This is a genomic window from Nonomuraea sp. NPDC005983 (assembly GCF_040614375.1).
Taxonomy (GTDB): Bacteria; Actinomycetota; Actinomycetes; order Streptosporangiales; family Streptosporangiaceae; genus Nonomuraea.
Genome location: NZ_JBEXUP010000011.1, coordinates 57,034 through 105,822, shown reverse-complemented (window position 1 = coordinate 105,822; position 48,789 = coordinate 57,034). Strand labels below are relative to the sequence as shown.

Below are 48,789 nucleotides of genomic sequence, written 5' to 3'. Positions count from 1 at the left end.
GCTCGACCTCGCCGCAGCGCTGGGGCTCGCGCACCAGCCGCGCGGCCACATAGAGCTCCTGCCCGCCCGGCAGGTGCAGCGGGCGTTCCGGCACCCGGCTGCGGGTGCGCAGGCCGCCCTCGGGGTCGAGGGCCTTCCACCACTCGCGGCCGTCGTGGTCGCGGAACGGGAACACCTCGTTCATGTCACGGCCGATGGCGCGCTCCTCGGCGACGCCGGTGAGCCGGGCCGCCGCCCGGTTGACGGCGAGGACGCGGCCGAACCTGTCGGTCACGATCAGGCCGTCAGGGAGATCGTCGATGGCTATGGTGCACGCGGAGGCCGCAACCCGACCGTCGGTTTCTGCGCCGTGCACGACCCCGCCTCCTCCGCCTACATCGCCGACAATAGCGGGTTTCCCGCCGCCTAGGGGACTCGCTGCGCCCTTGCGGAGGAGTAAAGGCACACCGCTGCGGCGGTCGCGAGGTTGAGGCTCTCCGCCTGTCCGTAGATGGGCACGCGGACCACGTCGTCGGCCAGAGCGAGCACGTCGTCAGGCAGGCCCCACGCCTCGTTGCCGAAGATCCACGCGGTCGGCCCCGACAGGTCCACGTCATCGAGCGTGTGCTTGCCCGCGCCATCGGCCGCCAGCACCCGCAGCCCTCGTTCGCGCAGCTCCTGGACGGCCCGCGCCACCGGGCTGCCGATGACCACCGGCAGGTGGAACAGGCTGCCCGCGCTGGCCCGTACGCACTTGCCGTTGTAGGGGTCGACGGAGGCGTCGGTGAAGACCACGGAGTCGGCGCCCGCCGCGTCGGCGGCCCGCATCACGGTTCCGGCGTTGCCGGGGTCGCGGACGTGCGCGAGCACCGCGACCAGGCGCGGCGTCCCGGACAGGGCCTGGTCGAGCGGGACGTGCACGAACCGGCAGATAGCCAGCAGCCCCTGCGGGGTGACGGTCTGCGACAGCTCCGCCATGACCTCGCCACTGGCCCGGTGCACGGGGACGCCCTTGAGCGTGGCCTCGGTGATCAGCTCGGGGTGGCGCAGTTCGGCCTCGGCGGTGCTGAACAGCTCGAGCGTCACGCCGTCGAGCTTGAGCGCCTCGCGGACGGCCTGCGGCCCCTCGGCGAGGAACTTGCGGTCCTGCTCCCTGAAGGCGCGCTTGGTCAGTCTGCGTGCGGCCTTGACCCGCGGCGACTTCACGTTGGTCAGCTCGGATCCGGCCATGCCACTCCCCCTGCGTTCACAGCAAAAGGGCCCACCACCGGGTGGGCCCCTTGATCAAAGCGCCTCAGCTCGCGGCCGGCGCGTTCACGTTCGCCGGCAGGGCCTTCTTGGCGGCCTCGACGAGCGTGGCGAAGGTCTTGCTGTCGTTCACCGCCATGTCGGCGAGGATCTTGCGGTCGACCTCGATGTTGGCCAGCCGCAGACCCTGGATCAGGCGGTTGTAGGTCATGCCGTTCTGGCGGGCGGCGGCGTTGATCCGCTGAATCCAGAGACGACGGAAAGCGCCCTTGCGGTCCTTACGGTCGCGATAGGCGTACGTCATCGAGTGGAGCATCTGCTCCTTGGCCTTGCGGTACAGCCGAGACCGCTGGCCACGGTAACCCGCCGCCCGCTCGAGGACGACCTTGCGCTTCTTCTTGGCGTTGAGCGCCCGCTTCACGCGTGCCATGTTTCTTCTCCCCGGGGGTTCGCGCTACTTGGCGAGCAGCTTCTTGATCTTCTTGGTGTCGGCGTCGGAAAGGACGACCTCGTTCTTGAGACGGCGCGTCAGCGTGGACGACTTCCACTCGTTGTAGTGCGCGCGGTTCGCACGGCGACGCTTGATCTTGCCGGATCCGGTGACCCGGAACCGCTTCTTCGCACCGCTGTGCGTCTTCATCTTCGGCATCTCGCCGTCTCTCCTCAATCTGTCCGTGCCGGTGGCCGGGCCGGTGCAGGCCGACCCGGTCGCGGCGTCTTCGTCGGCCGGTGGCTGTTCAGGGTGCTGTTGTAAGGCTAACCCCAACCGCAGGTCACGCTTCCTGTACGGAAGGCTCCTCGCTGCCACGCTGCGCCTTGGCGGCGGCCTTTTCGGCCTTGGCCTCAGCCTTCTTCTTGTGCGGACCGATCACCATGATCATGTTACGGCCGTCCTGCTTCGGCTGGGACTCGACGAAGCCGAGTTCCTGGACGTCCTCCGCGAGCCGCTGCAGAAGCCGGAAACCCAGTTCCGGACGGGACTGCTCGCGACCACGGAACATGATCGTGACTTTGACCTTGTCTCCCGCCTTGAGGAACCGCACCACGTGACCCTTCTTGGTCTCGTAGTCGTGCGGGTCGATCTTCGGCCGGAGCTTGATCTCCTTGATGATCGTGTGCGCCTGATTCTTGCGCGCCTCGCGCGCCTTCATCGCGGACTCGTACTTGAACTTGCCGTAGTCCATGAGCTTGCACACGGGCGGTCGAGCCGTGGCCGCGACCTCGACGAGGTCGAGGTCGGCCTCCTGGGCGAGTTTCAGGGCATCGTGAATCGAGACGATGCCCACCTGCTCGCCGTTCGGGCCCACGAGGCGAACCTCGGGAACTCGGATACGCTCGTTGATGCGGGGCTCAGTGCTGATGGGGCCTCCTAGGTTTGCGATCCCTACGTGCTCGTCGTGCCGGGAGCTCCGCGAAACGCGAAAGCCCCGCACGTCGCGCATGCGGGGCCACTGAGCTCTTCGGCGTTGTGGCCGTAAGCTCCCCGGAACAGTCCGGTGTGATCCTGTACCCGGCCACCTCTCGGCGACTCAGGTGGGAGGACAGACCTCCGCTTGCGCGTCCGGCAAGGCATACCGGACCGATCAGAGAGCTACGTTACCACAACCACGCCACCTCACCGAAATCATCCCTCCCGGCAGACCCGCTTCCGGTAATCTTTTGGAAGGGGGAATCTAGACAGACTAGACAGACTCGGGCGAAGGGCGGTTCATATGGCCGTATGGCAGCTTCAAGAGGCCAAGCAGCGCTTCAGCGAGGTGGTGCGCCGGGCCCACGACGAGGGCCCGCAGATCGTCACCCGTCACGGAGAGGACGTGGCGGTGGTTCTCGACATGGCCGAGTACCGGCATCTCAAGGGCGAGGAGCCCGACTTCAAGGAGTTCCTCCTCTCCGGCCCGGACCTGAGCGAACTCGACCTCACCCGCAGCAAGGACCTTCCGCGCGAAGTCGACCTCGGGGACATCTGGTGAGCTACGTTCTCGACACCAACGTCGTCTCGGAGATGACCAAACGCACCAGGAACGCCCACGTGCAGGCCTGGTTGGACACCATCCACGGCCCCGCGCTGTACCTGAGCGTCATGGTGTTCGGCGAGGTCCGTAAGGGCGTCGAGTTGCTGCGCCGACGCGATCCGGCCCAGGCCGACGCCTACGAGGCGTGGCTCGACCGGCTCCAGCGGGAGTTCAGGACGCGGATCATGCCCGTCACCGCCGACGTTGCCGAGGAGTGGGGCCGGATGAACGCCCGGCGGACGGTGCCGGTCGTCGACGGCCTCATCGCCGCCACCGCCCGCACACACGGCTGGATTCTCGTAACGCGCAACGTGAAGGACTTCGACGGGCTCGACGTGAAAATGATCAACCCGTTCGAGTGGCCCGTCTGAGGAGCTCGGCTTCGCCGGCCGCGCGCATGGCCGCCACGGGGACGTCCGCGCGGCCGGTCATCAGCTCCACCTGCCGCACCGCCTGGTGCAGCAGCATCGCGAACCCGCCCACCACGGTGCCGCCCGCCGCCTCCACCGCCGCGGCGGCCCTGGTGGGCCACGGCGAGTAGACCACGTCGAAGAGCGCGGGCACCCGTGCCAGCCGGTGGGCGAACGCGTCGGCCGCGCCGGCGGGCAGCGTGGAGACCACCAGGTCCACCTCCACCAGAGCGTCGAGCTTGTCGAACGTGCGCACGCTGAGCGCCACACCCAGCCGCTCGGCCACCTCGGCGGTCTCCCCCGCCCTGGCCGGATCGCGGACGAGCAGGGTGGCCGAGAACAGCCCGAGGTTGCGCAGCGCCGCCAGCGCCGAGGCGGCCGTGGCTCCGCCGCCCAGCACGGTGGCCGACGCCGGCACCGGGACCCCGGCCTCGGCGAGCGCCCACTCGATGCCGTAGACGTCGGTGTTGTCGCCGTGGGCCGCGCCCTCAAGGAACACGACGGTGTTCGCGCCCCCGACCTCGACGGCCGGCTCCGACACGGTGTCGAGCAGCGGCAGCACGGCCCGCTTGAGCGGCATGGTCAGCGACAGGCCCGCCCAGGCGTCCTCGTTCGCGCCCGCTTCGCCGCGCACGGGCCGGAGCCCGCCGAGCATCTCCGGCAGTCGCGCCTCATCGCACTCGAACGCCTCGTAGCTCCACCCGTCGAGGCCCATCGCCTGGTAGGCCGCACGGTGCAGAAAAGGCGAAAGCGAGTGCCCGATAGGCGATCCCATCACCGCGGCCCGCATCGCTCTCCTTCCGACGGGGCAACCCTACCGCCCACCGCGCCGGAGACGGTCCCGCTGCGCGACGGCTGCGAGGACGCTCGATCGCGTCACCAGGGAGGCGTGCGGGGCGGGATACACCGCGAGCGCGCCCGCGACACCTCAAGCAGCCCGGCACGAGCACGACCAGCCGGAAGCGGAACCCCTCAGGCAGCCCTCCCCCAGCAGGCCCGCACGGAGCCCCTACGTGGGGCGGCTCGCATCGCGTCCAGGCCCTGCCTGTCACCGGACGCGCCGCGGGCCGGGCATGCCGTCGGATACCTGGCCTCGCGACGGGTTCGGCGGTCAGCCGCCGTTCTTGCGGAGTTCGTTCAGCAGGACCTGGAACTCGGCCTCCGTGGTGGCGAACTTGGTGACGTTGCTCTTCGGGTCGGTGGCGACGAAGAAGAGCCAGTCGCCCTTTTCGGGGTTCAGCGCCGCCTCGATCGCGTGGTCGCCGGGGTTGGAGATCGGGCCGGGCGGCAGGCCGAAGTACTTGTAGGAGTTGTACTTCGTGTTGCTCAGCAGCTGGGCGTTCGTCGCCGACGTGCGGTAGTCGTTCAGCCCGTACATGAGGGTGCTGTCCATCTTCAACTTCATCGGCGGCTTGTGCTCCAGCCGGTTGTAGATGACGCGAGCGATCTTGGGCATGTCCTCGTACCGGCCGGCCTCCGCCTGGACGATGCTGGCGATCGTCACGAGCTCCTGCGGGCTGCGCCCGAGGCTCTTGGCGCCGTCCTCGAGACCGACCTTCTCGGCCGTCTCGTTGAACCGCTCGACCATCGCCGTCAGCATCTCGGTCGCGGTCATCTTCGGCTGGAAGTCGTAGGTGGCGGGGAAGGCGTACCCCTCCAGCTTGCCCTTGGCGTACGACGGCAGGCCGAGCTCGCCGATGTCCTTGCTGGCGGCGATGAAGTCCTTCTCCGGCTTGCCGGTCTTCTTGGCGAGCAGGGTGAGGGTGTCGGAGAGCCGCCGGCCCTCCTCGATCGTCGCCTTGACGATCATCCGGTTGCCGGAGTCGAGCAGGGCCACCGCGAAGGCCGCCGACATGCCCTTGCGCAGCTTGTACTGGCCCGGGTGGAGCGAGGCGCTCTTTCCGGCGTTGCCGATCGCGTTGGTGAAGGCCCTGGCGCTGGCTACGACCCCCTGCCGCTCCAGCTCCACGGCCACGTCCGAGGCGGTCTGGCCGTCCTTGATCTCGACGAGCACCTCGCCGCTGCCCTGACCGGCGTAGTCGTCGGGGACGAGCGCGTCGCTCAGCCACAGGTAGCCGTAGTAGCCGCCGCCGCCGATGATGCCCGCCAGGACGATGAAGGCGAGCAGCGGGGCGAGGAAGCCGCCCCGGTTGCGGCGTCGGCGTCGGCGGCGTCCGCCGCGTTTCGATGAACCGCGGGACCGGCCCCGAGTCCGACCTTCGTCGTCCTCGGCGCCGAGCAGGAAGTCCATGTCGAGATCGCTCATAGCTGCGCTGGCCAATCTCCCGGCACAACCGGACCGGCGTCAAGTAGGAGTGCCGAACCGTTCGTGGTCACCGGGTGGAACTGGGGGACCCGCCGGCCACGCGGTGACCGGTGGAGCTCACTGTGGGTAGCCAAGCTCGGAGACAGGGAGAGCGCCCCGGCTCGGGGGCGCCGCATGAGGAGCCTCGTGCTCCCCTGCGGGACGGGGGGTGTCCCGGCGGGCATTACTTCGGCCCGAGGTTTCGGTTCAACTCTTCCCGGTATCTCACGAACTCGCTCTCTTTGTTAGTGAATTTGGTGATTCTATGCGCCGGATCCGTCGTGACAAACCAGCGCCAATCACCCTCTGCTGGATGCAGGGCCGCCGTCAGCGCCTTCTCTCCAGGGTTGGAGATCGGTCCCGGAGGCAGCCCCTTGCGAGTGTAGGTGTTGTACGGCGAAGCGACCCGGGTGTCACGCTCCGAAACCTTCAGGTGCCGCTTGCCCTGGGCGTACAGGACGGTGCTGTCGATCTGGAGCGGCATGTCGTGCTGGAGCCTGTTGTAGATCACTCTAGCGATCTTGGGATAGTCGTCGTCCCGACCGGCCTCCGCCTGCACCATGCTGGCCACGGTGACGACCTCAAGCGGCGTCAGGTGGAGCTCTTTGGAACGTTCCTCCAGGTGCAGCTTCCGCGCCGCCGCGCCGAACCGCTCCACCATGGACGCGAGCAGGTCCACGGCCTTGCCATCCGGCTCCATCTCATACGTCGCCGGGTAGAGGAAGCCCTCCAGGCCATGGGCGTACCGGGGCAGCCCGACGAGGGCGGGATCGACCGCCTGCAGCGTCTCCAGCGGCAATCCCGACTGCTTGGAGATGCGCGCGAGCGCCTCGCTGAGCCACATCCCGTCGGGCAGCGTCACCCGCTTCACCAGCCGGGAGCTGGGAGCGAGCAGCAGGTCGAGCGCGGCGCCCGCGGCCATGCCCTTGCGCAGCCGGTAGTGCCCAGGACGGAGCTTGTTGGCCACGGCCCGCTCTTCGGTGGCGTGCACGAACGACCGCGCACTGGCCACCACCCCGGCGTTGGCCAGCGTCGACCCGACGTCACCTGCGTTGGAGCCGGGCGCGATCCGGACGATGACCGTGCCGCTGCCGCTTCCCTCGAAGTCGTCGGGGCTCAGGAGGGGCTTGAGCACGGCGTATCCTCCGGCGCCGAGCACGACGACGACGGCGGTCATCCCCGCCACGAACAGGCCGGCCCTCCGGACCGGCCCTGCGCGCCCTTCCCCGTCCTCGGAGCTCTCCTGCCGATCCTGGTGAGGCTCGGACGCGGCGGCGTCGCCCGCCTCGGGTGCGCTGTCAGGCGTCGGCGAGCCGCCGGTGGCCTCGGAATCGGAGCCCGGCTGCGCCGTCGCGCGAGAGCCGCTCTCGACGGAGCGGCCCGGCTCGGAGTCGGAGCCGGGCTCCGACGTCGCGGGCGGGCCGTCCGGGCCGGAACGGCCCGGCTCGGAGCCGGAGCCCGGCTCGGCGGTCGCGGGCGGGCCGCCCGCGCCGGAACTGCCCTCCTGGACGGAGGCGGACTCGCCGCCGTCCGCGACGCGATCGCTCTGCTCGGCGGGCTGCTGCGGGTCCGGAGCGAACGGGATCAGGTCGTCGTCGGGAGTGCCGCTCATGACGCAGGCCCGCCGGCCGCCGGTGAGGGCGGATCGACGGGCCTGCCTGGTGGTCTGTCGGTGGCTCTTTCCGAGTCGAGGGCGTCCTGCAGGAGGACGACCGCCGCGGCCTGGTCGACGACGTTGCGCTGCTTCTTGGCCTTGACGCCGCTGGCCCGCAGGCCCTGCTGCGCCGCGACCGTGGTCAGCCGCTCGTCGAACAGGCGGACCGGCGTCGGCGCGAGCCGAGCCGCCAGATCCGTGGCGAAGGCGCGTGCCAGCGCGGCCGCCTGGCCCTCGCGCCCTGACAGTGAGGTGGGCAGGCCGACCACGACCTCGATCGCCTCGTGCTCCGCGACGATCGCGGCGATGCGGTCGAGGTCGCCCCGGCCTCGCCGGACCGTCTCGACCGGCGTGGCCAGCAGCCCCGATGGGTCGCTGCGGGCCACGCCGACGCGTACGGAGCCGACGTCCACGCCGATCCGTGAACCGAACCGCATGTCAGCCGAGCTGCCCCGCGATGGTCTCCTGGACCAACTGGAGCGCGTCGTCGATCGACTCCGGCCGTGTGCCGCCACCCTGCGCGACGTCGTCCTTGCCGCCACCGCCACCCCCAAGTGCCTTGGCGGCCACACCGACCAGTCGCCCGGCCTTGAGCCCCCGGTCGCGCCCCGCCTCGTTCACCGCGGCTACGACCACGGGCCGGTCGGAGGGGACACCGGCGATCACGATCATCGCCGGCCGGTCGGCTGGGAACCTGCCACGCACGTCAAGCGCGAGCTTACGCAGGTCATCGGCGCCGGTGCCATCAGGCGCGCGGTGCGCCACCACGGAGACTCCGTGCACGTCACGGGCCTTGGCGGCCAGATCGCCCGCCACCTGGAGCACCTGCGCGGAGCGGAGCTTCTCCAGGTCCTTCTCGGCGGCGCGCAGGCGGGTGACGATGCCCTCGACACGCTCAGGCAGCTCCTCGCGACGCGCCTTGAGCTGCTCGGTGAGCTGCGCCACCAGCAGGCTCTCGCGGGCCAGGAAGCGGAACGCGTCGATGCCGACGAGCGCCTCGACCCGGCGCACACCCGCGCCGACCGACTGCTCGCCGAGCACCTTGACCAGGCCGAGCTGGCCCGAGCTGTGGACGTGGGTGCCGCCGCACAGCTCGCGGGAGTACTCGCCGATCTCGACGACGCGGACCTCGTCGCCGTACTTCTCGCCGAACATGGCCAGCGCACCCATCGCCCTGGCCTCGGCCTGGGAGGTGTAGAAGGCGTTGACCTTGAGGTCGTTGATCAGCACGGCGTTGACTTCGTCCTCGACCTCGCGCAGCACGCTCGCCGGGACCGCGCCCGACGCCGTGAAGTCGAAGCGGAAGCGGCCGGGCGAGTTCTCCGAGCCCGCCTGCGCCGCCGTCTCGCCCAGCGCGTTCTTGAAGCCGCGGTGCACGAGGTGGGTGGCGCTGTGGCTGCGCGAGATCGCGCGGCGGCGCTCCACGTCGATCTCCGCGTGCGCCTCTTCGCCGAGCTTGACCTCGCCGGTGCGGACCTTCCCGCGGTGCACGAAGAGCCCGGCGAGCGGCTGCTGCACGTCGAGGATCTCGACCTCGCCGCCGCCGGTGCGGATGACGCCCTGGTCGGCGAGCTGGCCGCCGCCCTCGGCGTAGAACGGGGTGCGGCCGAGCACGATCTCGACCGTGGTGCCCGCGCCGGCGGCGGGCACCGAGACGCCGTCGACCAGGATGCCGGCGATGGCGGTGTCGGCCTCGGTCAGGTCGTAGCCGAGGAACTCGACCTTGCCCGCCTTCTCCAGCAGCTGCCCGAAGACGGAGATGTCGGCGTTGCCGGTCTTCTTGGCCGCGGCGTCGGCCTTGGCCCGCTCCCGCTGCTCCTTCATCAGGCGGCGGAAGCCCTCCTCGTCGACCTTGAGCCCCTGCTCGGCCGCCATCTCGAGGGTGAGGTCGATCGGGAAGCCGTAGGTGTCGTGGAGCTGGAACGCCTGGTCGCCGGAGAGCGTGCCGCCCGCCTTGCGCTTGGTCTCTTCCACGGCGACGTCGAAGATGGCGGTGCCGGTGCGCAGCGTACCGAGGAAGGACGCCTCCTCGGCGTCGATGACCGCGTGGATCTGCGGGGCGTCGGCCCTCAACTCGGGGTACTGCGCGCCCATCACCTCGATGGCGACGTCGGTCAGGTCGTGCATGTAACGGTCGTCGCCGGAGCCGAGCAGGCGCAGGTTGCGCACCGAGCGGCGCAGGATGCGGCGCAGCACGTAGCCGCGGCCCTCGTTGCTGGGCAGGACGCCGTCGGCGACGAGCATGGTGCCGGTGCGGACGTGGTCGGCGATGACCCGCAGGCTGACGTCGGCGCGCGGGTCGCGGCCGTAGCGGGTCTTGGTGAGCTCGGCCGCCTTGTCGAGGATCTTGTAGGTGGTGTCGATCTCGTAGATGTTGTCGACGCCCTGCAGGATCGCCGCCATGCGCTCCAGGCCCATGCCGGTGTCGATGTTCTTGCTGGGCAGCTCGCCGACGATGTCGAAGTCGACCTTGTTGCGGACCTCGCCCAGCTGGTCCTGCATGAAGACGAGGTTCCAGACCTCCAGGTAGCGGTTCTCGTCGGCGATGGGGCCGCCGTCGCGCCCGTACTCGGGGCCGCGGTCGTAGTAGATCTCCGAGCAGGGGCCGCCGGGGCCCGGCACGCCCATGTGCCAGTAGTTGTCGGCCAGGTCGCGGCGCTGGATGCGATCGAGCGGCAAGCCGATCTTGTTGTGCCAGATGTCGAGCGCCTCGTCGTCGTCGAGGTAGACGGTCGCCCAGAGGCGCTCGGGCGGGAAGCCGAAGCCGCCCTCGGATTCGGACCTGGTCAGCAGCTCCCAGGCGAAGGGGATCACTTCGGACTTGAAGTAGTCGCCGATGGAGAAGTTGCCCAGCATCTGGAAGAAGGTCGCGTGCCGGGTGGTCTTGCCGACCTCGTCGATGTCGGGGGTGCGTACGCACTTCTGGGCGGTGGTCAGCCGGTTCGCCGGAGGCTTGCGCTGCCCCAGGAAGTACGGCTTGAACGGCACCATACCCGCGTTGACCAGGAGAAGCGTTGGGTCCTCGGCGATCAGGCTGGCCGAGGGCACGACCTTGTGCCCACGCTCCTCGAAGAAGCGCAGGAAGCGGCGGGCGATCTCTGCCGACTCCATGGTGGCCATCCTTTTCGTTGCTAGTTGTTGTTGTCAGAGTTGTCGAGACCGAAGCGCGCTCGCAACTCGGTTTCGCGCTCCGCGGCCTCGCCGAGCGCGTCAGAGGTAAAGTCTCTCACTTGCGCGAGCATGCCCACGGCGCCGGCGGCTGTGCGGCGGGCGACGTGGTTGGGGTGCAGGGCCTGCAGCCTGCGCATCACCCACAGCGTGATGAGCGCGCCGAGCGACAGGTAGAACAGCCGTCTGATCATCGCCGTGGCCTCGCCCTGCGCGGCCTGCGCGCCTCGATGGCCCGGCGGATGCCGTAGCTCAGCGACGACACCTTGATCAGCGGCCCGGTGAAGATGGTCTCGGTCACCGCGCTCAGCTTGGCGGCGTGCCCGCTGACCTGCTTGACGTCTTTGGCGATGGCCTCGACGGCGACCAGCTGCCTGTTGGTCTCGTTGACGGTGACGCTCACGTCGTCGAGCAGCGGCGCCATGCGGTCGCTCAGGTCGGAGACCGCCTTGGTGGTCTCGGTGAGCAGCCTGGCGAGCTTGACGAGCACCATGGCGAGCACGCAGACCAGGACCACCCAGCCCGTGGCGGCGATCAGCCCGGCGACCTCTCCAGCGGTAAGCATCCGCTCATCTCCCTCGTACGCTGGGCCGGAACGGCAAGAACCCTATCGCGTCCGGGCGACAACATTGCTGAGGACGTCGTCCTTGATCAGATCACCGCTCCGGCCCTCCGGCTCCGCCCGCTCGAGGGCAGCGGCCCGCGAACGGCCCTGATCTCGGACGCGACCAGCCGCGCCGCCCGCGGGAAGGCGGGCCGGAGCGGAGCGCCCTGCGGTCAGGAGCCTCGCAGGAAGTCGCGGATCCTGGCCCAGCGGTCGGCGATGGGCGCCTCGGCGCCGTGCTTGGTGGGCTCGTAGTAGCGGCGCTCGCGCACCTGCTCGGGCGCGTAGTCCTGACGGACCAGGCCGTGGTCGAAGTCGTGCGGGTACTTGTAGCCGTCGCCGTGGCCGAGCTTGGCGGCGCCCGGGTAGTGCGCGTCGCGCAGGTGGCCGGGGACCTGGCCGATGAGGCCGCGCCTGACGTCGCCGATCGCGGCCCCGATCGCCTTGACGACGGCGTTGGACTTGGGCGCGAGGGCGCAGTGGATGACCGCGTGCGCGAGGTTGATCTGCCCTTCGGGCAGGCCGATGAGCTGGACTGCCTGGGCGGCGGCGACCGCGGTCTGCAGGCAGGTGGGGTCGGCCATGCCGACGTCTTCTGAGGCGAAGATGACGATGCGCCGGGCGATGAAGCGTGGGTCCTCGCCTGCTTCGATCATGCGGGCGAGGTAGTGGAGGGCGGCGTCGGCGTCGGAGCCGCGCATCGACTTGATGAACGCGCTGATGACGTCGTAGTGCTGGTCGCCCTGCCGGTCGTAGCGGACGGCCGCCTTGTCGACGGCCTTCTCCACCACCTCGACGGTGATGTCGTCGGCCAGTAGGGCCGCGGCTTCCAGGTAGGTCAGGGAGCGCCGGGCGTCGCCGCCGGCGAGCCGGACGAGATGGTCGAGGGCCTGGGGGGCGACCGCGGCGCGTCCGCCCAGGCCGCGCTCGTCGGCCACCGCGCGTTCCAGGACGGCGCGGACGTCGTCGTCGGTCAGCGACTCCAGCGTGAGCAGCAGCGAGCGCGACAGCAGCGGGGAGATGACGGAGAAGAACGGGTTCTCTGTGGTGGCGCCGATGAAGGTGACCCAGCGATTCTCCACGGCGGGCAGCAGCGCGTCCTGCTGGGCCTTGTTGAAGCGGTGGACCTCGTCGACGAACAGCACGGTCTGGCGGCCTGTCATGCCGAGCTCGCGCCGGGCGTTGTCGATGGCGGCCCGGACGTCCTTCACGCCGGCCGAGACGGCCGAGATCTCGACGAAGCGGCGCTTGGTGACGTTCGAGACGACGTAGGCCAGCGTGGTCTTGCCGGTGCCGGGAGGGCCCCACAGGAAGAGCGACATCGGCGCCTCGCTCTCGACGAGCCGGCGCAGCGGCGTGCCGGGGCCGAGCAGGTGACGCTGGCCGATGACCTCGTCGAGGGTGCGCGGGCGCATCCGCACCGCGAGGGGTTGCGGGGTGGCCTCCTCAGCCGCCGAATCGAACAGGCTATCCACAACGCGAGATTACACGCCCCACACAGCTCTGGCTCCCGAGTCACCGGCGCGGAAGACGTAGTAGCCGGCCGCCAGGGCGAGCAGCACCGTGACAGCCGACAGGGCCAGCGTCACCGGGCGGCCGAACCTGTCGGACCCGATGGAGTTGCGGCTCGGGCTGGTGGCGTAGACCAGCAGCAGTGCGGCGACGGCCAGGCCGAGCGTCGACAGCAGCAGCGGGTTGGCGAAGCTCTGGTGGGTGGAGATGCGCGCCCCGATGGCCGCGTCCACGGAGCCGAAACGGGTCGCCTTGAGGCTTTCGCCGCTCTCCTTGGCCGCGAAGACCGCCACGGGCGCCGCCAGGGAGAGCAGGACGACCGCCCACGCGAGGAGCTGTCGCCGGCGGGCCATCAGCGTGTAGGCCAGGGCGACGGCGACCAGCAGCGGGGTCAGCACCACGGCGAAGTGGATGATCAGCGGATGTGCCGGCAGGCCGAGGACTTCGTCGAACATGTCAGGGCTCCCTAGTTGTTCTCATTTCAACTACGAATCCCAGCACGATACGGTTCGCGCTCCGCCTGATCCCACTGAGCGGTTTTCGTCACTTACGTCCGGCACATTCAAGGGCCGGTAGCATTCGCGGAGTTGTTTGGTCATGCGTAGGCAAAGTTGGAGGACATACCGGTGAGCGGCGACGACCGCCAGAGCGACCTGGCGCGAGAGCACAAGGAGCGGCAGGCGCAGCGCGCGGCCGAGCAGGCCGCCAAGGCCAGGCGGAACACCTTCATCGGCGCGGGCGTGGCCGTAGTGGTGGTGGCGGGCGGCATCTTCGCCGTGACCACCCTGGTGAACAAGGACACCGGCAAGAAGGTGGCGGCCGAGAGCACGCCCTCGGCCAGTGCCAGCACTCCCGCCGTGCCGGCTCCGACGACCGAGGCCCCGAAGAAGAAGACGGGCCCGGTGACCTGCACGTACAAGAGGGACAATTCCGGCGTCCCGTTCAAGTACGTCGGCATGCCCGGCAAGAAGCCCAACATGAAGCTGAAGACGATGACCGTGTCCACCAACCACGGCGACATCGTCATCGACGTCGACCCGGCGGCCACCCCCTGCTCGGTCAACTCGATGGCTTTCCTGGCCAAGAAGGGCTTCTACGACAACACCAAGTGCCACCGGCTGGCGACGCCCGAGACGTCGGGCCTGTTCCTGCTGCAGTGCGGCGACCCGAAGGCCAAGGCCGACGGCAAGAACCCGACCGACGGCCAGGGCAACGCGGGCTACGTCTTCGCCGACGAGAACGTCGGCATCCCCTACAGCAAGGGCATCGTGTTCCTGACCCAGCCGGCAGAGGCGTCAGGCCAGAACAGCAGCCAGTTCGGCATCTCGTTGTCGGACGAGAACGCGCAGCTCGACCCGCAGCTCTCGGTGCTCGGCATGGTCCGCTCCGGCCTGGAGATCATCGAGAAGGTCGCCAAGGACGGCGTCATCATCAGCGACCAGGACATCACGGGCGACGGCGGCTCGACCGCTCCGAAGAACCCGATCATCATCAAGAAGGTCACGGTCAGCTAGACGCGACGAGGGGCAGGCGTCGTACGGCGCCTGCCCCTCGTCATGCCCGGTGTCAGCCCTCGTTCTTGGGCTGGGCGTCGACGCCCGCCTCCTTGCGCTGCTCCGCCGTGATGGCCGTGGGCGCGCCGGTGAGCGGGTCGAAGCCGGAGGCGGTCTTCGGGAAGGCGATCACGTCACGGATCGACTCGCCGTTGGACAGCAGCATGCAGATGCGGTCCCAGCCGTAGGCGATGCCGCCGTGCGGGGGCGGGCCGTACTTGAACGCCTCCAGCAGGAAGCCGAACTTGCTCTCGGCCTCCGGCTTGGAGATGCCGAGCACGTCGAAGACCCGCTGCTGCATCTCGGCCCGATGGATACGGATCGAGCCGCCGCCGATCTCCATGCCGTTGCAGACCATGTCGTAGGCGTAGGCGAGAGCCTCGGCCGGGTGGTCCTGGAAGGTGTCGGCCCACTCCGGCTTGGGGCCGGTGAACGGGTGGTGGACGGCGGTCCAGCCGCCCTCGCCGTCCTCCTCGAACATGGGCGCGTCGACGACCCACAGGAACGACCACAGCGACTCGTCGATGAGCCCGCAGCGGCGGCCGATCTCCAGCCGGGCCGCGCCGAGCAGGTCGCGCGAGGCGTTGCGGGCTCCGGCGGCGAAGAAGATCGCGTCGCCGGGCTTGGCCTGGACCGCGACGGCCAGGCCGTCGAGCTCCTCCTCCGACAGGTTCTTGGCGACCGGGCCGCCGAGCGTGCCGTCGTCCTGGACCAGCACGTAGGCCAGCCCCTTGGCGCCGCGCGAGCGCGCCCACTCCTGCCAGGCGTCGAGCTCCTTGCGGGTCTGCTTGGCACCCTCGGGCATGACGACCGCGCCCACGTACTCGGCCTGGAAGACGCGGAAGCTGGTGTTGGCGAAGTAGCCGGTCATGTCGACGAGCTCCTGGCCGAAGCGCAGGTCGGGCTTGTCGGAGCCGTAGCGGGCCATCGCGTCGGCGTACGTCATGCGCGGCAGCGGCATCGGGATCTCGTAGCCGAGGATCTCCTTCCACAGCCGCCCGATCAGCTTCTCGCCGACCGCGATGACGTCCTCCTGGTCGACGAAGGACATCTCGATGTCGATCTGGGTGAACTCGGGCTGCCGGTCGGCGCGGAGGTCCTCGTCGCGGTAGCACTTGGCGAGCTGGTAGTAGCGCTCCAGCCCGGCCACCTGGAGCAGCTGCTTGAACAGCTGCGGCGACTGCGGCAGCGCGTACCAGTTGCCCGGCTGGAGGCGGACCGGAACCAGGAAGTCGCGGGCGCCCTCGGGCGTGGAGCGGGTCAGCGTCGGGGTCTCGACGTAGACGAAGCCGAGCTCGTGCATCACGTCGTTGGCCAGGTAGGTGGCCTTCGAGCGGGTGCGCATCGCGGCGGCCACCTGCTGACGGCGGATGTCGAGGTAGCGGTACTTGAGCCGGGCCTCCTCGGAGACGCCGACGTTGCCCTCGATCGGGAACGGCAGCGGCGCCGACTCGCTGAGCACCTCGACCCGCTCGGCCACGACCTCGATCGCGCCTGTCGGCAGCTCGGGGTTGGCGTTGCCCTCGGGCCTGACCCTGACCTCGCCGACGATCTTGACGCAGTACTCGGCGCGCAGGTCGTGGGCGTGGTCCTCCTCGCGGAAGACCACCTGCGCCGAGCCCGAGGCGTCGCGCAGGTCGATGAAGACCACACCACCGTGATCACGGCGTCTGGCCACCCATCCTGCGAGCGTCACCTGCTGCCCGGCGTGCTCCTCACGGAGCGACCCTGCCGTATGCGTGCGGATCACTGCACTTTCCCCTTCAAGACGTCGACGACCTGGGCCAGCGGCACCTCGGTCTGCTCAGCGGTGGTCAGGTCCTTCAGCTGGACGGCCTGCGCCGCCAGGTCACGTTCGCCCAGGATCAGCGCGTACCGGGCGCCGGAGCGGTCGGCGCCCTTCATCGCGCCCTTGAGCCCCTTGCCCCCATAGGCCATGTCAGCACTGATGCCCGCCTGGCGCAGCTCGGTGATGAGCAGGAACATCCGGCGGCGGGCTTCGTCACCCAGCGGGACACCGTACACCTCGACGCGGCGCGGCGCGCTCTCGCCCAGCAGCCCCTCGGCCTCCATGGCCAGGAAGGTGCGGTCGACGCCGAGCGCCCAGCCGACGCTGGGCAGCGGCGGCCCGCCCAGCATCTCGCTCAGCCCGTCGTAGCGGCCGCCGCCGCCGACGGCCGACTGCGAGCCGAGGCCGCCGTGCACGAACTCGAACGTGGTGCGCGTGTAGTAGTCGAGCCCGCGCACCAGCCGGGGGTCGTCCTCGAAGGCGACGCCCACGGCCGTGAGCAGCGCGCGGACCTCCTCGTGGTAGGCCTTGCAGGCCGCGCAGAGGTGGTCGACGACCAGGGGCGCGCCGGTGAGCTGCGCCTGCACCTCGGGCCGCTTGTCGTCGAGCACCCGCAGCGGGTTGATCTCGATGCGGGCCCTGGTGTCGGCGTCGATGTCGAGCCCGCGCAGGAACTCCTGCAGCGCGGCCCGGTAGGCGGGACGGCAGGTACGGTCGCCGAGCGAGTTCAGCAGCAGCGTGACGTTCTTCAGCCCGAGCCCGGCGAAGCCCTCGGCGGCGAGCAGGATCAGCTCGGTGTCGAGCGCCGGATCCTCGGAGCCGAGCGCCTCGGCTCCGACCTGCCAGAAGTGGCGGTAGCGCCCCTTCTGGGCGCGCTCGTAGCGGAACTGGCTGCCCGAGTACCACAGCTTGACCGGCAGCTGGCCGTTGTGCAGGCCGTGCTGCAGGACGGCGCGCACCACCGACGCGGTTCCCTCCGGCCGCAGCGTCAGCGAGCGGCCCGCCTTGTCGGGGAAGGTGTACATCTCCTTGGAGACGATGTCGGTGGACTCGCCCACGCCCCTGGCGAACAGCTGGGTGTCCTCGAAGACGGGTGTCTCGACGTAGCCGTAACCCGCCCGCCGTACCGGGGCGACCAGAGCCTCGCGTACGGCGAGGACCTGCTCGGAGCGGGGCGGCAGCCAGTCGAAGGTGCCCTTGGGTGCTTGGAAGCTCATCAGATCCCTCGTGTGGGACCGGCGTGCGGCGCGGCCTCCTTGAGATAGGGGTTCGTGGCGCGCTCGTGGCCGATCGTGGTCTTTGGTCCGTGGCCCGGCAGGACGACCGTATCGTCAGGCAGCGGCAGGCACTTTTCGGCCAGGCTGCGCAGGATCGTCGGGTAGTCGCCGCCCGGCAGGTCGGTGCGGCCGATGGAGCCGGCGAACAGCAGGTCGCCCGAGAACATGATCTCGTCAGCGGGCAGCCGGAAGCTCACCGACCCCCTGGTATGGCCGGGCGTGTGGTCGACCACGAACCGCAGGCCCGCGAGCTCGAGCACGGCGCCGTCGGACAGTTCTCTGACGTCGTCGGGCTCGCTCAGCGTGAGGCCGCCGAACAGCTCCGCGCTGGTGGCGGACCAGCCCGCGGCCGGGTCGGTCAGCAGGTGGCGGTCGTCGGGATGGATCCAGGCCGGCACGTCACGCGCGCCGCAGACCGGGGCCACCGACCAGACGTGGTCGAGGTGGCCGTGCGTCAGCAGGACGGCGACCGGCTTCAGCCGGTGCTCGCGCAGCATCTCCTCGACACCGTCGAAAGCGTCCTGACCTGGGTCTACGATCACGCACTCCTCGCCCGACGCGGGCGCGACGGCGTAACAATTGGTCTGGAACGCCCCTGCGGGGAAGCCTGCGATGAGCATCTGCCTCAGCTGATCTCGTCAAAAAGCCAATGGGAATGTAACCGAAGGGTACCGGTGCGGGTCGCCGGGCTGCGAATCATTGCCCGTTGGCCGATACGATTCGCCCACCTCAGTTGATTGACTATGGGAGGCAAAGCGGTGGCCACGGGGAAGGACCGGCAGAAGCAGCTCGCCCGCGAGCACTACGAACGGCAGATGTCACGCCGGATCGAGCGCGAGCAGAAGACCAAGCGCACGGCGATCATCGGCTCCACCGTGGGCGTGGTGGTCGTGGTGGGCGGCATCGTGGCCGCGGTCGCGCTGCTGAACGGGGGCGACACGCCGACCGACGCGGCGGCCTCGCCGCAGCCGTCGGCCTCCACGCCCGAGTCCGCCTCGGCCACACCGGCCGCGGCGCCCAAGGGGTTCGACGCGAAGACCAGCACCTGCGACTACGCGGCCGATACGGCGGGCGGCACGATCAAGGACGTGGGCAAGCCCCCGACCAAGGTCAGCGTCAAGCCGGCCACCAAGACGCTCACGTTCGCCACGAGCCAGGGCGACATCGTGGTCGAGCTGAACAACGCCAAGGCGCCGTGCACGGTCAACTCGCTGGAGTTCCTGGCCAAGAAGAAGTACTACGACGGCAGCAAGTGCCACCGGCTGGGCAGCGACCAGTTCCCGATGCTGCAGTGCGGCGACCCGACGGCCAAGGCCGACGGCAAGAGCCAGACCGACGGCCAGGGCGGCCCCGGCTACGTGATGGCCGAGGAGAACCTCCAGGGCGCCACGTACAAGCGCGGCGTGATGGCGATGGCCAAGACCTCCGCGCCCGGCAGCACCGGAAGCCAGTTCTTCCTGGTGTACGGCGACACGGGGCTTCCCGCCCAGTACACCCCTGTCGGTACGATCACGAAGGGGCTGGACATCCTCGACAAGGTAAACAAAGCAGGCGTCATCACCCCCGGCCCGGACGGCACGGGGGCGCCGAAGGAAACCGTCGAAATCAAACACGTGACAATCTCTGGCAAGAGCTGACGTAATACAAACTAGGGACATAGGTGTCCCGAAGGGTCTGATGGAAAGTGCGGGAGGACACGGTGAGCACCGACCCGTGGGGCCGGGTAGACGACGACGGCACCGTCTACGTGACAACGGCCGAGGGAGAACGGGCCGTCGGGTCCTGGCAGGCAGGTGAACCCGAGGAAGCTCTGGCGTACTTCCATCGCAAGTACGACGAGCTGGCCGGCCAGGTGCAACTGCTGGAGCAGCGGGTCAAGGGCACCGACCTGGCACCGGCGCAGGCCGAGGCCACCATCGCCAAACTGCGCGAGGCGGTGGCCGACGCGCACGCGATCGGCGACCTGGCGGCCCTGACGACCAGGCTCGACGCCCTGTCGGAGCTGGTCGCGCACCGCCGCGAGGAGGTCAAGGCCGCCCGCGAGCACGCGCGTGTGGAGGCCAGGGCGGTCAAGGAGCGCATCGTCGGCGAGGCCGAGCGCATCGCCGACGAGACCACTCACTGGAAGTCCGGCGGCGAGCGGCTGCGCCAGCTCGTCGAGGAGTGGAAGGCGGCCGACCGCATCGACCGGGTCACCGAGGCCACGCTGTGGAAGCGGCTGTCGGCCGCCCGCACCGCCTTCGCCAAGCGCCGCAAGCAGTACTTCGCGGGCCTGGACGAGCAGCGTGAGGGCGTCCGCGCGGCCAAGGAGGCCATCGTGGCCGAGGCCGAGGCGATCGCCGACTCGACCGACTGGGGCGCGACGGCGGCCGTCTACCGCGAGCTGATGCAGCAGTGGAAGCACGCCGGCAGGGCCTCGCGCGAGGTCGAGGACGAGCTGTGGGCGCGTTTCAAGGCCGCCCAGGACCAGTTCTTCCAGGCCAGGTCCGCGGTCTTCGCCGAGCGCGACGCCTCGCTGGCGGCCAACGCGCTGGCCAAGGAGGAGCTGCTGGCCGAGGCCGAGAAGATCCTGCCGGTCACGGACGTCCGCACCGCCAGGTCCGCGCTCCGCTCCATCCTGGAGCGGTGGGAGGCCGCCGGCCCGGTGCCGCGCGAGCAGCGCGACCGTCTCGAGGGCGGGCTGCGCAAGGTCGATGAGGCCGTACGCAAGGCCGAGGACGCCGAGTGGAAGCGGTCCAACCCGGAGGCCAGGGCCCGCGCGCAGAGCACGGTCGACCAGTTGCGCACCTCGATCGAGCAGCTGGAGAAGCGGCTGGCGAAGGCTCAGGCGGCCGGCCGGGCCAAGGACGTCAAGGAGGCCGAGGAGGCCATCACGGCCCGCCGCTCCTGGCTGGAGGAGGCCGAGCGCACGCTCGCCGAGTTCAGCTGATCTCTCGTGGGTCTCCGCGGGCGAAGGGGGTCGCCTGCGGACAACCGGCAGCTCACGTCCGCGAATTTCCCCGGTTTTTGCGTCCGCTGTCCCGAATATTGACCGTCACGGACATGGCGCCATGGCCCGATCGCGCGTCTAAAGTGACGGCATGGAGCCGGTGACCGACGCGCGTGCCCTGGTCGACGAGCTGTTTCCGGACGCGTTGTACGCCTTCCTGGGCGGCAGCGCGCTGACCGATCGGCGCACCGCGACCTCCGACCTGGACGTGGTCGTCGTGCTCGACGGCCCGGTCACCTCCTACCGCGAGTCGCGGCGGTGGCGCGGCTGGCCCGTCGAGCTGTTCGTGAACAACCCGATCAGCCTGTCAGCGCGCCTGGACGCCGACTTCGCGCGGGGCCGCCCCAGCCTCCCCCGGATGTGCGCCGACGGTGTCGTGCTGGCAGACCGCACCGGCGGCACGGCCAGCACCCTCCAGGAGGCCCTGCGTGCCCGTCTGGAGGCCGGTCCGCCGCTCCCCGCCGCCGGAGACCTGGAGTGGGCCCGCTACGCCCTCACGGACCTCCTGGACGACCTGTCGGGCGCGACCGACCCCGGCGAGCAGGCGTACATCCGATGGGAACTCGTCCAGGACACCGCCAGGCTGGCGCTGACCGCCGCCGGCCACTGGCACGGCAGCGGCAAGTGGCTGCTGCGCGAGCTGCGCGCGCACGACCCCGCGCTGGCCGCCGACCTGCTCGCGGCCGCCGAGGACCCGGTGCGGCTCGCGGCGGTCTCCGTCAGCGTGCTGGACCGCGTGGGAGGCCGCCTGTGGGAGGGCTACCGCGCCGAAGGCGACCCGTTCCACCTGCGCCTCACCCACCTCACCCCGGGCGGGCTCAGCGCCGAGACGGCCCAGAGCTCGGGGATGCAGCGCCTGGCGGCTGTCAGCAGGGCCACGGCCGGTTCGAGCCGTCTGTGGATGGGCCAGACCCACGTGGCCCCGGCCACCCGCTCGGCCGACCACCACCACGGCGCGTCGGAAACGGCGATCTACGTGGTCAGCGGCACCCCGTCGTTCGTCTTCCTGGACCCTGACGACGGAGGCGAGACCCGGCTGGAGACCGCGCCGGGCGACTACGTCTACGTGCCGCCGTACGTGCCTCACCGCGAGGAGAACCCCGACCCGTCGCAGGAGGCGGTGGTGGTGATCGCCCGCAGCACCCAGGACGCGATCGTGGTCAACCTGCCGGACCTGAGGTGGCCCCACCTCGGGTGAGGGCGCCTGCGCCGAGGGCCCGGCTCAGCTGCCCGCGCCGCTGACGCGGTACACGTCGAACACGCCCTGAATGCTGCGCACGGCCTTCAGCACGTGACCGAGATGCTTCGGGTCGCCCATCTCGAAGGTGAACTTGCTGATCGCCACCCGGTCGCGCGAGGTCGTGACGGACGCGCTCAGGATGTTCACGTGCTGGTCGGAGAGCGTGCGGGTGACGTCGGAGAGCAACCTCGGCCGGTCGAGCGCCTCGACCTGGATCGCCACCAGGAACACGCTGTCGTCGCCGGGCGACCAGCTCACCTCGACCAGCCGGTCGGGCTGCTCCTTGAGCTGCTGGACGTTGGTGCAGTCGGCCCGGTGCACCGACACGCCGTGCCCGCGCGTGACGAATCCGACGATCTCGTCGCCCGGAACCGGCGTGCAGCACTTGGACAGCCGCACCCACACGTCGGCGTCGCCCGCCGCCACCACGCCGGCGCCGCCGCCCCTGGGACGGCCGCGCAGCCGCGTCGGCAGCGACGTCTCGGCGATGTCCTCCTCGGCGCTGTCAACGCCCCCGATGGACGCCACCAGCTTCTGCACGACCGACTGGGCGGCGATGTGGCCCTCTCCGACGGCCGCGTACAGCGCCGACACGTCGGGGTAGCGCAGGTCGCGGGCGAGCGCCAGCAGCGATTCGCCCGACATGAGCCGCTGCAACGGCAGGCCCTGCTTGCGCATCGCCCTGCCGATGGCCTCCTTGCCCGCCTCGATCGCCGTCTCGCGGCGCTCCTTCGAGAACCACTGGCGGATCTTGTTGCGGGCGCGCCCGGACTTGACGAACTTCAGCCAGTCGCGCGACGGGCCCGCGTCGGGCGACTTGGAGGTGAAGATCTCCACCGTGTCGCCGTTGCCCAGCCGCGACTCCAGCGGCACCAGCCGGCCGTTGACCCGCGCGCCGATACAGCGGTGACCGACCTCGGTGTGCACGGCGTACGCGAAGTCGACCGGGGTCGCCCCCTCGGGCAGCGCGACCACCTGGCCGCGCGGCGTGAACACGTACACCTCGGAGACCGACAGGTCGAAGCGGAGGGACTCGAGGAACTCGCCCGGGTCGGCGGTCTCCTTCTGCCAGTCGAGCAGCTGACGCAGCCAGGCCATGTCGCTGCCCGGCTTGACCTTGCCCGCAGCGCTGGGGGCGCCGACCTCCTCCTTGTACTTCCAGTGCGCGGCCACGCCGTACTCGGCCCGGTGGTGCATCGCGTGCGTGCGGATCTGCAGCTCGACCGGCTTGCCCTCGGGACCTATCACCGTGGTGTGCAGCGACTGGTACATGTTGAACTTGGGCATCGCGATGTAGTCCTTGAACCTGCCCGGCACCGGGTTCCACCGCGCGTGGATCGTGCCCAGGGCGGCGTAGCAGTCGCGGACGCTGTCGACCAGGACCCGGATGCCCACCAGGTCGTAGATGTCGTCGAAGGCGACGTCGCGGGCGATCATCTTCTGGTACACCGAGTAGTAGTGCTTCGGCCGGCCCTTGACCACCGCGCGGATCCTCGCCTCGCGCAGGTCGCCGGAGACCTTCTCGATGACCTCCTGCAGGAACAGGTCGCGGCGCGGGGCCCGCTCCGACACCATGCGCGCGATCTCGTCGTAGCGCTTGGGGTAGAGCATGGCGAAGGCGAGGTCTTCCAGCTCCCACTTGATCGTGTTCATGCCCAGCCGGTGCGCCAGCGGCGCGAAGATCTCCAGCGTCTCGCGCGACTTCTGGTGCCGTTTGTGCTCGGGCAGGTAACGCATGGTGCGCATGTTGTGCAGCCGGTCGGCCAGCTTGATGATCAGCACGCGGATGTCGCGCGACATGGCGACGACCATCTTGCGGACGGTCTCGGCCTGCGCGGCGTCGCCGAACTTCACCTTGTCGAGCTTGGTGACACCGTCGACCAGCGACCCGATCGTGTCGCCGAAGTCGGAGCGCAGCTCCTCCAGGCCGTAGGCGGTGTCCTCGACCGTGTCGTGCAGCAGCGCCGCGCACAGGGTCTCGTCGTCGGTGCCGAGCTCGGCCAGGATCGTCGCCACGGCCAGCGGGTGGGTGATGTACGGGTCGCCGCTCTTCCGCTTCTGGTCGCGATGGTGGTAGGCGGCGACGTCGTAGGCACGCTCGATGAGGCGCAGGTCGGCCTTGGGATGGGTGGCGCGGACGGTCCTGAACAATGGCTCGAGCACCGGGTTCATGGCCCCACCCCCAAAGCGCCGTCGACGCACCGCGGGCGCACCGGAGGCAGGCTCGGCGTTGCCTGCCTCGGTTACGTCGGGCGCTACCACATCACGGGGCACACAGACTCCTTACGTTCGAGTCCAGGCCCTCCAGTGTATCCAGGCAGCAAACCCGGAGTTCCGCGGGACCGGCTCAGACGATCACCAGGGAGCGGGTGTCGACCCCCTGGAGGCGCTCGCGCCCCTTGAGGAAGGCCAGCTCCATCAGCACGGCGACGCCGACCACCTGGGCTCCGGCCCGCCGCAACAGCTCCACGGTCGCCTCGGCGGTGCCGCCCGTGGCCAGCACGTCGTCGACGACGAGGACGCGGTCGCCGGGTGCGAACGCGTCGCGGTGCACCTCGATCGTCGCGGAGCCGTATTCCAGATCGTAGGACTCTTCAAGGGTTTCGGCCGGCAGTTTGCCCTTCTTCCGTACCGGGACGAACCCCGCTCCCGCCTGGTACGCCACGGGCGCGGCCAGGATGAAGCCGCGCGCCTCGATCCCGACGATCTTGTCAACCTCGAACAGCCCTGCCAACTCGTCGACGACGGCCGCGAAGGCGCGGGTGTCGCCCAGCAACGGGGTGATGTCCTTGAACAACACTCCTGGCTGGGGGTAGTCGGGAACGTCGCGGATGTGTTCCAGGATCATCGTGCTCAACTCAGTCATCACGTCACTCCTTCAGCAATCAACGTGGCAGCAAACAACGCGGGGTCCATCATGGCCCATCGCGCGCACTCCCTGCGCCCGGCAGCACGACGCCTCCGCCCCGGCAGGGACGGAGGCGTCGGTCGCGCCTGAGGCGCGTCAGCCCTTGGCCACCGCGGCGCTCTTGGAGCCCTTGCCGGTCGTGGCCTGGAGCCTGCGGGCGATCGCCTGGTACTTCGGCTCGCGCTCCTTCAGCGTCACCAGCAGCGGCGTGGCCACGCACAGCGACGAGTAGGTGCCGACGATCATGCCGACGAACAGGGCCAGCGACAGGTCCTTCAGGGTGCCCGCGCCCAGCAGCGTGGTGCCGATGAACAGGATCGCCGCCACCGGCAGGATCGCGACGAGCGAGGTGTTCAGCGACCTGATCAGCGTGTGGTTCAGCGCGTTGTTGGCCGCCATCGAGTACGTCTGCTTGGACGTCGTGCCGAGCTTGGCCGTGACTTCCTTGATCATGTCGAACACCACGACCGCGTCGTAGAGCGAGTAACCCAGGATGGTCAGGAAGCCCAGCAGCGTGGCCGGGGTGACCTCGAAGCCCGACCAGGCGTAGATGCCCGCGGTGATGATGAGGTCGTGGAGGAGCGCGACGATGGCGGCCAGCGCCATCTTCGGCTCGAACGCCATCGACAGGTACAGGATGATCGCGAGCATGAAGACGCCCAGACCGATCCAGGCCTTCTTGGACACCTCACCGCCCCAGGACGCCCCGATCGACTGGATGTCGACCTGGCTCGCCGGCACGCTGTACTCCTTGGCGATGGAGTTCTGCACCTTGCTGAGGTCGACCTCGGCGAGGGTCTCGGTGGTGACCCGCCAGCGGCTGCCCGCGCTCTGCACGATCGGCTGGTGCACGCCCTGGTCGAGGAAGTCGGTACGGATCTGCTCGACCGTGGCCGACGGGGCCTGGAAGGAGAAGACCGAGCCGCCCTTGAACTCGACGCCCAGGTTGAGCCCGTTGATCAGCAGACCTGCCAGCGACACGATCAGCAGCAGGCCGGACAGGCTGTACCAGAGCCTCCACTTGCCGACGAAGTCAACGTTGATCTCGCCGCGGTAGAGGCGACGCGCCAGTCCCATCTCAGGCCTCCTGCGGGGTGGTCGTGCGGCCGCCGGCGGCTGCCGAGTCGGCGCTCATGCGTTCGGCGTCGATGCCGGACAGCGGGTGCCCCTTGGCGAAGAACTTCACCCTCGCCAGCAGCGCGATGAACGGCTTCGTGAACAGGAACACCACCACGACGTCGATCAGGGTGGTCAGGCCCATCGCGAAGGCGAACCCGGCCACACCGCCGACGGCGAGCACATAGAGCACGATCGCGGCGATGAACATGACGGCGTCGGCGATCAGGATCGTGCGCCGGGCACGGACCCAGGCCACCTCGACGGCCGCGCGGAGCGAGCGCCGCCCTTCCTTCATCTCGTCGCGTATGCGTTCGAAGTAGACGATGAAGGAGTCGGCGGTGATGCCGATCGAGACCACCAGGCCGATGATGTGCGGCAGCGACAGCCGGAAGTTGGCGTTGTGGCCGAGGACGACCACCGCCGTGTAGGTGAGGACGGAGGCCACCACCAGGCTCAGCACGGCCACGACGCCCAGACCGCGGTAGTACAGCAGCGAGTAGATGACCACCAGGGCCAGGCCGATGACGCCGGCGATCAGGCCGCCCCTCAGCTGGTCCTGGCCGAGGGTCGAGGAGACCGTCTCGACGGAGCTGCGCTGGAACTTCAGCGGCAGCGCGCCGTACTTGAGCTGGTCGGCCAGCTCGTTGGCGCTCTGCTGGGTGAATCCGCCGGTGATCTCGGCGCGGCCGCCGGGGATCGGGCCGAGGATGTTCGGGGCGGTGATCACGACGCCGTCGAGGACGACCGCGACCTTGTTGCGCGGCTCCTGGGAGTTGAAGGCGGCCGAGCTGAGCTTGCTCCACTCGGTGGCGCCCTTGCTCTTGAAGTCGAGCTGGACGAGCCACTCGGGGCTGCCCTGGCGCACGCCCGCGGAGGCCGTGTCGATGTCGGTGCCGACGACCTTGGCCACGTCGAGCACGTACTTGATGCTGCCGTCGGTCTCACAGGCGGCGATCTGCTTGTTCGGATCGTCCTGGACGCCCTGGCCGCGCTGCTTCGGGTCGGTGCAGTTGAGCTTCTTGAACTGCTCCAGCACGGCGGGGTCGATGCCGTCGGGGTTGATGCCGGCGTTCGGGTCCTCGGCGGGCTGCGACGGCTGCGTGGTGGGCGTCGGCGTCGCCTTCTGGCCCTTGCTTCCGTCCTTGGCCGGCTTCTGCTGCTTCTGCTCGGTCTTCTGCTCTGTGGCCGACGGGGTCGGCGTCGGCGCGGTCAGCGCGGACGACAGCGCCTTGCCGGTGGGCGAGGCGCTGGGCTGCGGAGCTCCGGCGGACTGGGACGTGGACGGCTTCGGCTGGCCCGACTGCGACGGCGACGTGCTCGGCTTGGGCGCCTCGGTGGTGAGCTGCTGCGGAGCCTGCGTGGCCTGCATCGCGAGCACCTGGCGGAAGCGGAGCTCCGCAGTGGTGCCGACCAGCTTGATGACCTCCTCCTGACCGGCGCCAGGTACGGAGATGATGATGTTGTCGCCGGACTTGGCGACCTCCGCGTCGGAGATGCCGGTGCCGTTGACCCGATCACGGATGATGCTCACCGCGCGGTCGAGGATCTCCTCGGGCGGCGGGGCGCCGTTCTGGGTCACGGGCGAGAGGGTCACCGTCGTACCGCCGGCGAGGTCGAGCCCCAGCTTGGGCGTGAACGCCTTCTGCAGGAACATCGTCCCGCCCAGGGCGAGGATGAGCGCCAGAAGCACCAGGAGCGTTCGCCCTGGCTTGCTGTGGCGGCTGGTCGGTCGGGCCACTGGTCGTCAGTTCTTTCAGATAGGAGTTTGTCGCAGAGCCTAGTCAGGACTGCTTCGAGTTCGAGCCCTGGTCGCCGTTGCGCTCCACGCTGGCCCCGGTCTCGTCGTGCGAGGTGTCGTCCTTGTCGTCCTTGTCCACGTCCTTGGCCTCATCGGCCTCGGGCTCCGCCGGAGCGTCACCCGGGGTGACGACACGGCCGATGGCGGCCTTCACCCAGCGCGTCTCGATCCCAGGGGCGACCTCGAGGATGACGTCCTCATTGTCCACCGCCACCACGGTGCCGAACAGGCCCGTCGTCGTCATGACGCGTGCGCCGGGCGTCAGCGAGTTCTGCATCTGAGCCGCCTCCTGCTGACGCTTGCGCTGAGGACGGATCAGCAAGAAGTAGAACACCACTACCAGGAGAATCAGCGGCAGGATGCTTCCGAGTTGTCCCATGTCCATGAGAGCGACCTTCCATAGCCGTACAAGAAGTTGACACCGGCCCCGCGCCGGAAATTCCGTGCGTTGCGTCGGGCCGCGCCGCTCAGCCCCGTCAGCCTACACAGCCAGCCAAGCCACGGAGTGTAGGCCGTTGTTGCGAAACGCGGCAACGAGGCAGCGGTTCGGCGCGCGGGGAAGTTCCCGATTCGAAACGGTTGCAACCGTTCTGTAATCAGTCGAAAAGCGCCGCTCCGAACGCATCTGGGGGCGGCGTCATGCCGAGATGTGCCCAGGCCGCGGCGGTGGCAACCCGGCCGCGCGGGGTTCGGGCGAGCAGCCCCTGACGCACCAGGAACGGCTCGGCGACCACCTCCACCGTCTCGGGCTCCTCCCCCACCGCCACGGCGAGGGTCGACAGCCCCACGGGGCCGCCGCCGAACTTGCGCAGCAGCACGCCGAGCACCGCCCGGTCGAGCCGGTCGAGCCCTTCGGCGTCGACTTCGTAAAGGTTCAGCGCGGCGGCGGTGATGTCGCGGTCGATCACGCCGTCGGCCCGTACGTCGGCGAAGTCGCGCACCCGGCGCAGCAGCCGGTTGGCGATGCGGGGCGTGCCGCGCGAGCGCCTGGCGATCTCGTGCGCGCCTTCCCCGGGCAGGGGCACGCCGAGCAGCCTGGCCGACCGATAGAGCACCTGTTCGAGCTCTTCGACCTGGTAGAAGTCCATGTGGGCGGTGAAGCCGAAGCGGTCGCGCAGCGGCGCGGGCAGCAGCCCCGCCCGGGTGGTGGCGCCGACCAGCGTGAAGGGCGCGATGTCGAGCGGGATGGCGGTGGCGCCCGGCCCCTTGCCCACCACGATGTCGACCCGGAAGTCCTCCATGGCGAGGTAGAGCATCTCTTCTGCGGGGCGGGCCATGCGGTGGATCTCGTCGATGAACAGCACCTCGCCCTCGGCCAGCGTCGACAGGATGGCCGCAAGGTCGCCGGCCCGCTCAAGGGCGGGGCCGGAGGTGATCCGGAGCGGCGCGCTCAGCTCGGCCGCGATGATCATAGCCAGGGTGGTCTTGCCGAGCCCGGGGGAACCGCTCATCAGCACGTGATCGGGTGGACGGTTGCGGCGCAGCGCGCTCTCCAGCACCAGTGACAGCTGCTCCCGCACCCGCCCCTGGCCGATGAACTCGCTGAGCTTCTTCGGCCGCAGCGCCGCCTCGATCTGCAGCTCGTCGCCCTCGGCGTCGGGCGACACCAGATCCCGTTCGAAACTCACGTCCGCACTCCCACCCGCTCGCAGCCCGAAGCCGGCGGTGCCGCCACACCCGGCTCGCCCGCCACAGCCGTCGCACCAGTCTCCCCCACCCGCCGGCCCGCCGGCGCCCGGCCGAGCGGGGCCTGCCACCGGGCCGCCGCGGCGGTGGGCGTCATCGGATGCTCAGGGTGCGGAGGGCGGCCTTCAGCAGGGCGGCCACCTGGGGCTGGCGGCCCTCCGCCAAGTCCGCGTCGGCGTCGGCTTCGACGGCGGCGACGGCCTCGTCGGCGTCCTTGGCCGAGTAGCCGAGCCCCACCAGGCCGGAGTGGACCTGGTCACGCCACAGCGCCGCGCGGCGCCGGCCGTTCAGGGCGGCGTCGACCGCCTCCTCCGGGGTGCCGAGGCGGTCCTTGAGCTCCAGGACGATGCGCTGGGCGCCCTTCTGGCCGATGCCCGGCACCTGGGTGAGGGCCTTGAGATCGGCGCTCGCCACCGCCACACGCAGCGCGTTCGGCGAGTGGACGGCGAGCATCGCCAGCGCCAGCTTGGGGCCGACGCCGCTGGCCGTCTGCAGGAGCTCGAAGACGGCGCGTTCGTCGTCGGTGGCGAAGCCGTACAGGGTGAGCGACTCCTCACGCACCACGAGGGAGGTGGCCAGCCGCGCCTCCTCGCCCGTTCTGAGCGCCGCCAGCGTGCCGGGCGTGCAGTGGGTGAGGATGCCCACCCCGCCCACCTCGATCACCGCTCCGTCGGGGGCGATCGCCGCCACGCGGCCGGTCACCGACGCGATCACAGCGCCACGTCCTTTCGTGTCGTACGGCCCTGCCGCGCCCTGGCCAGGGCCTCGGCGAGGCGGTTCTGGGTGCCGCCGCGCCAGACGTGGCAGATGGCCAGCGCCAGCGCGTCGGCGGCGTCGGCGGGCTTGGGCATCTCGGCGAGCCGCAGCAGCCTGGTGACCATCGTGCCGACCTGCTTCTTGTCGGCGGTGCCGCTACCGGTGATGGCGGCCTTGACCTCGGACGGCGTGTGCAGCGCGACCGGCAGCCCGCGCCTGGCCGCGCAGAGCACGGCGATGCCCGCCGCCTGCGCGGTGCCCATCACGGTGCGGACGTTGTGCTGGCTGAACACCCGCTCGACCGCGACCGCGTCGGGCCGCACCTCGTCGAGCCACTGCTCGATGCCGGCCTCGATGCCGACCAGCCGCGCGCCCAGCTCCTCGTCGGCGCCGGTGCGCACCACGCCGACGGCCACCAGCGACAGCGGCACCCCGGGACGCCCCTCGACCGCCCCGAGGCCGCATCTGGTCAGCCCGGGATCGACGCCCATCACCCGCACCGGCCCCGCCTCTCCCCGCGCCACGCGAACATCTGTTCGGCACGAGACTCTACCCCGGCTGACGTGCCCGCGCACCGGAAAACGCCCGTCAGAAGTACTCGAGCATGTACGGCTTGGCGGCGAAGGCGGTATCGAGGCTCTCGTCGTGCCGGTCGTCGCCCGTCATGAGCCCGGCGCCGCGCAGCGTGGCCGTCGGGACGCCGGCGTACAGCGCCGAGAAGCCGTTCACGGTGAGCCTGGGGCCTTCGGCGGACGTCCTTGAGCCGGCGGCCGTGGCCGTGCCGGAGCCGCCCGACACCTCGAGCCGCCAGAGCCCCGTGTTGCCCGGCCGCAGCGGGTCGTCCACCTCGGCCACCGCGTCGAGGGTGACGCCCTGGGGATAGCCCCTGCGCTGGACGGCCGCCGCCACGTCGGTCACCCTGAACATCCACCGGGTGCCGGTGAGGTGGTCCGTGGACCGCTCCCGCAGCAGCCACAGGACGGGGTCGTCGGGAGCGACGGCGGCGACGACCTTGGTGGCGACCGTCGAGGAGGTGCCGACCAGCGCCCACAGCGCCCTGGCGGTGTCCGCGGAGCCGGCGACGAGGTTGCCGACCTCGATGTCGCCGCCGTCCCAGCGGTAGATGAGATAGCCGTCGTCGGCGAGGTAGAGGAAGTCGTCGGGCCGGCCGAGCCAGGTGCGCAAGGTGGGCTCGTCCCAGGAGACCGGGCCTGAGGCGCGGGACGCGCCGTGCACGCGGTGCAGCACGGAGATGACCTCGGCGGCGTCGTCGGGGCCCATCCGGCGCAGCTTCACCTGGCCGGACGTCCTGATCGTGCGCAGCGCCTCCGGCTGGAGCGTGACATGGAGCCGGGCTCCGGCGTGCTCGTAGCCGACCGAGCGGTAGATGGGCGTGGTGGCCGGATACAGGACGGAGACGGCGTCGCCCAGGGCGGCGGCGCGCTCGACCACCGCCCGCATGATCTGGGTGCCGACGCCGCGACCGCGGTCTTCCGGGTTGACGGCGACTCCCGCGACCCCGGTCATCGGCTGCGGCCTGCCGTGCCACCACTGGGTGAACGGGCGCAGGCGCGCGGAGGCGGCGAGCCTGCCGCCGTCGAAGGCGCCGAGGTAGCGGCCCTCCGGCAGGGTTTTCACCATGCTGCGCCAGAGCTCCGCCTCGGGGGCCGGCAACAGGCCGAAGGAGCGCTTGCGGATGTCCAGGACGGCGTCGAGGTCGTCGGGGGTGATGTCGCGAATTTCCACGAGCACCTAACCTACGCAGCGGCCCGGGCGGAACGCGAGCCGTTCCCCGCCGTGATGGCGAGCCTGTCGAGGTAGAGCAGCTGCGCCGCCACCGTGGCGGCCAGGGCGACGACGACGACCACGAGCGGGGTGGCGACGCCGACGTCCGGGGACGCCTGCCGGAAGCCCATGAGCTGCTGCATCAGGGAGACCGGCGCGGTGGCCAGGTCGTGCTCCTGGGCGGCCAGCAGGGGCCAGAGCAGGTCCTGGCCGTTCATCAGGGCGACCGCTCCGGCCAGGATGCCCGCCATGGGCAGCGAGCGCAGGACGACTCCGGACAGGAAGTCTCTGTCGGTGCGCTCCGCCAGGCCTTTGCAGAGCAGGGTCAGCACGAGCATCGCGGGCACCGACACCAGGAGCGGCGGGATGAGCGCGAGGAAGGTGTCGACGAGGCCCATGCCGCGCAGCATCTGCCAGTCGGCGAGGCTGAGCGGGCCGAACCCGGCGAACAGCCAGGGCGCGAAGGGCAGCAGGAGCCACTCGCTGTGCCGTCCCAGCGGACGCAGCCCGCCGATGCCGAGCGCCGCCAGGTAGGCGGTGCCGACGGAGATCAGGGCGCCGATCACGGCGGGCACCCAGGTGTTGACCTGGGTGCGCAGCGTCGAGGGCGCGCCGGTGACCGGCTGCTTCGCGGCGAACAGGGCCGACAGCCACGGCCACGCCAGCAGCAGCGCGACCACGGCCACCACGCCCAGCGCCGCCACCCCGACCAGCACGTTCCCGGTGCTCACCCGCCGCGCGGAGGGCTGAGGAGCCGGTGGGGCGTCCGCCGGCGCGGAGACCTGCCCGTGCGCGGGCGAGGACGCCGAGCCGGCCTGCTCGAACGCGCCCGCCTGCCCAGGCACGAGCGGCGGGGCCGCCTGTCCGTAAGCGGGCTGCGCGACTCGGGAGCCCGGGTCGGGCGCCGGGCGCGGCGTGAGGGTGATGCGCAGGCCGCTCACGGCCGCGACGATCGTGGCGACGACTCCCAGGACGCCGACCAGCACCCCGGAGGCGGTCGCCATGGCGGCTCCCAGGCCGAGCTTGAAGTCACGGAACGCCAGGGAGTACTGGAGGCTCGCCACGGTGTCGGTAGAGCCGTTGGGGCCGCCCTGGGTCATCGCCAGGCCCACCGAGAAGGCCTGCAGCGCCACGGCGAGGGTCGCCAGGACGAGGAGCGCGCCGACGGCGAGCACGGACGCCGTCACGGTGCCGCCCCTGAGCGTGGGCAGGAACGCTGTCACCGCCAGCGCGCACAGCACGCCGAACGTGGCCGCCGCGATGACGAGCCTGAGCGCGCCCGGCGCGGTCGCCGGGTCGCGCAGCCCCTCGGCCAGCACGACCACCCCCGAGGCGTCAGGACGCAGCCCCTGGAGCCAGGCTGCCGCGACCGCCACCGGGGAGAAGGTGACGATCGCCAGCGACAGCACGATCCGTCCGGCGCGTCTGGGCCAGGCGCCGGCCCTGTCGAGCGCCAGCGCGAGCAGTGGCCCCACCACCACGGTCACCAGCAGGGGCGCGAGCGAGAGCGAGAGCGAGAAGCCGAGCGCGCGCCAGAACGCGGCGTCGCCCACGAGCTGCCCGTAGTTGTCGAGCCCCACGAACCTGCTCGGCCCGGCGATCCTGCCCGTCTCGAAGCTGAGCACGATCGTCTGGACGGTCGGGATGATCAGCGTGATCAGGGCACCGACGAGGGCCGGCAACGCCAGCAGCCAGCCGAGGGCGCGGGAGGGAGTCTGGGTCGGGGAGGTCACGACGCGACACCCTACGCGGACACCGCCCCGCCCGCCACGCCGACCTCAGGACCGCTCCACGAGCTCCGCCCGCACGCCATCGGCGAGCCGGGGCCCGCACGGACAGCCGTTGGACGCCGGGCTTTCGCGGGTCGGCACCTGTGCGGCAGGGCCGTGGACAGCCGAAAGGGCCCGCCGTGGCGGGCCCCGCAGAGAGCGGCTCAGGCCTCGAGCTTCTCCATGATGTCGTCGGAGACGTCGAAGTTGGCGAACACGTTCTGCACGTCGTCGCTGTCCTCGAGCGCGTCGATGAGGCGGAACACCTTTTTGGCGCCCTCCTCGTCGAGCGGGACGCTCATCGTCGGCAGGAAGCTCGACTCGGCCGAGTCGTAGTCGATGCCGGACTCCTGCAACGCCTTGCGCACCGGCACCAGGTCGCCGGCCTCGGACACGACCTCGAAGGAGTCGCCGAGGTCGTTGACCTCCTCGGCGCCCGCCTCGAGGACCGCCATCAGGACGGTGTCCTCGTCGAGGCCGTTCTTGGGGACGATCACGACGCCCTTGCGGTTGAACATGTACGACACCGACCCGGGGTCGGCCAGCGAGCCGCCGTTGCGGGTCAGCGCGACCCGCACCTCGGAGGCCGCGCGGTTGCGGTTGTCGGTGAGGCACTCGATCAGCACCGCGACGCCGCCGGGCGCGTAGCCCTCGTACATGATGGTCTGCCAGTCGGCCCCACCGGCCTCCAGACCGCCGCCGCGCTTACGGGCCCGCTCGATGTTGTCGTTGGGCACCGAGTTCTTCTTGGCCTTGAAGATGGCGTCGAAGAGGGTGGGGTTGGCGTCAGGGTCGGGGCCGCCGGTCCGGGCCGCCACTTCGATGTTCTTGATGAGCTTCGCGAACAGCTTGCCGCGCTTGGCGTCGAGCGCGGCCTTCTTGTGCTTCGTCGTCGCCCATTTGGAGTGGCCGGACATTACCTAGAGCTCCCTCACCATGTCTACGAAGTATCGGTGCACGCGAGTGTCCCCGGTCAGCTCGGGGTGGAACGAGGTCGCGAGCAACGGCCCTTGGCGGACCGCGACGATCCTATCCCCCGGCTCGGCCCTGCCCAGCACTTCGACGTCAGAGCCGACGGATTCCACCCACGGCGCGCGGATGAAGACGGCGTGCACGGGCGCGCCGGCGAAGTCGAGGTCGGCCTCGAACGAGTGGATCTGGCGGCCGAAGGCGTTGCGCCTGACCACCATGTCGATGCCGCCGACGGTCTGCTGACCTGCGGCGCCGTCCTCGATCCTGTCGGCCAGCATGATCATGCCGGCGCAGGAGCCGTAGGCGGGCATGCCGTCCTTGACGCGCATGCGCAGCGGTTCGAGCATGTCGAAGGTGTCGGCGAGCTTCCACATCGTGGTCGACTCGCCGCCGGGGATGACCAGCCCGTCGACCGCCTCCAGTTCGGCCGGCCTGCGCACGGCGGTGGCCGACGCGCCTGCTTCCTGGAGCATGCGCACATGCTCGCGCACATCTCCCTGGAGAGCGAGTACACCGATCGTGGGCACGGTCATCCTTCCGTCATGGTCCGGGTTCAGTTCATTCAACACCACGACGGCCGTCGGTCTTCCAACGGGATCAGGCTGCGGCGGCGTCCGCGAGGGTGTGGTCGAGGTCCACCCTGGACAAGGAGCGCAGGTGGTGGCGCCTGCCGTACAGGACGCCCATGCCGATCACGCAACAGGCCGCGCCGACGACGTACGGGACGGCGACGGCGATCTCCTCGCCCAGCTTGGTGGCGATGAACGGGGCGAGCGCGCCGCCCATCCAGCGGACGAAGTTGTACCCGGCGGAGGCGACGGGCCTGGGCGCGTCGGACACCTCCATGGCCGACTCGGTGAAGACGGTGTTGTTCAGCCCGATCGGGATGCCGGACAGGATGGTGCAGACGATGATCCCGGTGTGGATCCCGGCCTGCCCCGACACGGCGATGCCGATCTGCAGGACGGCGAGCAGGGCCAGCGCGAGGTGCAGGACGTTGACCGAGCCGATCCTGCGCTGTAGCGGCGGCGCGGCGAACACCGACGACAGCGCCACGCAGACGCCCCAGCCGAAGAACACCGAGCCGATGCCGTACGGCGTCATGTGCAGGATGAACGGGGTGAACGCGAGGATGGTGAAGAACGCGAAGTTGTAGAACAGCGCGGTGAAGGCCGTGGTCGACAGGCCGCCGTGGGCCAGGGCCCGGATGGGGGCGCTGAGCCTGGTCTTCACGTCCGGCCTGGGGGTGGTCTTGAGCAGCGTGACGATGAGGACGAAACCGACGGCCATCAGCGTGGCGGTGCCGAAGAACGGCGCCCGCCAGTTCCAGTCGCCGAGCAGCGCCCCGACCAGCGGGCCGGCCGAGATGCCCAGGCCGAGGGCGGCCTCGTACAGGATGATGGCGGACTCGGCGCCGCCGCTGGCCGCGCCGACGATGACGGCCAGCGCGGTCGCCACGAACAGCGCGTTGCCCAGCCCCCAGCCGGCGCGGAACCCGACGAGCTCGCCGACGCTGGTGGACGTGCCCGCGAGCGCGGCGAAGACGATGACCAGGGCGAGACCGACGAGCAGGGTCCGCTTGCCGCCGATGCGGCTGGAGACCCAGCCGGTGATCAGCATGGCCACCGCGGTCACCAGGAAGTAGCTGGTGAACAGCAGCGACACCTGGCTGGGGGTCGCCTTCAGCCCCTGCGCGATGGAGGGCAGGATCGGGTCGACGAGACCGATGCCCATGAAGGCGACGACCGCGGCGAACGCGGTGGCCCAGACGGACATCGGCTGGCGAAGAAGTCCGCCACCGGATGACATGGTGCTCCTTTCGGGGGTGGTTTCAGGTACGGCCCAGCTTCGCCAGGACCGGCAGGGCGGCCGCCAGCGTCGCGCGTTCCTCTTCGGTGAGCGCCGACAGTTCCCTGCTCAGGCGGGTGATCCTGGCCTGCCGCACGGCGCGGAGCCTGTCGCGGCCCTCGCTGGTGAGCTCGACCGTCCTGACGCGGGCGTCGGCGGGGTCGGTGCCGCGTGCCACCAGGCCCGCTTCCTCCAGCCGGTTGATCTGCACGGTCATGGTCGGGAGCTGGACGGCGTGCTCCTCGGCCAGCTCGGTCATCCTGCGGGCGCCCTGTTCGAGGGAGCCGAGGACGCCGTACTGCTGGCTGGTGACGGGCTGGCCCGCCACCGTCCGCCGCAGCAGGAGGACCAGGTGGCGCAGGACCGTGGAGACCTGGCCGGCAAGTTCGGTGGGGTCGGGGCTCATGGTAAGCCAGACTAACTTAGCCTGGCTAATATTCCAAGCCGAAAAGAGCGGCACCGCTGAGGTACCGCTCTTTTCGGGGAGGGTGGAGATACAGGCGGCACCGCTGAGGGACCAGCCTTCGGAGGTGGGGGTGGGCGGCACGCTCGGGTGCCGCCGGCGGGCGGGAGCCGGGTGAGTCGGCGGGCCGCCGGGGCCGCGCCTGGCTGTGGGCGGCGCGGCCCTGGCGGGTCAGGGGCGCTCGGTTTCCAGGCGGACCGTCTCGTCGACCGTCATCCCGCGCTCGGCCGTGATCGACGGCGGGAGCGGGCGCAGGTAGGTCTGCTGGACGCCGGGCACCTGGTCCTCGACGACGAAGGTGGCCCGGGTGTACACCTCCGCCCCCGGCTGGCGAACCTGCGGCACCACCTTGAAGTCGGCGGTGATCAGGTCGCGCTCGATCTTCGTCAGGACGTAGCCGCGCTGGTTGTTGTAGAACTTCAGGTGCGGGTTGATCTTCAGGAACGGGTGCGTGGCCGGGTCGGAGTCGGCGCCGTCACCGCCCGTGCTGATCGAGGTGGCCACCAGCTCCGACCCGACCGACGGCCCCGTCGGGTCGTCGTAGTCGAGCTTCAGGTCGCTGGCCCAGTGCGCGTGGACGTCACCGGTCAGCACCACCGCGTTGCGGACCTTGGCGTCGATCCAGCCCTGGGTGATCCGCTTGCGGGAGGCGACGTAGCCGTCCCAGGCGTCCTGGCTGGTCACCTTGGCCGGCCCGGCGTTGTTGTCGCGCTGGGCGAAGAACACCTGCTGGCCGAGGATGTCCCACTGGGCGCGCGACTCGTGGAAGCCGTCGATCAGCCACGCCTCCTGCTCGGCGCCGGTGATCGACCGCTTCGGGTCCACCGACGCGGGGCAGTCCTTGTAGCCGTCGCCGCAGCCCTGGTCGTCGCGGTACTGGCGGGTGTCGAGCATGTGGAAGTTCGCCAGGCGCCCCCAGCGGATGCGCCGGTAGAGCTGCATGTCGATGCCGCGCGGAATGGAGGTGCGCCGCAGCGGCATGTTCTCGAAGTAGGCCCGGAAGGCCGCCTCGCGGCGCTGGAGGAAGGTCGGCTGGTCCTCGGCGTGCTCGGGGATCTCGTCGGCCCAGTTGTTGTCGACCTCGTGGTCGTCGAAGACGACGAGCCAGGGCGAGGCGGCGTGCGCGGCCTGCAGGTCGGGGTCGACCTTGTACTGGGAGTGCCGCTGGCGGTAGTTGGCCAGCGTGACGGTCTCGGGCCCCAGATGGTCGCGGACGTTGCCGCCGGGGATCGTGTAGGTGTTCTTGGTGTACTCGTACTGGTAGTCGCCCAGGTGCAGGATCAGGTCCGGGTGCTCCTCGGCCAGACGGCGGTAGGAGGTGAAGTAGCCGTGCTCGTACTGGGCGCAGGAGACGAACGCCATCGCCAGCCCGCTGCCGTAAGCGAGCGGGTGCGGCGCGGTGCGCGTCCTGCCCACGGGCGAGATGTACGGGCCGACGCGGAAGCGGTACCAGTACTCGCGATCGGAGCTGAGGTTCTCGACCTCGACGTGGACGCTGTGCCCCCACTCGGGCGCGGCGACGGTCACGCCCGCGCGCACCACCCGGCGGCAGGTCTCGTCCGCGTAGATGTGCCACTGGACGTTGAAGGGCCGCTGGGGCATGCCGCCGAGGCCGTCGTCGGCCAGCGGCTCCTGCGCCAGGCGGGTCCACAGCACGAAGCCGTCGTGGGAGGGGTCACCGGAGGCGACGCCCAGGGTGAACGGGTCGGTGCGCAGGCCGCGCGAGGCCAGGCCCTGCGCCGTCTCGGCCGCCGGGTCCGCTGTTGGGCCCGCTGTGGGATCCGTCGTGGGGTCGGCGTGCGCGGTGCCGGGGAGGGCCGCGGCGGCGCCTGCCGCTAAGCCGGTGACGAGGAAGTGCCTGCGGTTGAGCTGGGACACGGGGCCTCCTGAGGACGATCAAGGGTGGAGGGACGCCCGTAGCTTTACTCAAGATCATGACTCTACAGTGAACAGCAAACAACGAAAAAGGCGACATCCTTCGCAGAAGTCGCCTTTTTCGTAAAATTCCGCCATCAACCGCGACGCTTGCCAGGCACCCGACGGGCGTCCGGTCGCGCCGGTTCCTACCAGCCGCGCTCGGCGAGCCGGTGCGGCTGCGGGATCTCGTCGACGTTGATGCCGACCATGGCCTCGCCCAGGCCGCGCGAGACCTTGGCGATGACGTCGGGGTCATCGTGGAACGTGGTGGCCTTGACGATGGCGGCGGCGCGCTTGGCCGGGTCGCCGGACTTGAAGATGCCGGAGCCGACGAAGACGCCCTCGGCGCCGAGCTGCATCATCATCGCGGCGTCGGCCGGGGTGGCGATGCCGCCCGCGGTGAACAGCACGACGGGCAGCTTGCCGCTCTTGGCGACCTCGGCGACCAGCTCGTACGGGGCCTGCAGCTCCTTGGCGGCGACGTACAGCTCGTCCTCGGGCAGCGAGCCGAGACGCTTGATCTCGGCGCGGATCGTGCGCATGTGCGTGACGGCGTTGGAGACGTCGCCGGTGCCGGCCTCGCCCTTGGAGCGGATCATGGCCGCGCCCTCGGTGATGCGGCGCAGCGCCTCGCCGAGGTTGGTCGCGCCGCACACGAACGGCACGGTGAACTGCCACTTGTCGATGTGGTTGGCGTAGTCGGCGGGGGTGAGCACCTCGGACTCGTCGACGTAGTCGACGCCGAGCGCCTGCAGGACGCGGGCCTCGACGAAGTGCCCGATGCGGGCCTTGGCCATGACGGGGATCGAGACGGCCGAGATGATGCCGTCGATCATGTCGGGGTCGCTCATCCGGGACACGCCGCCCTGCGCGCGGATGTCGGCGGGCACGCGCTCCAGGGCCATCACGGCCACCGCGCCGGCGTCTTCGGCGATCTTGGCCTGCTCGGGGGTGACGACGTCCATGATGACGCCGCCCTTGAGCATCTCGGCCATGCCGCGCTTGACACGGGCGGTTCCGGTGACGGGGGTGTTCTCTGGCGTGCTGGACACGGTCTTCCTCACAACGGCGAACGGTAAGTTACCAAACCCATGGTAGGTCCTGATGGACCCATCCCCCGACATGCCACGATGTCAGGATTCTTCGCAGTTTTTATACGTCAAGGTGTGACAGGCTTGCGGCTCGCGAGCGCCACCCAGACCTGACCGGGGGCGAAGTTCATCGGCTCGCCGTCCTCGGTGGTGAACGTGGTGCCGTGCTCCTCGTCCGCGCGCTCCCAGTCGGCCTTGTACGCCTTGCCGTCACGCAGCACGATCGCCTTGCCCTTGCCGATGCTCTTGACCAGCGGCGTGTAGCTCTGGTGGAAGTCGTGGAACTGCGAGCGGACGGTCTGCACGTACTGGATGACCACCGTGGGCGCGCTCTGCTGCCCGCCTTCCGCGGCCATGTCCTTCTTGCCGTCCTGCGAGATCAGCCACTGCTTCTTCGCGGGCGACCAGTCGAAGGTGAAGCGGGCGGCCGGCCACCTGACCGTCCACGACTTCTTGTCGACGCCGCCCTGCGCGGGCGGGTCGCCGAAGGTGAAGCCGATGTCCTTGGCCTTGGACGCCTCCGGCGCCTTGGAGAGCAGCTGCTTGCCGTTGGCGAACAGGTTGTAGGGGGCGACCCGGCCGGGCTGACGGAAGTACGCGCCGGGGTTGCGGGTGTCGCCGACGTCGTACAGCGACGCCTCGGCCATGAACGGCAGCATCTTGGACTGGACGCCCGAGTAGGCGAACGCCGGCTTGCCGAACTGCGGCACGATGTGCAGGTCGGAGATGCGGGCGCTGCGCACGGGGCCCACCTTGGCCGGGATCTTCGAGGAGAAGACCGCCATCAGCCGGGTCAGGCCCGCCTCGACCTGCTCGATGTAGACGATGTCGGCGCTCTTCAGCCCGAGTTGCGGCTTGCCCGCCGCCGTGTTCTCGATCTTCACGGCCAGCACCGGCTTGACGTCCTCGTTCGGCAGGCCGGTGAACGGGTGGGTCTTGCCCTGCGGGGTCTCCTCCGCCACCGGGGTGGGGGTGGCCGCCTGCGGCGCCGCGCCCGGCGCGGGCTTGTCGGACGAACACGCCGCGACAGGTAGGAGGACGGCCGCACCGGCCAGCGTCACGGTGATCATCCGGGGTGCCCGCACCTGTTTCTCCTCCGCATTAGCCCAGAAAATGGAAGGAAGCTTACCGGCCCTGGCAAATCAGGTCATTCAGTTGCCATGGTCGCCGGAGGATTGTCATCGATCTCGAAGAACTGCGGAAACTCGGTATGCCCCGCCAGGCGCAGAGTTCTGGCCAGCCAGCGGCGCTGCGCCGTACGGGTGACGCCGACCGCGTTGTTGTAGAACCGGCGCGAGTACACGACCTTCGCCACGGCGGCGTCAAGCTCCTCCAGCAGGTCTTGGCCGCCGGGCGCCTCGGCCAGCCGTTCCCTGAAACGCTCCTGGTCCACGGCCGCGCGCAGGGCCCCCGACAGGTCGCTCTCGGCGTGCTCGCGCTCCTCCGGCCCGGCGCTGCGGGCCTCGTGCGCCGCCGCCGCCAGCACCAGCGAGGTGGCGGGGTCGAGCAGCCGCGCGCCCGCCAGTTCCAGCACCACCGCCCTGCGCCGCATCAGCGCCGCGTCGAGCGCCTCGTGCGCCAGTTCGAGCCGGATGTGCAGCCGGTCGAGACGGCCCGCGCGCCAGGAGATGTAGACCGCCGTGAGCACCACGACGATGCCCACGACCAGCACGATGATGGTGGACGTCACAGGTCTTCCTCCACGCGGCCCGCGCCGCTGGCCGTCACCGTCTCGTAGACCCGGACCACGTCGCGCGCGACCGTCGACCAGTCGTACTTCCTGACCGCGACCAGCGCCTCCGCCGCCAGCTTCGCCCGCCGCTCCGGCGCGTCGAGCAGCGCCGCCGCCTCCCGCGCCAGCGAGGCAGGGTCGCCGTTGGCGAACAGCGCGCCCGCCTGGCCCTCGCCCAGCACCCTGCGGAAGGCCGGGATGTCGCTGGCCAGCACGGTCGCGCCGGACGCCATCGCCTCGGCCAGCACGATGCCGAAGCTCTCACCCCGGGTGTTGGGCGCGCAGAACACGTCCACCGAGTGGTAGGCGCGGATCTTGTCGGCCTCGCTCACCATGCCGAGCACGGTGACCCGGTCGCGGAACTCCTTCGGCACCCGCTCGTAGACGTCCTTCTCGTCGCCTGGGCCGGCGATCAGCAGCTTCAGGTCGGGACGCCGCGCGGCCAGCTCGCCGAAGGCGTCGAGCAGGATCGGCAGGCCCTTGCGCTCCTCGTCCATCCGGCCGAGGAAGCCGATCGTCGCGCCGTCGGGCCCCCAGCCGTCGAGCGGCTCCGCCTCGGTGTAGCGGCTGACGGTCACCCCGTTCGGGATCAGCACCGTGTCGCCGCCGAACTGCTCGACCAGGCTCTTGCGGGCCGCGTCGGACACCGCGATGCGCCCGCTCAGCTTCTCCAGTGCGCTGCGCAGCAACGGCTCGGCCACCGCGATCGCCCGCGAGCGGGTGAAGGAGGCGTGGAAGGTGGCCACGATCGGCCCCTTGGCCGCCCAGCAGGCCAGCACGCCCAGGCTCGGGATCAGCGGCTCGTGGATGTGCAGCACGTCGAAGTCGCCGGTACGCACCCAGCGCCGCACCCGGGCCGCCGACAGGAAGCCGAACGACATCCGGGCCACCGACCCGTTGTACGGCACGGGCACCGCCCGGCCCGCCCCCGTGACGTACGGCGGCAGTTCCTCGTCGTCGGCCGCCGGAGCGATCACCGACACGTCGTGCCCCTGCGCCATCAGCGCCAGCGCCAGGTCGTCGATGTGCTGCTTGACCCCGCCCGGCATGTCCCACGAGTACGGGCACACGATGCCGACCCTCATCTGGCCAGATCCTCCAGCCACAGCCGCTGGAGCATGTGCCAGTCTTCAGGATGTTCGGAGATGCCCTTCTCGAACACGTCCGTCAGGCCCTGCGCCACGGCGGCGACCTTCTCCTGCCTGGTGCCCTCTTCAGGCACCGGGATCTCTTCGTGGATCTTGATGCCCCAGTCGTCGCCCTCGAAGTAGACGATCGCCGGCAGCAGCGCCGCACCCGTCTGCACGGCCAGCAGCGGCGGCCCCGCGGGCACCTTGGTGGTGGCGCCGAAGAACTCCACCTCGATGCCGCTCTTGGTCAGGTCGCGCTCGGCGGGCAGGCACACCACGCCGCCGCGCCGCACCCGCATGGCCAGCGTCGCGAAGTTGTGGCCGTCGCCGCCCGTCAGCGGGAGCACCTCCATGCCCAGCCCCTCGCGGAAGGCCACGTAACGGCGGAACAGCGACTCGGGCTTGAGTCGCTCGGCCACCGTGGTGAACGGGTGGCCCACGCCCACCAGCCACGCGCCCGCTTGGTCCCAGTTGCCCATGTGCGGCAGCGCCAGCACCACGCCCCGGCCCGCGGCCACCGTGTCGTGGACGTGCTCGGCCCCCATCACGTGGGTGCGCCGGACGACCTCCTCGGTCGGCATCGACGGCAGCCGGAAGATCTCGTGGAAGTAGCGGAAGTACGACCGCATGCCCGCCCTGCTCAGCTCGCGCAGGTCGCGGCTGTCGCGGTCGAGCCCGGTCACCCTGGCCAGGTTGGACTCCAGGCGGCGCACCGACCTGCCCCGCCTGCGCCACAGCCTGTCGGCGGCGAAGCGGAACACCGCGGCGACCGGCCGCTCCGGCAGCAGCGGCACCAGCGCCCAGCCCGCGGCGAACCCCGCGGCGACGACGCGATCGGTGACGGACGGCTTCTCGCTCATCGCTTCCTCGTCTGCCGGTGGACATGGACCACGCGCTGCACCACGGTGACGGCGCTCGCGAGCGCGAGCACCCACATCCCGACAGCCAGAATGTACGGCACGCCGAGCCCGGACAGACAGGCCGCGACCAGGGCCACCACCAGCCGCTCCGGCCGCTCGGCCAGCCCCACGTCGCAGGTGAGGCCCAGCCCCTCGGCCCTGGCCTTGGCGTACGACACCAGAACGCCCGCCACCAGGCAGACCAGCGTGACCGCCACCATCAGCACGTCGTCGCGCAGGACGAAGTAAAGGATCAGCCCGGAGAAGATCGCGGCGTCGGCCACCCGGTCGAGCGTGGAGTCGAGGAACGCCCCCCACGTGCTGCCGCCGCCCCCGCCCAGCCGGGCCACCACCCCGTCGAGCAGGTCGAACAACACGAAAACGGTGATGGCCAACGAGCCCCACGCCAGCTGGCCGAGGGGAAAGAAGAGCAGGGCGGAGACGACCGTGCCGAGGGTGCCGATCGCCGTGACGACGTTGGGACCGATCCCGAGGCGGACCAGGGCCTTGGCCAGCGGGGTCATGATCCGGGTCACGGCCGGGCGCAGGAGTTTGAGCATCGCCGTCCGATCGTAGGCCATCACAAGGCTGGCGACTTTCTTTGCCTCACCCCCCTTGTGATATCCGCCACACGGGTATTTGGTGAACTAACCGCGTCCATGCGGTCATCTCACCCTCCGCGACGGACGCGGCGTTGGACCAACCGACGACGCGGGAGGCGGATGTGGCGGAGAAGAACCCGGGCGGTGCCATGGGAGCCGCGGGCAGGGCACCAGCGGCCGACAGGGCGGATGCGATACGCAATGTCGTGCTGGTCGGCCACTCAGGAGCGGGGAAGACGACGCTCGTCGAGCAGTTGCTGGCCGCGACCGGCACGATCCAGCGGGCCGGCCGGGTGGAGGACGGCAACACGGTCAGCGACTTCGACGAGGTCGAGATGCGGCAGCAACGCTCGGTCAACCTCTCGCTGGCTCCACTCGTGCACAACGGCATCAAGATCAACCTTCTCGACACCCCCGGCTACGCCGACTTCGTGGGCGACCTGCGCGCCGGGCTGCGCGCCGCCGACGCCGCCCTGTTCGTGATATCCGCCTCCGACGGCATCGACGGCCTCACCCAGATGCTGTGGGAGGAGTGCAGCCAGGTCGGCATGCCCAGAGCCGTCGTCATCACCAAGATCGACCACCAGCGCGCCGACTTCGACGAGGTCCTCACCGCCTGCCAGGAGGTCTTCGGCGACGGCGTCGCCCCGCTCTACCTGCCGGTGATCACCAACGGGCACGTGAACGGCCTGATCGGGCTGCTGACGCAGAAGTTCTACAACTACGCCACCGGCACCCGCACCGAGAAGGAGCCGGGCGCCGAGTACGAGTCGCAGATCGAGGAGCGCCGCGGCGTCCTGATCGAGGGCATCATCCAGGAGAGCGAGGACGAGTCGCTCATGGACCGCTACCTCGCAGGCGAGCCCATCGACACCAAGGCCCTCATCGAGGACCTGGAGAAGGCCGTCGCCCGGGGCAGCTTCTACCCGGTCCTGTGCAGCGGGCTCGGCGTGGGAGCGGCGGAACTGCTCGAACTGGTCACCCAGGGCTTCCCCTCCCCGCTCGAACATCCCATGCCCGAGATCACCAGTGTCGACGGCAAGCCCGTCCAGGGGATCGCGTGCGACCCCGAGGGCCCGCTCGTCGCCGAGGTCGTCAAGACCACCAGCGACCCGTACGTGGGCCGCATCAGCCTGGTCCGCGTCTTCTCCGGGACGCTGCGCCCCGACATGACCGTGCACGTCTCGGGGCACGGCCTGGCCGACCGCGGCCACGAGGACCACGACGTCGACGAGCGCATCGGCACCCTGACCAGCCCTCTGGGCAAGCAGCAGCGCGCCACGCCCAAGGGCATCGCGGGCGACATCGTGGCGGTGGCCAAGCTCTCACGCGCCGAGACCGGCGACACCCTGTCGGACGTCGAACGCCCGCTGCTGATGACCGCGTGGACGATGCCCGACCCGCTGCTGCCCGTCGCGATCCGGGCCAGGTCCAAGGCGGACGAGGACAAGCTGTCGCAGGCGCTGGGCCGCCTGGTGGCCGAGGACCCGACCCTGCGGCTGGAGAACAACGCCGAGACCCGTCAGCTCGTCCTGTGGTGCATGGGCGAGGCGCACACCGACGTGCTGCTCGACCGCCTGTCCAAGCGGCACGGCGTCGAGGTCGAACGCGTCGACCTGCGGGTGCCGCTGCGTGAGACGTTCGGCGGCAGATGCCAGGCGATGGGCCGCAACGTCAAGCAGACCGGCGGGCACGGCCAGTACGCGATCTGCCACCTCGAGGTCGAACCGCTGCCGTCGGGCGGGGGCTTCGAGTTCGTCGACAAGATCGTCGGCGGGGTGGTGCCCAGGCAGTTCATCCCGTCGGTCGAGAAGGGCGTACGCGCTCAGATGGAGCGCGGCGTCGTCGCCGGGTACCCCATGGTGGACGTGCGGGTCACGCTCTACGACGGCAAGGCGCACTCGGTCGACTCCTCCGACATGGCCTTCCAGATCGCCGGCCAGCTGGCGCTGAAGGAGGCCGCGTCCAAGGTGCCGACGCTGCTGCTCGAGCCCGTGGACGAGCTGTCGGTGCTGGTCGCCGACGACTACGTGGGCTCGGTGATGTCGGACCTGTCGTCGCGGCGCGGACGGGTGCTCGGCACCGAGCCGGTCGGCACCGGGCGCACCCTGGTCAAGGCCGAGGTGCCCGAGCTGGAGATCACCCGCTACGCCATCGACCTGCGGTCCATGTCGCACGGCACCGGCACCTTCCAGCGCACGTTCCTGCGCTACGAGCCGCTGCCGTCGCACCTGGCCGACAAGGTGGCGGTCGCGGACTGAGCCGCGGCGCTGAGCCGGGAGCCCTCCCTCCCGGCTCAGCCGCCCGGGCCGCCCCCGGTAGACGCTTCCCGTGAAGGCACACCCGTCCCTCGTGTCGCGGCCACCTCTTACATCACGGTAAGATCACGAACACATTTCTTTTTTTAGTCCGGACCATGCCTGAGCGGATGCCACACTGGTTGGCATTATGCGAACCGGACGCGCCTTCCTCGCCGCCGCCGCACTCGCGGTCCTCACCACCGGCGCCGCCTACGTCTTCGGCCCCGCCCAGGTGGAGGGCACGACTGCCGCTGCCAAGCCCAAGAAGAAGACGGCGGCCGACCCCGTGGCGTCCTGCACCGCCGACGCCCGGTACCCCAAGCGCCAGCTGCGCGGCGTCTGGATCGCCACCGTGCAGAACACCGACTGGCCCTCCCGCACGGGGCTGAGCGTCGACAAGCAGAAGGCCGAGTACGGCAAGCTGCTCGACGCGGCCGCCGCGCGCAACTTCAACGCCGTCTACGTCCAGGTGCGTCCCGCCGCCGACGCGATCTACAAGTCGCCGTACGAGCCGTGGTCGCGCTTCCTCACCGGCACCGCGGGCAAGGACCCGGGCTGGGACCCACTGCCGTTCCTCATCAGCGAGGCGCACCGGCGCGGGCTGGAGTTCCACGCCTGGTTCAACCCGTACCGCGCGTCGTACGACGCCGACGTCGCCAAGCTCCCGGCGAACCACCCCGTCAAGCAGCACCCTGACTGGATCGTCAAATACGCCGACAGGGCCTACTTCAACCCGGGCCTGCCGCAGGTCCGCGAGCACGTCATCAAGGTCGTCAAGGACGTCGTGAAGCGCTACGACGTCGACGGCGTCCACTTCGACGACTACTTCTACCCGTACCCGTCGGGCAACGCGACGTTCGACGACGCGGCCGCCTTTACAAAGTATGGCAAGGGGAAGAAGCTGGCGGCCTGGCGGCGCGACAACGTCAACAAGCTGGTGGCCCAGGTCAGCGAGGCCGTCCACGAGACGAAGCCCTACGTCAAGTTCGGTATCAGCCCGTTCGGCATCTGGCGCAACAAGTCCGACGACCCGACCGGCTCCGACACCTCCGGCATGTCGGCCTACGACGTGATCTACGCCGACGCCCGCGCCTGGATCAAGGCGGGCACGGTCGACTACGTGATCCCGCAGCTCTACTGGCCGCGCGGCTTCGCGGCGGCCGACTACCGGGCGCTGGTCGACTGGTGGGCCGACGAGGTCGAGGGCAGCGGGGTCGACCTCTACATCGGCCAGGCCCTGTACCGGGTCGGCGCGAAGGACGAGAAAGCGTGGCAGCGGCCCGGCGAGCTGGCCGCGCACCTGGCACTGAACCGCAAGTACGAGCAGGTCTCCGGCGACGTCTTCTTCAACGCCAAGCTGCTGCTCAGCGACCCGCTCGGCTCGATGGGCCAGGTCGCGAAGCAGCACTACGCCCGTCCCGCCCTGCTGCCGCTGATCAAGGGGGTCGAGGGCGAGGCCCCCGCCAAGCCGGCGGGGGTGCGGGCGCAGGGCACCACCCTGTCGTGGGCCCCGTCCGACGGAGCCCGCTCGTACGCCGTCTACCAGGTGCCGAAGTCGGGCTCCGACTGCCAGGCCACCGACAGCCGCAACCTGGTCGCGGTGGTCACCAGCCCGTCCTTCGCGGCCAAGACGCCCGGCACGTACCTGATCACCTCTCTCGACCGCTCGCAGCACGAGAGCAAGCCGGTGCAAGTGAAGGTCGATCCCGTCTGATCGGGTCACCAGCTCGCACGCTCCGTGTCCCGGGTCATGAGACAGTAGTCGGGTCCGATGGACCGGGGCGTGATCTTGTCCTACCGTGCCACGGGCAATCGTCGATCACGGGAGGTCTTGGGTGAGGCGCGCGCTGATCGTGTTGGCCGTCCTGCTCAGCCAGATGCTGTTCGCCGGAGCGCCCGCGCGGGCGGAGACGGCCGGGGCGCGGGTGGCGCTCATCGGCGTGCCCGGGCTGCACTGGAACGACATCACCCAGGCCGACACGCCCAACCTGTGGGAGCTGGCCCGGTCGAGCGCGATCGGGTCGCTGTCCGTCCGCACCGTCGGCAGCCTGACCTGCCCGTACGACGGCTGGCTGACCGTCTCGGCGGGCACCAGGTCCGCGTCCGGATACAGCTGCGGCGCGCCGCCCATGCCCGAGCAGCAGGGCGTCGGCGCGGTCATCCCCGACTACCGCTACCTGATCGACGTGGCGGGCCAGCGCAACGCCGGCACGCTCGGCGAGGCGCTGAAGGCCGCCGGGCAGTGCTCGATCGCGATCGGCCCCGGCGCGGCGC

The 48,789-nt window shown here is 70.2% G+C and carries 47 protein-coding genes (1 of these 47 only partly in view); 9 read left to right on the top strand and 38 right to left on the bottom strand.

What is annotated here, in order from left to right; all coding sequences use genetic code 11:
- From ABZ297_RS08405 to infC, 5 genes are all read right to left on the bottom strand, one after another.
- Window positions 1–355: PAS domain-containing protein (locus tag ABZ297_RS08405; protein ID WP_355341414.1), on the bottom strand; the 355-nt coding region annotated here is incomplete at its 3' end.
- A gap of 50 nt (window positions 356–405) precedes the next feature.
- Window positions 406–1,209 carry an RNA methyltransferase gene (locus ABZ297_RS08400; RefSeq protein WP_355341411.1) on the bottom strand — a complete coding sequence of 268 codons (804 nt, stop codon included), beginning with the start codon at window positions 1,207–1,209 and terminating at the stop codon, window positions 406–408.
- Between the two features lie 64 nt (window positions 1,210–1,273).
- Window positions 1,274–1,657: a 50S ribosomal protein L20 gene (rplT, locus tag ABZ297_RS08395; protein ID WP_350811365.1), complete on the bottom strand. Its 384-nt coding sequence runs from the start codon at window positions 1,655–1,657 to the stop codon at window positions 1,274–1,276.
- A 24-nt stretch (window positions 1,658–1,681) separates the two neighbouring features.
- Window positions 1,682–1,876 (bottom strand): 50S ribosomal protein L35, encoded by a 195-nt coding sequence (rpmI, locus tag ABZ297_RS08390; protein WP_350811364.1) that lies wholly within the window; start codon window positions 1,874–1,876, stop codon window positions 1,682–1,684.
- Between the two features lie 124 nt (window positions 1,877–2,000).
- Window positions 2,001–2,669 carry a translation initiation factor IF-3 gene (gene infC / locus ABZ297_RS08385; RefSeq protein ID WP_350811363.1) on the bottom strand — a complete coding sequence of 223 codons (669 nt, stop codon included), beginning with the start codon at window positions 2,667–2,669 and terminating at the stop codon, window positions 2,001–2,003.
- A 270-nt stretch (window positions 2,670–2,939) separates the two neighbouring features.
- On the opposite strand from infC, the gene ABZ297_RS08380 reads away from it, so the two are divergent.
- Window positions 2,940–3,197, top strand: a complete 258-nt coding sequence (locus tag ABZ297_RS08380; RefSeq protein ID WP_350811362.1) for a type II toxin-antitoxin system Phd/YefM family antitoxin — start codon at window positions 2,940–2,942, stop codon at window positions 3,195–3,197.
- Window positions 3,194–3,610: a type II toxin-antitoxin system VapC family toxin gene (locus ABZ297_RS08375; protein WP_355341406.1), complete on the top strand. Its 417-nt coding sequence runs from the start codon at window positions 3,194–3,196 to the stop codon at window positions 3,608–3,610. The genes ABZ297_RS08380 and ABZ297_RS08375 overlap by 4 nt, the downstream gene beginning before the upstream one ends.
- On the opposite strand, the gene ABZ297_RS08370 is transcribed toward ABZ297_RS08375, so the two are convergent.
- The 9 genes from ABZ297_RS08370 to ABZ297_RS08330 all read right to left on the bottom strand — a co-directional run bounded on the left by ABZ297_RS08370 (window position 3,585) and on the right by ABZ297_RS08330 (window position 13,347).
- Window positions 3,585–4,439, bottom strand: a complete 855-nt coding sequence (locus ABZ297_RS08370; RefSeq protein ID WP_355341403.1) for a shikimate dehydrogenase — start codon at window positions 4,437–4,439, stop codon at window positions 3,585–3,587. The two genes, ABZ297_RS08375 and ABZ297_RS08370, sit on opposite strands and share 26 nt — an antisense overlap.
- Before the next feature lie 321 nt (window positions 4,440–4,760).
- Window positions 4,761–5,915 carry an endolytic transglycosylase MltG gene (mltG, locus tag ABZ297_RS08365; protein ID WP_355341400.1) on the bottom strand — a complete coding sequence of 385 codons (1,155 nt, stop codon included), beginning with the start codon at window positions 5,913–5,915 and terminating at the stop codon, window positions 4,761–4,763.
- Between the two features lie 223 nt (window positions 5,916–6,138).
- Entirely contained in the window at window positions 6,139–7,566 is a 1,428-nt protein-coding gene (gene mltG, locus ABZ297_RS08360; RefSeq protein ID WP_355341397.1) for an endolytic transglycosylase MltG, read from the bottom strand.
- Window positions 7,563–8,045 carry a Holliday junction resolvase RuvX gene (ruvX, locus tag ABZ297_RS08355; protein ID WP_355341394.1) on the bottom strand — a complete coding sequence of 161 codons (483 nt, stop codon included), beginning with the start codon at window positions 8,043–8,045 and terminating at the stop codon, window positions 7,563–7,565. Before ruvX ends, mltG (ABZ297_RS08360) begins: the two co-directional genes overlap by 4 nt.
- 1 nt (window position 8,046) lies before the next feature.
- A complete protein-coding gene (gene alaS, locus ABZ297_RS08350; protein WP_355341391.1) occupies window positions 8,047–10,719 on the bottom strand; it encodes an alanine--tRNA ligase in 2,673 nt (890 codons plus the stop codon).
- A gap of 20 nt (window positions 10,720–10,739) precedes the next feature.
- The gene (locus ABZ297_RS08345) at window positions 10,740–10,970 is read right to left on the bottom strand and encodes a hypothetical protein (protein ID WP_355341388.1); all 231 of its coding nucleotides are present in this window, start codon (window positions 10,968–10,970) and stop codon (window positions 10,740–10,742) included.
- The gene (locus ABZ297_RS08340; RefSeq protein ID WP_355341385.1) at window positions 10,967–11,341 is read right to left on the bottom strand and encodes a DUF948 domain-containing protein; all 375 of its coding nucleotides are present in this window, start codon (window positions 11,339–11,341) and stop codon (window positions 10,967–10,969) included. Before ABZ297_RS08340 ends, ABZ297_RS08345 begins: the two co-directional genes overlap by 4 nt.
- A gap of 212 nt (window positions 11,342–11,553) precedes the next feature.
- Window positions 11,554–12,855, bottom strand: a complete 1,302-nt coding sequence (locus ABZ297_RS08335) for a replication-associated recombination protein A (protein ID WP_355341382.1) — start codon at window positions 12,853–12,855, stop codon at window positions 11,554–11,556.
- Window positions 12,856–12,864: 9 nt separating this feature from the next.
- Window positions 12,865–13,347, bottom strand: a complete 483-nt coding sequence (locus ABZ297_RS08330; RefSeq protein WP_355341379.1) for a hypothetical protein — start codon at window positions 13,345–13,347, stop codon at window positions 12,865–12,867.
- A 171-nt stretch (window positions 13,348–13,518) separates the two neighbouring features.
- Between ABZ297_RS08330 and ABZ297_RS08325 the strand changes: the two genes are divergently transcribed.
- Window positions 13,519–14,406 (top strand): peptidylprolyl isomerase, encoded by an 888-nt coding sequence (locus ABZ297_RS08325; protein WP_355341377.1) that lies wholly within the window; start codon window positions 13,519–13,521, stop codon window positions 14,404–14,406.
- Window positions 14,407–14,458: 52 nt separating this feature from the next.
- Here the strand turns inward: ABZ297_RS08325 and aspS are convergent, their stop codons facing one another.
- Genes aspS through ABZ297_RS08310 form a run of 3 tightly spaced genes read right to left on the bottom strand, consistent with a single transcriptional unit; the run spans window position 14,459 to window position 18,131 of the window.
- On the bottom strand, window positions 14,459–16,195 hold the full coding sequence (gene aspS / locus ABZ297_RS08320; protein WP_355341374.1) for an aspartate--tRNA ligase: 1,737 nt from the start codon (window positions 16,193–16,195) through the stop codon (window positions 14,459–14,461).
- On the bottom strand, window positions 16,192–17,451 hold the full coding sequence (gene hisS, locus ABZ297_RS08315) for a histidine--tRNA ligase (RefSeq protein ID WP_355341371.1): 1,260 nt from the start codon (window positions 17,449–17,451) through the stop codon (window positions 16,192–16,194). Before hisS ends, aspS begins: the two co-directional genes overlap by 4 nt.
- Window positions 17,451–18,131, bottom strand: a complete 681-nt coding sequence (locus ABZ297_RS08310; RefSeq protein ID WP_355341368.1) for an MBL fold metallo-hydrolase — start codon at window positions 18,129–18,131, stop codon at window positions 17,451–17,453. The genes hisS and ABZ297_RS08310 overlap by 1 nt, the downstream gene beginning before the upstream one ends.
- A 138-nt stretch (window positions 18,132–18,269) precedes the next feature.
- Between ABZ297_RS08310 and ABZ297_RS08305 the strand changes: the two genes are divergently transcribed.
- The 3 genes from ABZ297_RS08305 to ABZ297_RS08295 all read left to right on the top strand — a co-directional run bounded on the left by ABZ297_RS08305 (window position 18,270) and on the right by ABZ297_RS08295 (window position 21,698).
- A complete protein-coding gene (locus ABZ297_RS08305; protein ID WP_355341365.1) occupies window positions 18,270–19,148 on the top strand; it encodes a peptidylprolyl isomerase in 879 nt (292 codons plus the stop codon).
- A 62-nt stretch (window positions 19,149–19,210) separates the two neighbouring features.
- Complete coding sequence (locus ABZ297_RS08300; RefSeq protein WP_355341362.1) at window positions 19,211–20,440, top strand: DUF349 domain-containing protein; 1,230 nt, start codon at window positions 19,211–19,213, stop codon at window positions 20,438–20,440.
- 151 nt (window positions 20,441–20,591) lie between these two features.
- Window positions 20,592–21,698 (top strand): cupin domain-containing protein, encoded by a 1,107-nt coding sequence (locus ABZ297_RS08295; RefSeq protein WP_355341359.1) that lies wholly within the window; start codon window positions 20,592–20,594, stop codon window positions 21,696–21,698.
- Window positions 21,699–21,722: 24 nt separating this feature from the next.
- Here the strand turns inward: ABZ297_RS08295 and ABZ297_RS08290 are convergent, their stop codons facing one another.
- The 21 genes from ABZ297_RS08290 to pgsA all read right to left on the bottom strand — a co-directional run bounded on the left by ABZ297_RS08290 (window position 21,723) and on the right by pgsA (window position 44,194).
- On the bottom strand, window positions 21,723–23,912 hold the full coding sequence (locus tag ABZ297_RS08290) for a bifunctional (p)ppGpp synthetase/guanosine-3',5'-bis(diphosphate) 3'-pyrophosphohydrolase (protein WP_355341356.1): 2,190 nt from the start codon (window positions 23,910–23,912) through the stop codon (window positions 21,723–21,725).
- 175 nt (window positions 23,913–24,087) lie between these two features.
- Window positions 24,088–24,609 (bottom strand): adenine phosphoribosyltransferase, encoded by a 522-nt coding sequence (locus ABZ297_RS08285; RefSeq protein WP_355341353.1) that lies wholly within the window; start codon window positions 24,607–24,609, stop codon window positions 24,088–24,090.
- 135 nt (window positions 24,610–24,744) lie between these two features.
- Window positions 24,745–25,725, bottom strand: a complete 981-nt coding sequence (gene secF / locus ABZ297_RS08280; RefSeq protein ID WP_355341350.1) for a protein translocase subunit SecF — start codon at window positions 25,723–25,725, stop codon at window positions 24,745–24,747.
- Between the two features lies 1 nt (window position 25,726).
- On the bottom strand, window positions 25,727–27,457 hold the full coding sequence (gene secD, locus ABZ297_RS08275; RefSeq protein ID WP_355341346.1) for a protein translocase subunit SecD: 1,731 nt from the start codon (window positions 27,455–27,457) through the stop codon (window positions 25,727–25,729).
- A gap of 91 nt (window positions 27,458–27,548) precedes the next feature.
- On the bottom strand, window positions 27,549–27,950 hold the full coding sequence (gene yajC, locus ABZ297_RS08270) for a preprotein translocase subunit YajC (RefSeq protein ID WP_355341343.1): 402 nt from the start codon (window positions 27,948–27,950) through the stop codon (window positions 27,549–27,551).
- A 211-nt stretch (window positions 27,951–28,161) separates the two neighbouring features.
- Window positions 28,162–29,193: a Holliday junction branch migration DNA helicase RuvB gene (gene ruvB, locus ABZ297_RS08265; protein ID WP_355341340.1), complete on the bottom strand. Its 1,032-nt coding sequence runs from the start codon at window positions 29,191–29,193 to the stop codon at window positions 28,162–28,164.
- Window positions 29,194–29,344: 151 nt separating this feature from the next.
- On the bottom strand, window positions 29,345–29,965 hold the full coding sequence (gene ruvA / locus ABZ297_RS08260) for a Holliday junction branch migration protein RuvA (RefSeq protein ID WP_355341337.1): 621 nt from the start codon (window positions 29,963–29,965) through the stop codon (window positions 29,345–29,347).
- The gene (ruvC, locus tag ABZ297_RS08255) at window positions 29,962–30,507 is read right to left on the bottom strand and encodes a crossover junction endodeoxyribonuclease RuvC (protein ID WP_355341420.1); all 546 of its coding nucleotides are present in this window, start codon (window positions 30,505–30,507) and stop codon (window positions 29,962–29,964) included. The genes ruvA and ruvC overlap by 4 nt, the downstream gene beginning before the upstream one ends.
- Window positions 30,508–30,595: 88 nt before the next feature.
- On the bottom strand, window positions 30,596–31,753 hold the full coding sequence (locus ABZ297_RS08250; RefSeq protein WP_355341334.1) for a GNAT family N-acetyltransferase: 1,158 nt from the start codon (window positions 31,751–31,753) through the stop codon (window positions 30,596–30,598).
- 11 nt (window positions 31,754–31,764) lie between these two features.
- Complete coding sequence (locus ABZ297_RS08245; protein WP_355341331.1) at window positions 31,765–33,525, bottom strand: sugar ABC transporter permease; 1,761 nt, start codon at window positions 33,523–33,525, stop codon at window positions 31,765–31,767.
- Between the two features lie 200 nt (window positions 33,526–33,725).
- Window positions 33,726–34,478, bottom strand: a complete 753-nt coding sequence (locus tag ABZ297_RS08240) for a YebC/PmpR family DNA-binding transcriptional regulator (protein ID WP_355341328.1) — start codon at window positions 34,476–34,478, stop codon at window positions 33,726–33,728.
- 3 nt (window positions 34,479–34,481) lie between these two features.
- The gene (gene pdxT / locus ABZ297_RS08235) at window positions 34,482–35,066 is read right to left on the bottom strand and encodes a pyridoxal 5'-phosphate synthase glutaminase subunit PdxT (RefSeq protein WP_355341325.1); all 585 of its coding nucleotides are present in this window, start codon (window positions 35,064–35,066) and stop codon (window positions 34,482–34,484) included.
- Window positions 35,067–35,130: 64 nt separating this feature from the next.
- Complete coding sequence (locus tag ABZ297_RS08230) at window positions 35,131–36,342, bottom strand: MFS transporter (protein WP_355341322.1); 1,212 nt, start codon at window positions 36,340–36,342, stop codon at window positions 35,131–35,133.
- 22 nt (window positions 36,343–36,364) lie between these two features.
- A complete protein-coding gene (locus ABZ297_RS08225) occupies window positions 36,365–36,787 on the bottom strand; it encodes a MarR family transcriptional regulator (RefSeq protein ID WP_355341319.1) in 423 nt (140 codons plus the stop codon).
- Window positions 36,788–37,015: 228 nt separating this feature from the next.
- Window positions 37,016–38,722, bottom strand: a complete 1,707-nt coding sequence (locus ABZ297_RS08220) for an alkaline phosphatase D family protein (RefSeq protein ID WP_355341316.1) — start codon at window positions 38,720–38,722, stop codon at window positions 37,016–37,018.
- 185 nt (window positions 38,723–38,907) lie between these two features.
- Entirely contained in the window at window positions 38,908–39,885 is a 978-nt protein-coding gene (pdxS, locus tag ABZ297_RS08215; protein ID WP_355341314.1) for a pyridoxal 5'-phosphate synthase lyase subunit PdxS, read from the bottom strand.
- Between the two features lie 35 nt (window positions 39,886–39,920).
- The gene (locus ABZ297_RS08210) at window positions 39,921–40,937 is read right to left on the bottom strand and encodes a DUF3048 domain-containing protein (protein ID WP_355341311.1); all 1,017 of its coding nucleotides are present in this window, start codon (window positions 40,935–40,937) and stop codon (window positions 39,921–39,923) included.
- Between the two features lie 62 nt (window positions 40,938–40,999).
- On the bottom strand, window positions 41,000–41,542 hold the full coding sequence (locus ABZ297_RS08205) for a hypothetical protein (RefSeq protein ID WP_355341308.1): 543 nt from the start codon (window positions 41,540–41,542) through the stop codon (window positions 41,000–41,002).
- Window positions 41,539–42,669 (bottom strand): glycosyltransferase family 4 protein, encoded by a 1,131-nt coding sequence (locus ABZ297_RS08200; RefSeq protein WP_355341305.1) that lies wholly within the window; start codon window positions 42,667–42,669, stop codon window positions 41,539–41,541. Before ABZ297_RS08200 ends, ABZ297_RS08205 begins: the two co-directional genes overlap by 4 nt.
- Complete coding sequence (locus ABZ297_RS08195) at window positions 42,666–43,574, bottom strand: phosphatidylinositol mannoside acyltransferase (protein ID WP_355341302.1); 909 nt, start codon at window positions 43,572–43,574, stop codon at window positions 42,666–42,668. The genes ABZ297_RS08200 and ABZ297_RS08195 overlap by 4 nt, the downstream gene beginning before the upstream one ends.
- The gene (gene pgsA / locus ABZ297_RS08190; RefSeq protein WP_355341299.1) at window positions 43,571–44,194 is read right to left on the bottom strand and encodes a phosphatidylinositol phosphate synthase; all 624 of its coding nucleotides are present in this window, start codon (window positions 44,192–44,194) and stop codon (window positions 43,571–43,573) included. The genes ABZ297_RS08195 and pgsA overlap by 4 nt, the downstream gene beginning before the upstream one ends.
- 143 nt (window positions 44,195–44,337) lie before the next feature.
- Between pgsA and ABZ297_RS08185 the strand changes: the two genes are divergently transcribed.
- The 3 genes from ABZ297_RS08185 to ABZ297_RS08175 form a co-directional block, all read left to right on the top strand.
- Window positions 44,338–46,476 (top strand): elongation factor G-like protein EF-G2, encoded by a 2,139-nt coding sequence (locus tag ABZ297_RS08185; RefSeq protein ID WP_355341296.1) that lies wholly within the window; start codon window positions 44,338–44,340, stop codon window positions 46,474–46,476.
- 187 nt (window positions 46,477–46,663) lie between these two features.
- Window positions 46,664–48,229: a family 10 glycosylhydrolase gene (locus ABZ297_RS08180; RefSeq protein WP_355341293.1), complete on the top strand. Its 1,566-nt coding sequence runs from the start codon at window positions 46,664–46,666 to the stop codon at window positions 48,227–48,229.
- Window positions 48,230–48,350: 121 nt separating this feature from the next.
- Window positions 48,351–48,789, top strand: the 5' end (the start) of a protein-coding gene (locus ABZ297_RS08175; RefSeq protein WP_355341290.1) for a hypothetical protein. It continues 1,625 nt past the right edge of the window; 439 of the gene's 2,064 nt are visible here — the first part of the coding sequence; its start codon is at window positions 48,351–48,353; its stop codon lies beyond the right edge, outside the window.

Excerpts from the sequence above, each read along its gene's own strand:
- pgsA (WP_355341299.1), bottom strand. The coding sequence starts at position 44,194 with ATGGCCTACGATCGGACGGCGATGCTCAAACTCCTGCGCCCGGCCGTG.
- ABZ297_RS08370 (WP_355341403.1), bottom strand. The coding sequence starts at position 4,439 with ATGCGGGCCGCGGTGATGGGATCGCCTATCGGGCACTCGCTTTCGCCT.
- ABZ297_RS08200 (WP_355341305.1), bottom strand. The coding sequence starts at position 42,669 with ATGAGGGTCGGCATCGTGTGCCCGTACTCGTGGGACATGCCGGGCGGG.
- rplT (WP_350811365.1), bottom strand. The coding sequence starts at position 1,657 with ATGGCACGCGTGAAGCGGGCGCTCAACGCCAAGAAGAAGCGCAAGGTC.
- hisS (WP_355341371.1), bottom strand. The coding sequence starts at position 17,451 with ATGAGCTTCCAAGCACCCAAGGGCACCTTCGACTGGCTGCCGCCCCGC.
- ABZ297_RS08330 (WP_355341379.1), bottom strand. The coding sequence starts at position 13,347 with ATGTTCGACGAAGTCCTCGGCCTGCCGGCACATCCGCTGATCATCCAC.
- alaS (WP_355341391.1), bottom strand. The coding sequence starts at position 10,719 with ATGGAGTCGGCAGAGATCGCCCGCCGCTTCCTGCGCTTCTTCGAGGAG.
- ABZ297_RS08180 (WP_355341293.1), top strand. The coding sequence starts at position 46,664 with ATGCGAACCGGACGCGCCTTCCTCGCCGCCGCCGCACTCGCGGTCCTC.
- ABZ297_RS08240 (WP_355341328.1), bottom strand. The coding sequence starts at position 34,478 with ATGTCCGGCCACTCCAAATGGGCGACGACGAAGCACAAGAAGGCCGCG.
- mltG (WP_355341397.1), bottom strand. The coding sequence starts at position 7,566 with ATGAGCGGCACTCCCGACGACGACCTGATCCCGTTCGCTCCGGACCCG.
- ABZ297_RS08290 (WP_355341356.1), bottom strand. The coding sequence starts at position 23,912 with ATGAACCCGGTGCTCGAGCCATTGTTCAGGACCGTCCGCGCCACCCAT.
- ruvX (WP_355341394.1), bottom strand. The coding sequence starts at position 8,045 with ATGCGGTTCGGTTCACGGATCGGCGTGGACGTCGGCTCCGTACGCGTC.
- pdxT (WP_355341325.1), bottom strand. The coding sequence starts at position 35,066 with ATGACCGTGCCCACGATCGGTGTACTCGCTCTCCAGGGAGATGTGCGC.
- ABZ297_RS08310 (WP_355341368.1), bottom strand. The coding sequence starts at position 18,131 with ATGCTCATCGCAGGCTTCCCCGCAGGGGCGTTCCAGACCAATTGTTAC.
- ABZ297_RS08380 (WP_350811362.1), top strand. The coding sequence starts at position 2,940 with ATGGCCGTATGGCAGCTTCAAGAGGCCAAGCAGCGCTTCAGCGAGGTG.
- rpmI (WP_350811364.1), bottom strand. The coding sequence starts at position 1,876 with ATGCCGAAGATGAAGACGCACAGCGGTGCGAAGAAGCGGTTCCGGGTC.
- mltG (WP_355341400.1), bottom strand. The coding sequence starts at position 5,915 with ATGAGCGATCTCGACATGGACTTCCTGCTCGGCGCCGAGGACGACGAA.
- ABZ297_RS08230 (WP_355341322.1), bottom strand. The coding sequence starts at position 36,342 with ATGTCATCCGGTGGCGGACTTCTTCGCCAGCCGATGTCCGTCTGGGCC.
- ABZ297_RS08340 (WP_355341385.1), bottom strand. The coding sequence starts at position 11,341 with ATGCTTACCGCTGGAGAGGTCGCCGGGCTGATCGCCGCCACGGGCTGG.
- ABZ297_RS08295 (WP_355341359.1), top strand. The coding sequence starts at position 20,592 with ATGGAGCCGGTGACCGACGCGCGTGCCCTGGTCGACGAGCTGTTTCCG.
- yajC (WP_355341343.1), bottom strand. The coding sequence starts at position 27,950 with ATGGACATGGGACAACTCGGAAGCATCCTGCCGCTGATTCTCCTGGTA.
- pdxS (WP_355341314.1), bottom strand. The coding sequence starts at position 39,885 with ATGTCGGGGGATGGGTCCATCAGGACCTACCATGGGTTTGGTAACTTA.
- infC (WP_350811363.1), bottom strand. The coding sequence starts at position 2,669 with ATGCGCGACGTGCGGGGCTTTCGCGTTTCGCGGAGCTCCCGGCACGAC.
- ABZ297_RS08225 (WP_355341319.1), bottom strand. The coding sequence starts at position 36,787 with ATGAGCCCCGACCCCACCGAACTTGCCGGCCAGGTCTCCACGGTCCTG.
- ABZ297_RS08400 (WP_355341411.1), bottom strand. The coding sequence starts at position 1,209 with ATGGCCGGATCCGAGCTGACCAACGTGAAGTCGCCGCGGGTCAAGGCC.
- ABZ297_RS08345 (WP_355341388.1), bottom strand. The coding sequence starts at position 10,970 with ATGATCAGACGGCTGTTCTACCTGTCGCTCGGCGCGCTCATCACGCTG.
- secF (WP_355341350.1), bottom strand. The coding sequence starts at position 25,725 with ATGGGACTGGCGCGTCGCCTCTACCGCGGCGAGATCAACGTTGACTTC.
- ABZ297_RS08195 (WP_355341302.1), bottom strand. The coding sequence starts at position 43,574 with ATGAGCGAGAAGCCGTCCGTCACCGATCGCGTCGTCGCCGCGGGGTTC.